The 42,382-nt window shown below is 64.4% G+C and carries 35 protein-coding genes; 17 read left to right on the top strand and 18 right to left on the bottom strand.

The annotated features are described in order from the left end of the window. Positions 1–123 precede the first annotated feature (123 nt). Positions 124–1,344, bottom strand: coding sequence for an MFS transporter (locus JKL46_RS26840; protein WP_201838982.1), 1,221 nt, complete (start codon positions 1,342–1,344; stop codon positions 124–126). Between the two features lie 273 nt (positions 1,345–1,617). Here JKL46_RS26840 and JKL46_RS26835 point away from each other — a divergent pair, with 273 nt between their 5' ends. Then, positions 1,618–2,826, top strand: coding sequence for a CAP domain-containing protein (locus JKL46_RS26835; RefSeq protein ID WP_201838981.1), 1,209 nt, complete (start codon positions 1,618–1,620; stop codon positions 2,824–2,826). A gap of 227 nt (positions 2,827–3,053) precedes the next feature. Here JKL46_RS26835 and JKL46_RS26830 read toward each other — a convergent pair whose 3' ends face one another. Beyond that, the gene (locus JKL46_RS26830; protein WP_210381479.1) at positions 3,054–4,328 is read right to left on the bottom strand and encodes a dicarboxylate/amino acid:cation symporter; all 1,275 of its coding nucleotides are present in this window, start codon (positions 4,326–4,328) and stop codon (positions 3,054–3,056) included. 199 nt (positions 4,329–4,527) lie between these two features. On the opposite strand from JKL46_RS26830, the gene JKL46_RS26825 reads away from it, so the two are divergent. Continuing rightward, the gene (locus JKL46_RS26825) at positions 4,528–5,634 is read left to right on the top strand and encodes a serine hydrolase domain-containing protein (protein ID WP_201838980.1); all 1,107 of its coding nucleotides are present in this window, start codon (positions 4,528–4,530) and stop codon (positions 5,632–5,634) included. A 138-nt stretch (positions 5,635–5,772) separates the two neighbouring features. Here JKL46_RS26825 and JKL46_RS26820 read toward each other — a convergent pair whose 3' ends face one another. From JKL46_RS26820 to JKL46_RS26805, 4 genes are all read right to left on the bottom strand, one after another. Then, positions 5,773–6,237, bottom strand: coding sequence for a DUF1801 domain-containing protein (locus JKL46_RS26820; RefSeq protein ID WP_201838979.1), 465 nt, complete (start codon positions 6,235–6,237; stop codon positions 5,773–5,775). An 8-nt stretch (positions 6,238–6,245) separates the two neighbouring features. Next, positions 6,246–6,728: a DUF1801 domain-containing protein gene (locus tag JKL46_RS26815; protein ID WP_201838978.1), complete on the bottom strand. Its 483-nt coding sequence runs from the start codon at positions 6,726–6,728 to the stop codon at positions 6,246–6,248. A gap of 66 nt (positions 6,729–6,794) precedes the next feature. Continuing rightward, positions 6,795–7,535, bottom strand: coding sequence for an LrgB family protein (locus JKL46_RS26810; RefSeq protein ID WP_201838977.1), 741 nt, complete (start codon positions 7,533–7,535; stop codon positions 6,795–6,797). Further along, positions 7,510–7,905: a CidA/LrgA family protein gene (locus JKL46_RS26805; RefSeq protein WP_201838975.1), complete on the bottom strand. Its 396-nt coding sequence runs from the start codon at positions 7,903–7,905 to the stop codon at positions 7,510–7,512. Before JKL46_RS26805 ends, JKL46_RS26810 begins: the two co-directional genes overlap by 26 nt. 190 nt (positions 7,906–8,095) lie before the next feature. Between JKL46_RS26805 and JKL46_RS35790 the strand changes: the two genes are divergently transcribed. Both JKL46_RS35790 and JKL46_RS35785 read left to right on the top strand, forming a co-directional pair. After that, a complete protein-coding gene (locus JKL46_RS35790; protein WP_246529550.1) occupies positions 8,096–8,683 on the top strand; it encodes an MgtC/SapB family protein in 588 nt (195 codons plus the stop codon). Between the two features lie 5 nt (positions 8,684–8,688). Then, the gene (locus JKL46_RS35785; RefSeq protein WP_246529552.1) at positions 8,689–9,354 is read left to right on the top strand and encodes a DUF4010 domain-containing protein; all 666 of its coding nucleotides are present in this window, start codon (positions 8,689–8,691) and stop codon (positions 9,352–9,354) included. 58 nt (positions 9,355–9,412) lie between these two features. Here the strand turns inward: JKL46_RS35785 and rpoD are convergent, their stop codons facing one another. Then, positions 9,413–11,410, bottom strand: coding sequence for an RNA polymerase sigma factor RpoD (gene rpoD, locus JKL46_RS26795; protein ID WP_201838974.1), 1,998 nt, complete (start codon positions 11,408–11,410; stop codon positions 9,413–9,415). Positions 11,411–11,602: 192 nt separating this feature from the next. Further along, positions 11,603–13,495, bottom strand: coding sequence for a DNA primase (dnaG, locus tag JKL46_RS26790; RefSeq protein WP_201838973.1), 1,893 nt, complete (start codon positions 13,493–13,495; stop codon positions 11,603–11,605). A gap of 211 nt (positions 13,496–13,706) precedes the next feature. Between dnaG and JKL46_RS26785 the strand changes: the two genes are divergently transcribed. Beyond that, positions 13,707–14,048, top strand: coding sequence for a hypothetical protein (locus tag JKL46_RS26785; RefSeq protein WP_201838972.1), 342 nt, complete (start codon positions 13,707–13,709; stop codon positions 14,046–14,048). Between the two features lie 49 nt (positions 14,049–14,097). On the opposite strand, the gene JKL46_RS26780 is transcribed toward JKL46_RS26785, so the two are convergent. The 3 genes from JKL46_RS26780 to JKL46_RS26770 all read right to left on the bottom strand — a co-directional run bounded on the left by JKL46_RS26780 (position 14,098) and on the right by JKL46_RS26770 (position 15,950). Beyond that, a complete protein-coding gene (locus JKL46_RS26780; protein WP_201838971.1) occupies positions 14,098–14,526 on the bottom strand; it encodes a low affinity iron permease family protein in 429 nt (142 codons plus the stop codon). 71 nt (positions 14,527–14,597) lie between these two features. After that, positions 14,598–15,221, bottom strand: a complete 624-nt coding sequence (locus tag JKL46_RS26775) for a LysE family translocator (protein ID WP_201838970.1) — start codon at positions 15,219–15,221, stop codon at positions 14,598–14,600. 270 nt (positions 15,222–15,491) lie between these two features. After that, positions 15,492–15,950, bottom strand: a complete 459-nt coding sequence (locus tag JKL46_RS26770) for a GatB/YqeY domain-containing protein (protein WP_201838969.1) — start codon at positions 15,948–15,950, stop codon at positions 15,492–15,494. A gap of 141 nt (positions 15,951–16,091) precedes the next feature. On the opposite strand from JKL46_RS26770, the gene carA reads away from it, so the two are divergent. From carA to JKL46_RS26750, 4 genes are all read left to right on the top strand, one after another. After that, a complete protein-coding gene (carA, locus tag JKL46_RS26765; protein ID WP_201838968.1) occupies positions 16,092–17,291 on the top strand; it encodes a glutamine-hydrolyzing carbamoyl-phosphate synthase small subunit in 1,200 nt (399 codons plus the stop codon). Between the two features lie 155 nt (positions 17,292–17,446). After that, positions 17,447–17,821 carry a hypothetical protein gene (locus tag JKL46_RS26760; RefSeq protein ID WP_201838963.1) on the top strand — a complete coding sequence of 125 codons (375 nt, stop codon included), beginning with the start codon at positions 17,447–17,449 and terminating at the stop codon, positions 17,819–17,821. 74 nt (positions 17,822–17,895) lie between these two features. Further along, on the top strand, positions 17,896–18,426 hold the full coding sequence (locus tag JKL46_RS26755) for a cupin domain-containing protein (RefSeq protein ID WP_201838962.1): 531 nt from the start codon (positions 17,896–17,898) through the stop codon (positions 18,424–18,426). 259 nt (positions 18,427–18,685) lie between these two features. Beyond that, positions 18,686–19,408 carry a class I SAM-dependent methyltransferase gene (locus tag JKL46_RS26750; protein WP_201838961.1) on the top strand — a complete coding sequence of 241 codons (723 nt, stop codon included), beginning with the start codon at positions 18,686–18,688 and terminating at the stop codon, positions 19,406–19,408. Here JKL46_RS26750 and JKL46_RS26745 read toward each other — a convergent pair. The 3 genes from JKL46_RS26745 to JKL46_RS26735 all read right to left on the bottom strand — a co-directional run bounded on the left by JKL46_RS26745 (position 19,372) and on the right by JKL46_RS26735 (position 21,978). Next, positions 19,372–20,619 carry an MFS transporter gene (locus tag JKL46_RS26745; protein ID WP_201838960.1) on the bottom strand — a complete coding sequence of 416 codons (1,248 nt, stop codon included), beginning with the start codon at positions 20,617–20,619 and terminating at the stop codon, positions 19,372–19,374. The two genes, JKL46_RS26750 and JKL46_RS26745, sit on opposite strands and share 37 nt — an antisense overlap. A 145-nt stretch (positions 20,620–20,764) precedes the next feature. Beyond that, positions 20,765–21,160, bottom strand: a complete 396-nt coding sequence (locus tag JKL46_RS26740; RefSeq protein ID WP_343074127.1) for a GtrA family protein — start codon at positions 21,158–21,160, stop codon at positions 20,765–20,767. Next, complete coding sequence (locus tag JKL46_RS26735) at positions 21,157–21,978, bottom strand: SDR family NAD(P)-dependent oxidoreductase (RefSeq protein WP_246529549.1); 822 nt, start codon at positions 21,976–21,978, stop codon at positions 21,157–21,159. The genes JKL46_RS26740 and JKL46_RS26735 overlap by 4 nt, the downstream gene beginning before the upstream one ends. Before the next feature lie 74 nt (positions 21,979–22,052). Between JKL46_RS26735 and carB the strand changes: the two genes are divergently transcribed. The 4 genes from carB (at position 22,053) to JKL46_RS26715 (ending at position 29,596) form a co-directional block, all read left to right on the top strand. After that, positions 22,053–25,670, top strand: coding sequence for a carbamoyl-phosphate synthase large subunit (carB, locus tag JKL46_RS26730; RefSeq protein ID WP_484502703.1), 3,618 nt, complete (start codon positions 22,053–22,055; stop codon positions 25,668–25,670). A gap of 106 nt (positions 25,671–25,776) precedes the next feature. Then, positions 25,777–26,256 carry a transcription elongation factor GreA gene (gene greA / locus JKL46_RS26725; RefSeq protein WP_201838951.1) on the top strand — a complete coding sequence of 160 codons (480 nt, stop codon included), beginning with the start codon at positions 25,777–25,779 and terminating at the stop codon, positions 26,254–26,256. A gap of 222 nt (positions 26,257–26,478) precedes the next feature. Continuing rightward, positions 26,479–27,021, top strand: coding sequence for a hypothetical protein (locus JKL46_RS26720; RefSeq protein ID WP_201838950.1), 543 nt, complete (start codon positions 26,479–26,481; stop codon positions 27,019–27,021). Positions 27,022–27,100: 79 nt separating this feature from the next. Beyond that, positions 27,101–29,596 (top strand): hypothetical protein, encoded by a 2,496-nt coding sequence (locus JKL46_RS26715; protein ID WP_201838949.1) that lies wholly within the window; start codon positions 27,101–27,103, stop codon positions 29,594–29,596. Positions 29,597–29,618: 22 nt separating this feature from the next. Here the strand turns inward: JKL46_RS26715 and JKL46_RS26710 are convergent, their stop codons facing one another. Then, positions 29,619–30,131 (bottom strand): Lrp/AsnC family transcriptional regulator, encoded by a 513-nt coding sequence (locus JKL46_RS26710; protein ID WP_210381478.1) that lies wholly within the window; start codon positions 30,129–30,131, stop codon positions 29,619–29,621. A gap of 242 nt (positions 30,132–30,373) precedes the next feature. Between JKL46_RS26710 and JKL46_RS26705 the strand changes: the two genes are divergently transcribed. The 3 genes from JKL46_RS26705 to JKL46_RS26695 all read left to right on the top strand — a co-directional run bounded on the left by JKL46_RS26705 (position 30,374) and on the right by JKL46_RS26695 (position 33,355). Beyond that, positions 30,374–31,387: a mitochondrial fission ELM1 family protein gene (locus JKL46_RS26705; protein WP_201838948.1), complete on the top strand. Its 1,014-nt coding sequence runs from the start codon at positions 30,374–30,376 to the stop codon at positions 31,385–31,387. Further along, positions 31,387–32,349 (top strand): thioredoxin-disulfide reductase, encoded by a 963-nt coding sequence (trxB, locus tag JKL46_RS26700; RefSeq protein ID WP_201838947.1) that lies wholly within the window; start codon positions 31,387–31,389, stop codon positions 32,347–32,349. The genes JKL46_RS26705 and trxB overlap by 1 nt, the downstream gene beginning before the upstream one ends. A gap of 115 nt (positions 32,350–32,464) precedes the next feature. Continuing rightward, positions 32,465–33,355 carry a LysR substrate-binding domain-containing protein gene (locus tag JKL46_RS26695; RefSeq protein ID WP_201838946.1) on the top strand — a complete coding sequence of 297 codons (891 nt, stop codon included), beginning with the start codon at positions 32,465–32,467 and terminating at the stop codon, positions 33,353–33,355. A 501-nt stretch (positions 33,356–33,856) separates the two neighbouring features. Here the strand turns inward: JKL46_RS26695 and JKL46_RS26690 are convergent. Together JKL46_RS26690 and JKL46_RS26685 are read right to left on the bottom strand one after the other, a co-directional pair. Further along, positions 33,857–35,587: an AMP-binding protein gene (locus JKL46_RS26690; RefSeq protein ID WP_201838944.1), complete on the bottom strand. Its 1,731-nt coding sequence runs from the start codon at positions 35,585–35,587 to the stop codon at positions 33,857–33,859. Positions 35,588–35,729: 142 nt separating this feature from the next. Further along, a complete protein-coding gene (locus JKL46_RS26685; protein ID WP_201838943.1) occupies positions 35,730–37,769 on the bottom strand; it encodes an elongation factor G in 2,040 nt (679 codons plus the stop codon). Between the two features lie 215 nt (positions 37,770–37,984). Between JKL46_RS26685 and JKL46_RS36405 the strand changes: the two genes are divergently transcribed. Next, entirely contained in the window at positions 37,985–41,590 is a 3,606-nt protein-coding gene (locus JKL46_RS36405) for a hypothetical protein (RefSeq protein WP_281400102.1), read from the top strand. Between the two features lie 95 nt (positions 41,591–41,685). On the opposite strand, the gene JKL46_RS26675 is transcribed toward JKL46_RS36405, so the two are convergent. After that, a complete protein-coding gene (locus JKL46_RS26675; protein WP_201838941.1) occupies positions 41,686–42,159 on the bottom strand; it encodes a DUF992 domain-containing protein in 474 nt (157 codons plus the stop codon). Positions 42,160–42,382 lie beyond the last annotated feature (223 nt).

The following is a 42,382-nucleotide window of genomic DNA, read 5'->3' as shown; positions in this document are numbered from 1 at the left end:
GAGGTAGGCTGCGGCAACCATGGTGCGAAACAGAAAGCACGCGCCTGCACCCCCACCTCCAACTCCTCCCCACAAGGAGGAGGAGGGATAAGAGGCGTTTTGCCTCTTTTGAGATCCGAATTCTCAAAAATGCTTCTGCTCGATCTTGGGCAGGAAATACGCGAGCAGACCGATGGCCGGCAGGAACGAGCAGACCTTGTAGACGGTCGCGATGCTCGTCATGTCGGCCAATTGACCGAGCGCCGCGGCCCCCAAGCCCGCCATGCCGAAGGACAGGCCGAAGAACAGCCCCGCGATCATGCCGACGCGGCCGGGAACGAGTTCCGTCGCATAGACGAGGATGGCCGAGAAAGCGGATGCGATGACGATTCCGACGATCATGCTCAAGGCCACCGTCCAGAACAGGTTTGCGAAGGGCAGCGCGAGCGTGAACGGCAGAACACCGAGGATCGAGATCCAGATCACGTAGCGGCGTCCGATCCTGTCGCCCACAGGCCCGCCGAGAACCGTGCCGACAGCGAGCGCGCCGAGGAAGACGAAGAGATAGATCTGCGCGTCCTGCACGGAGACCTGGAACTTCGAGATCAGGTAGAAGGTGAAATAGTTGGTGAAGCTCGCGACGTAGAAGTCCTTCGAGAAGATCAAGGCCATCAGGATCGCGATCGAGACGACGACGCGCGCCTTTGGAACGGAAGACCCCTTCTCCGCGACGCGCGGCTTCGCGCGCAGGTCGGCGAGCTTCGCCCGATACCAGCGTCCTACGGCGGCGAGGATCACCATCGCAAGCAGGGCAACGACGGAGAACCACGCAATGCTCGGCTGCCCGAACGGGACGACGATGAAGGCCGCGAGCAGCGGTCCGAGCGCGCTGCCCATATTGCCGCCGACCTGGAACACCGATTGCGCGAGCCCCAGGCGTCCGCCGGAGGCGAGACGCGCGACCCGGGAGGATTCCGGGTGGAAGACAGAGGAACCCATGCCGATAAGAGCGGCTGCGAGCAGCAGCATCGGATAGGACGCGGCCTGCGACAGGGTCAGCAGGCCGACGAGGGTGAAGCCCATGCCGGCGACGAGGGAGAACGGCTGCGGCCGGCGGTCGGTGAATGTCCCGACCAGGGGCTGGAGCAACGAGGCGGTGCACTGGAAGGTCAGCGTGAGAAGGCCGATCTGGCCGAAATCCAGATGAAAGCTGCTCTTGAGGATCGGGTAGATCGCCGGCAGCAAGGATTGCATCAGGTCGTTCAGCAGGTGCGAGACGCTGATCGCCGCCAGAATCGGAACGGCGAGGCGCTCTGCCGAAGGGCGAGCCGGTGCAACGGAGATGGCGGAGGATTCGGCGGTCATCGATCGTCTTCTTGGTGCAGCCAAGCTTGCGTGTGAGCCGGGCATGAGGCGTTTCCAGATCTTCCTTTAGACCAGAATGGAGGAGCGATCTCCATCCCATCCTGCAGAGCTGGGTTACGGTGAAGGTAGGGGCAGCGCCGTCTCATGCCCGCCCATCGATGAAACAGAATATCGGGTGAGCCACACCTTTACCCTATTTCGCCTTTAGCTGGCAGGAAGTCTCGCCAATTGGCCCGCGACTGGGCAAAAACCATAAGACCGAGGGGGTATTTCATGTCGCAAGCGACGGCCTACGAGCAGTTCATGCTCGAACTGGTGAACCGCGAACGCGCCAAGACGGGCGCCCAGCCGCTCGTCTTCAACGGCGACCTCAACGATTCCGCGGACGGCCACAGCAGCTGGATGATCGCGACGGATACTTTTGCCCATATCGGTTCGGGCGGCTCGTCTCCCACCGATCGGATGAGGGCTGCCGGGTACGATTTCCTAGGCTCCTGGCTTTCCGCCGAGAACATTGCCTGGGCGAGCACGCGCGCGCCGACGGGCTATCAGGACGAGGTGCAGCTGCTGCACAGGAACCTGATGAACAGCGCCGGCCACAAGGCCAACATCCTCAACAGCGCCTTCCGCGAGATCGGAATCGGCTTCCAGGTCGGCGGCTACCAGAGCTGGGACGGAGCCTTCGTCACCCAGAACTTCGCCCGCTCCGGCACCAAAATCTTCCTCACCGGCGTGACCATGGACGACAGGGACGGCGACAACTTTTACGACGTCGGCGAAGGATTGAGCGGCCTCACCATCACCGCCGTGAGCGCGGCCGGCGCCCGCACCAGCACCAAGTCGCAGAGTGCCGGCGGCTACTCTCTCTCGCTCGATCCCGGCACCTATACGGTCACCTTCTCGGGGGGCGGCTATTCCTCCATGACCAAGTCGGTGACGATCGGCTCCAAGAGCGTGAAGCTCGATCTCATCGACCCCATGCGCGCATCGGTGCCGCCTGCAACGACGATCGACGGCACCGCCGCCGGCGAGACGCTCAACGGCACGAGCGGCGCCAATGTGATCAACGGGTTCGGCGGCAACGACAAGCTCTACGGCAAGGCCGGGAACGACCGCCTCCACGGCGGAGCGGGCAACGACAAGCTCTACGGCGATTCCGGCAATGACCGGCTCTATGGCGACGCCGGCAGGGACACGCTCGTCGGCGGCACCGGCAACGATACCCTCACCGGCGGCACGGGTGCGGACAGGTTCGTCTTCTCCGGCAAGTGGGGCAAGGACAAGATCACCGACTTCCAGAACGGCAGCGACCGCATCGACCTGCGCGGCAACGCCCTGAGCTTCGACAAGCTCGGCATCAGCCAGGTCAACGGCGACAGCGACGGCCGGATCGACGACGTGCTGATCAAGGCGAACGGCCAGTCGATCACGCTGCTCAACGTGAAGCTCGCCCTGATCGGCGCGTCCGACTTCCTATTCTGAACGACTGACTCGTAAATCTCTTCCCTCATCCTGAGGAGCAGCGAAGCTGCGTCTCGAAGGAGCGTCCAGAGAGCACTGGATCCTCCTTCGAGACGGTCACTTCGTGACCTCCTCAGGATGAGGACAGTGGGTACGATATCGTTGTCGAGCCAACATCTGACTGACGTAAATTCAAAAAGAAAGGCGGGCCATCGAGCCCGCCTTTTTGTTTGGCTGCTTGCCGCCAATCACTCGGCAGCGACGAGAACTGTTTCCCCCGCGGGAGTATGCGTTTCGACGGCCCCATCATAGACGGCCTGATCGAGAATCCGCTCCTCCTTCGCCACGATCACCGGCACGAGAATCTGGCCGGTCACGTTGGTCATGGTGCGCATCATGTCGACGACGCGGTCGATGGCGACGATGTAGCCGATGCCCTCGAGCGGCAGGCCCGCGGTGCTCAAGGTGAGCGTCAGCATGACGATGGAGGTACCCGGCACGCCGGCGGTGCCGAGCGAACCCAGAACCGCGGTCAGGCCGATCAGCACGTATTGCGTCAGCGACAGGTCGAGGCCGAAATACTGCGCGATGAAGATCGAGGCGATGGCGGGGTAGATCGCGCCGCAGCCGTCCATCTTCACGTTGGCGCCGAGCGGCACCGCGAAGCTCGCATAGCTCTGCGGCACGCCGAGCTTCTCGACCGCCACGCGCAGGGACATCGGCAGCGTGGCGAGGCTCGACGAGGTGGCGAAGGCCATCTGCATGGCAGGCGCCGCGCCGCGGAAGAAGCGGCCGACCTTCAGGCCGTGCAGCTTGAGCAGACCGCCATAGACCACGACGATGTGGAACAGGCAGGCGAGATACATGGCCGCGATGAACTTGCCGAGCGGCAGCAGCGATGTGAGGCCGTAGCGACCGACCACCCAGGCGATCAGGCCGAAGGTGCCGATCGGCGTGAGCTGCAGCACCCAGCGCGTGATGCGGAAGACAAGCGTCGCGCCCTGATCGACCAAGTTGCGGATACCAGCCGTCTTGTCGCCCAGCGAGACGAGGGCCGCGCCGACGATGCCCGCGAAGAACAGCACCTGCAGCACATTCGTATCGGCCATGGCCTTGATCGGGTTCGTCGGCACGATGCCGATCAGCACCTCGAGCGGGCTCGGGATCGTGCGCGGCTTCACCTCGCCGAGCGGCAGGTTCGACAGGCCGAGGCCGGGATCGATGAGATGACCGAAGGCGATGCCGACGAGCACGGCGATGGCTGAGGTGGCGATGAACCAGAACAGGGTGCGCAGCCCCAAGCTTGCCACGCTGCCGGCTTCCGCCAGCCTGGCCACGCTCGAGGTGATGGTGAAGAACACGAGCGGGATGACGATCATCCGCACGAGGTTCAGATAGATGTCGCCGAGGGGCTTGAACCAGATGGCTGCCTGCTCCCCTGCCAGCACGCCGGCCAGGATGCCGAGGGCAAAGCCCACCGCGACACGCTGCCAGAGCGGCCGCGTAAACCACGATTTCAACATGTTGATTGCCTTATATTCACGAATTTGTTGCGCAAATAACGCTTCCGGCGCGAAAGCTCAATTGCGGTCGGCGCAGGGCAGGGTCTGGAGGCCCGCATGGGTGCAGTCTGCTCACGATGGCGTGTGAGGATGTTGCCCGTCCGGAACGCCCATCCATCTCGGTTCTTGACCGACAGCAACTGGATATCCCAACTCCTCCATGCCTCTCCTCTCAAGCTTCGCACGACCCAAAGCCGGATTGGCGTTCGCCCTGGCGCTGACCTTCGCCGGCATCGCGTCCGCACAGCCTGCCTCCCCTCCTCCTGCGCCCGACAAGGCGCTGATCGAGGAGGTTGTGGAGCGCGCCGCGGCGCTTCCGAATCTCCGCTCGCTCATCGTGTCCCATAACGGCGCGGTGCTGGCGGAACGGGCGCTGCAGGGGGCACGGTTCGACCGGCCGACGAACATCAAGTCGGCATCCAAGACGATCATGTCGGCACTTGTCGGCGTGGCCATCGAGCGCGGCGTGCTGAAGGGCACCGACCAGCCTGTCGCATCGATCCTCGGGCAAAGTATTCCGCCCGATGCCGATGCGCGGATCCGGCAGGTCACGATCGGCCATCTTCTGTCCATGCAGGCGGGGCTGGAACGTACCTCGGGCCGCAATTACGGCGCCTGGATCGGCAGCGGCAACTGGGTGCGTTATGCGCTCTCGCGCCCCTTCGTGGACGAGCCCGGCGGGCGCATGCTCTATTCGACGGGGAGCACGCATCTGCTCTCGGCGGCGCTGACGCGCGCCGCGAAGCGCAGCACCCTGGAACTTGCCCGCGACTGGCTCGGCGAGCCGCTCGATATCACGATAGCGCCGTGGACGCGCGATCCGCAGGGCATCTTTCTCGGCGGCAACGAGATGGCGCTGTCGCCGCGCGCCCTTCATCGCTTCGGCGAGATGTACCGGCTCGGCGGCATCATCCACGGCAAGCGCGTGGTGTCGGAGAACTGGATCCGGGAATCCTGGACGCCGCGCACGTCCTCGCCGTTCACCGGCGACCGTTACGGCTATGGCTGGTTCCTACGCGAGATGCACGGTCACCAGGCTTATTACGCCTGGGGCTTCGGCGGGCAGATGCTCTACGTGATCCCAAGCCTCGGGCTGACGGTGGTCATGACCTCCAACTCAACCGAGCCTTCGCGCGAGGACAACTATGTCGGGCAGCTTCACGCGCTTGTCACGGATGGACTCGTGCCGGCCTTTCTGCCGAAACAGAACGAGACGACCGGCAGTTTGGGAGCGAGCGATCCGAAGCCATCCGAGAGACCGCTTTAGCTGTCTGATCGCTTCTCAACATTAGTAACGCGCCATACCACGTCATCACCGGCCTTGTGCCGGTGATCCCGATTGATTGAGGCCGGCGTTTCACCATATCGGGATGGCCGGGACAAGCCCGGCCATGACGTGAGGGTCTCACCGAGCCGGAGCGCCAGCCTTCCCGCGAACGGAACGAGCCGCGGCCTTCTTCGACGTGTTCAACGCGACCGCCGCGCGGATGAGCGCCATCAGCGCCTCCTCGTCGATCGTCTCGTCTTCACGGATGTCGATGGCACGCCGCGTGTTGCCTTCGAGGCTGGAGTTGAACAGGCGTGCAGGATCCTCCAGCGAGGCGCCCTTGGCGAAGGTCATCTTCACGACGCTCTTATAGGTCTCGCCGGTGCAGATGATCCCACCATGCGACCACACCGGAACGCCGCGCCACTTCACCTCCTCGATCACCTCGGGATCGGCCTGCCTGATGAGAGCGCGAATGCGAGCGAGCGTTTCACCCCGCCAGTTGCCGAGCTCCTTGATCTTCGCATCGATCAGCTGAGACGGCGTGTCTTCTCCACCGGCATCCGTCACGTCGCTTTTCTCCATGGCTGTCGCTTTCTTCATATCGCCACTCACATCCGTTCGCCGGGCAATTGGCTCGCCTGTTTCACCCAGTCAGTGAGCTGAGCGTCGTCGACCCCATCACCTTCGTAGATGTCGAGGTAGCGCACTTCCTTCTGCTTCGACGCGCCGGGAGGCAACGGCTGCAGCGAGGTGCCGCGGAAGAACGCCACCTTGATGTATTTTGCAAAGCAATGAAAGCTGAGGAACCAGCCCTGGCCCTCGACGCCGTAGAACGGCGAGTTCCATTTCACGGCTTTGTTCACCTCGGGAACCACGCGTACGATAAGCGCATCGATGCGGCGCCCGACCTCGCTCTTCCAGCCCGGCATGGCCGCGATATAGGCCTGCACGGGCGCATCGCCGTAACCCTTCGCGATCTGCGGATTGCCGCCGGAGAGCAGCTTCGGCTCCGACGCTTTCGCGATCGATGTCTTCGGCGCAGCCTTCTTTGCGACCTTTGTCGATTTCCTGGAGGACACGGTGTCGGTCATCAATCTCGCTCCGTCGACGCAGCGGCGCGCATCATAGGACTGCGATCCGCAAATGCGCAACTTGGGCTAATCCAGCAACAACTTCAGCACGAGCGGCAGAAGCAGCGCGGTGACGAGAGCGTTGAGGCCCATGGCGATGCCGGCAAAGGTGCCGGCGAGCGAATTGACCTGAAACGCGCGCGCCGTCCCGATGCCGTGCGAGGCGAGCCCCACCGCGAAGCCCCGCGCGCGCCAGTCGTTCATGCGCAAGGCATTCATCAATGGCGTCACCATGATCGATCCTGTGACGCCGGTCAGCATGACGAGAATCGCGGTGAGAGCCGGATCGCCGCCGAGCGCTTCCGTGATGCCCATGCCGACCGGCGCCGTGACGGATTTCGGCGCGAGCGAAATGAGGATGGAATTGGGCATGCCGAAGAGCTGCGCGATGCTCACGGCAGAGACGATGGCCGTGACCGAGCCGACCACGAGCGCCACCATCATCGGCACGATGGAGCGCAGCACGATGTGCCGGTTCTCGTAGAGCGGAATAGCCAGTGCCACGGTCGCGGGGCCGAGCAGGAAGTGCACGAATTTCGCGCCCTCGAAATAGACGGGATAGGATGTGCGCGTCGCCCACAGCACGAGCGCGACGGCAATGACCGACATCAGAACCGGATTGAAGATCGGATGGCGCCTGAAGGCCTGCGAGATGCGGTCCGCAATCACATAGGCCGACAGCGTCACGACGAGCCAGAGCAGCGGCGTCTGCGAGAGATAGACCCAGAGGGAGAAGGCCTGGTCAGTCACGGGTTCCGGCCTCCGCATCCATCGTCGAGCCGCTCAGGCGCGATACCACGACGAAGGTCACCACCGTTACGACCAGCGTCACGAAGGTCGATGCGACGAGCGCGATGGCGAGACCGACGCCGTAATCCGCCAGCACATCGAGGCGCTGAACCACCCCGACGCTCGCCGGGATGAAGAGAAGAGAGAGATGCGCCAGCAACCCCTTGCCCGTCGCGTCGAGAGGCTTGCCGAGTTCGGGCACCTTCTTCGCGACCCTGTCGCGCAGGCCCAAGAAAACGAGAAGAAAAAGCATCCCGAGCACGGGACCGGGCAGCGGCCAGCCGAGCCCGCGGGCGACGACCTCGCCGAGAAGCTGGCAGAGGAGGATGACGGTCAGGCCGATGATCATGGCAATGCCTCTCAATCCGGACGCGCGGCAACCCGGGCACCAAATCCCTGGTATCAAGCCCCTGGTATAATGGCGGCGGGCGGAAGCAAAGCACCCGCCCCAACGGATCGGTCTGGCCTTGCCGTCCCAAGCTTGGCCATAATATGAACCGGGGGAGCACGATCAAAGGGCGTGGAGGGCAAAAAGCCGGATGGACGACACCTCTCTCTTCTTTCGCCTGGCGGTCGCCCTCGCCATCGGCCTGCTGATCGGCCTGGAACGCGGCTGGCAGCACCGGAAGGAGGCGGAGGGGGAGCGTACGGCGGGCCTGCGCACCTACACGCTGGTTGCCCTGCTCGGTGCCCTCTCGGCGGTCCTGACGAACCATACCAGCCCGGTCTTCCTCGCCCTCTCCTTTCTCGGCTTTTCCCTCGCCTTCAGTGCATTTTCCTGGCTCGAGGCGAAGGCCGAGGGCAATTTCAGCGTCACCGGGGTCGTGGCCGGGCTGATCACCTTCGCTCTCGGCGCCTATGCCGTGCTTGGCGAGCTCCAGGTCGCGATTGCGGCAGGCGTCGCCGTCACGCTCATCCTGGCGCTGAAGCGCCCGCTCCATCAATGGCTGCGGCGGCTGACATGGCTCGAGATCCGATCCGCTCTGATCCTGCTCGCGATGACGTTCCTCGCGCTGCCGCTCCTGCCGGACCGGACGGTCGATCCTTGGGATTCGGTCAACCCGGCGGAGATCTGGCTGCTCGCCATCATCATCGCGGCGGTGTCCTTCGCCGATACATCGCCGTGAAGATCATGGGCAGTCAGGCCGGCGTCGCGCTCGCCGCCCTTGCCGGCGGCCTCGCCTCCTCCACCGCAACCACCGTTACCCTCTCCCGCATGGCGCGCGAGCATCCGGAGGCGAGCCCGCTGCTGGCCGGCGGGATCCTGTTGTCGGGCTCAGTGATGGTCGCCCGCGTGCTGGTCATCGCGAGCGCCCTGAACCGCGAACTGCTTCTGCCGCTCGCATGGCCCCTCGGCGCGGCAGGTCTCGTGATGATCGCAACCGCGGGCCTGCTCTTCTTCACCCATGGAAGAGGAAACAGCGAGCATCCGCAGCTGTCCATGAAAAGCCCCTTCGAGCTCGGCACCGCGCTGAAGCTCGCAGGCCTGATCGCCGTGATCAGCCTTCTGGCGAAAGTGATCAGCACCTCCGTGGGCGATGCCGGCATCACCGTTCTGGCGATCCTCTCCGGCATCGCCGACGTGGACGCCATCACGCTTTCGCTCGCCCGTCTGGCGAACAGCGGCATTACGATCGCCACCGCAGCGCTCGGCATCGGCATTGCCGCAGCGGTGAACACCATCGTGAAGGCCGGAATGACGGTGAGCTTAGGGGGAATGAAGGCCGGCTGGATCGTGTCGGCTGCGAGCGCCGCAGCGATCGCGGCGGGCGGTGCGGCCTTCGCCTTCTTCGGCTGACGGGAACGCCCGCCCACATGAAAAAAGGCGGGTCCGAGACCCGCCTTTTGAACTTGCTTCAGTTGTCGAGGAAGCTTCTGAGCTTCCGGCTGCGCGAGGGATGCTTCAGCTTGCGCAGGGCCTTAGCCTCGATCTGACGGATGCGCTCGCGGGTCACCGAGAACTGCTGGCCGACCTCTTCGAGGGTGTGGTCGGTGTTCATGCCGATGCCGAAGCGCATGCGCAGCACGCGCTCCTCGCGCGGCGTGAGCGAGGCGAGGACCCGCGTCGTCGTCTCACGAAGGTTGCTCTGGATCGCCGCATCGATGGGCAGGATCGCGTTCTTGTCCTCGATGAAGTCGCCGAGATGCGAATCCTCCTCATCGCCGATCGGCGTCTCAAGAGAGATCGGCTCCTTGGCGATCTTCAGCACCTTGCGCACCTTCTCCAGCGGCATGGCGAGCTTTTCGGCCAGCTCCTCCGGGGTCGGCTCGCGGCCGATCTCGTGCAGCATCTGGCGCGAGGTGCGGACGATCTTGTTGATCGTCTCGATCATGTGCACCGGAATGCGGATCGTGCGGGCCTGGTCGGCGATCGAGCGGGTGATCGCCTGCCGGATCCACCAGGTGGCGTAGGTCGAGAACTTGTAGCCGCGCCGGTACTCGAACTTGTCGACCGCCTTCATGAGGCCGATGTTGCCCTCCTGGATCAGGTCCAGGAACTGCAGGCCGCGGTTCGTGTACTTCTTGGCGATCGAGATCACGAGACGCAGGTTCGCCTCGATCATTTCCTTCTTTGCCTGACGAGCCTCGCGCTCGCCCTTCTGCACCATCATGACGATGCGGCGGAACTCCTGGATCTCCAGGCCGGTCTCGCTCGCCAGATTGTGGATGTTCTCGCGCAGGTCGTGGATGCCGTCCTTCGCCTTGGCGACGAAGTCCTTCCAGCCCCGGCCGCCGAGCTTGGAGACGCGCAGCACCCATTTGGGATCGAGTTCCCAACCCTGATAATGCTTGAGGAACTCCTCGCGGGCGACGCCGTGGCTCTCGGCCAGGCGCATCAGGCGGCCCTCATGGGAGATGAGGCGCTTGTTGATGTCGTAGAGCTGCTCGACCAGGGCCTCGATGCGGTTGTTGTTCAGCGACAGCGACTTCACGGCCGCGACGATGTCCGCCTTGAGTTCCTTGTACTTGCGCTCCTGGGCCGGGGTCAGCTGCTTGTTCTGCATGCGCTGTTCCACATGCTCGACCTGCAGGCGGCGCAGCTTCTTGTAGTTGTCGGCGATGGAGTCGAAGGTTTCGAGCACGCGCGGCTTCAGCTCGGCCTCCATGGCCGAGAGCGACACGTTGTTCTCCATGTCGTCGTCGTCGAGCTCGCCCTCGGGTGGGGTCATGCCCTCCTCGCCCTCGGTGGCTTCCTCTTCGCTCTCGCCCTCCTCGAGGCCCTCCACCTTCGGAGCGCCCTTGCCGTCGGGGCCCGCATAGGTGGCCTCGAGGTCGATGATGTCGCGCAGGAGCACCCGGCCCTCGACGAGCTCGTCGCGCCAGATGATGATGGCCTGGAAGGTCAGCGGGCTTTCGCAAAGCCCGGCGATCATGGCCTCGCGGCCGGCCTCGATGCGCTTCGCGATGGCGATTTCGCCCTCGCGGGAGAGAAGCTCCACCGAGCCCATCTCGCGCAGATACATGCGCACCGGATCATCGGTGCGGTCGGTCGGTTCCTTGGTCGTGGTCTCGCGGACGACGACGGCGCGGGTCTGCGCGGTCTCGACGAGGTCGCCGCCCTCCGCCTCTTCCTCATCCGCCTCGGCCTGCGCGTTCTCATCCGTTTCCTCGGACTCGACCACGTTGATGCCCATCTCCGAGAGCTGCCCGAGCACGTCCTCGATCTGCTCCGAGGAGAACTCCTCCGGAGGCAGGACTTCGTTCAGCTCATCGTAAGTGACGTACCCGCGCTTCTTCGCGAGCTTGATCATCCGTTTAACGGCGGCATCGCTCAGGTCGAGCAGGGGCCCGTCGCTCTGCTGCTCCGGAGCTGCCGTCTCGCCTTCGTCCCGTTCGGTTGCCTTCGTTGCCATGCTTTGCTCAACTCCAGCGCGCCGCCGATCCGCCCTACAGGACCTGCGATGCGCGAATGGGCGGCAAGCCTGAGGGCTCTGCCACCCGAAATCATCCCAACTATAAACAGCGAGTCGCTTGACTAACCGTTAACCATCCCCTGCTCAGAGGGCGGCAGCCGCCCTGCCTGCCGCACCCTGACGTGTGAGACATCAGTGACCCCCGAGAGTCCCTGCATTGTCCGTATCGGCCTCGGCACCTTCGACGGAGGACAGCTGGTTTTGGACCTCCCGCAGCCAGGCGAGATTGGCCTCATTGTCCTCTTCGGCGAGTGCGCGCTCGGCAGCTCGAAGTTCGCTATGTAACGTGCGTGCGCGGCGATGCAAGGTGATGGCTTGCCTCAATGCGTCCTCAAGCCGCAACGGATCCGCATGCGGATCGAGCATCCACCGGTCCCCGGGACGAACCAGAGCCATCAGCCTGTCGGCTGCCGGCGTCAGACCGGCGCGTTCCAGCCGAGCCTTCATGACCGCCGGATCGGCTGGTTCGCCGCTCGCCGCTCCATCGAGCAGGAGACTGCGCACCATTTGGGTGGACCGACCCTCAAGTTCAAGATCCGCAAGGGTTTCCACGTGATTTTGAACGAGTTCCGGATGAATCAGGAACGTGCCGAGAATCATCCCTTCTCGCGGACTTTCCCCGGTGTTGCCGACAAAGAGCGGGTTGCGGGCGAGCAGCGGCGACACGCTCAGGCGGGCGCTCGGCGTCATCGCCTGGGGGCGCTGGAAGTCGCGCCTTTGGCCCCCACCCTGGCGGTTGAATCGTCCCGCCCGGTTGTCGGGGCTGAGCGCCGAAAGGCGGCTTTCGACCTCCTCCCGGTAGTATCGCTTGAGAGTTTCATCGCGAATCAGTGCAAGTGATTCGCGCAGGCGCCGCTCCAAGGCCGCCCGCCGCTCGGGCGTGTCGAGCGGTCCCGCCTCGAATTCGCGCGCCCAGAGCACGTCGACGAGCGGCCGCGCCGAGGCGAGAACCCGCTCGACCGCGGCGCTGCCGCCGGCGCGGGCAAGGTCGTCGGGATCCTGCCCCTCCGGCAGCATGGCGAAGCGCAGGGATTTGCCGGCCGTCAGGTTCGGCAGGGCCACGTCGAGAGCCCGGTAGGCCGCCCGCTGCCCGGCCTTGTCGCCGTCGAAGCAGAGGATCGGCTCCTCGGCGAGGCGCCAGAGCAGCGTGAGCTGGTCCTCGGTCAGCGCCGTGCCGAGCGGCGCGACCGCATGAGGAAAGCCCGCCACGCTCAAGGAAATCACGTCCACATAGCCCTCGACCGCGATTACCGTGCCCCGGTCATGGGCGGGCTGACGGGCGAAGTGATAATTGTAGAGAAGCCGTCCCTTGTTGAAGAGCGGCGTGTCGGGGGAGTTGAGATACTTCGCCGGCACGTCGGCGCTCATCGCCCGTCCGCCGAAGGCGACGACCCGGCCGCGAAGATCGCAGATCGGGAACATGACCCGGTCGCGGAAGCGGTCGTAGGGAATCTTCACGTCCTGGCCGGTGATCACGAGGCCTGCCTCCTCCATCATCTCGATGGTCACGCCCTTGCCGGCGAGATGGTCGCGCAGGGCAAAGCGCTCGGGCGGCGCATAGCCGATGCGGAAGCGCACCTGCGTGTCGCGGGATAGGGCCCGCCCGGCCAGATAATCCCGCGCCTTGGCGCCGAAGCGGCCCTGGAGGGAGGATTCGAAGAACTCCGCCGCCATCTCCATGACGTCATGGAGGCTCTTGCGCTTGACCTCTTCTTCCCGGTCCTCGCGGGAGAGCTTGGGCAGGGGGACGCCCGCTTCGCCGGCAAGCCGCTCGACGGCCTCGGGAAAGGACAGCCCTTCCGTCTCCATGAGGAAGGTGAAGATGTCGCCGTGCTTGCCGGAAGAGAAGCAATGGTAGAACTGCTTCTGGTCGTTGACGTAGAAACTCGGCGTCTTCTCCGCATTGAACGGAGAGAGCCCCTTCCATTCCCGCCCCGCCTTCTTCAGGCGCACGCGCTTGCCGACGACTGCCGAGGTCGGCAGCCGGGCGCGGATCTCTTCGAGGATCTGGGGCGGGTAGCGCACGAGGCGTTAAATCTCCAAACCTGCTCCTTAAACTAGAGCGGCTGCCGCGAGGTTAAAAACCCAAAGCCACGCTTTTCTGTGCCCGCAATCCACAGGACCGGCCCTGATTTTGTCTTCAAGGCCGAAGCCGATGGAACCGTGAAGCGTAGCCGTCGCTTGAATCGATTAGGAGCCTTTCCCGTGAAAGGAATGTCCAAGCTCAGGGCCATCCATGCCGCACACTCAAAATCCCATCGTCGAATGGCCGGCGGAGTTCCACCATCTTCTGGCGGGCTTCGAAGTGGCGACCGGCGGAGACGGCAAGCGCTTCGGCCGCGTCGATATCGACATCGATCCCGCTACGCTGTGCCTCCTCAACGAATTCGAGGCGCATGTCCGGCATCGCCAGGTCCGGCTCAGGTCTGCAGACGGTAGTGGTTGTCTCGTGGGCGAGATGAATGCCCTGATCGGCCTCGGGGCTGCGGCCGACACGACCCGTCACACCAGCCGGATCCGGATCAGCTTTCACGACCTCCTGGATGACGACTGCGTCGATCGCCACCCCCGTGCGTGAGAGTCCATTGAGAACCCCGACACGGCGGATCCTGTATCGCTCCCGGCGCTCAGGCGCTGTGCCGGTGCGTGCCCGGCTTGGTCGCCCGCTTGGCGCGCTCGGCCTTGGTCTTCTGAAGGACGACGGCGCTGTCCTTGGCCATCTGTTCGCAGCGGTCGTGTAGCGCCTCGAGCTCCTTGTCGGTAAGCTTCTCGATTCCCATGAAGATGTCGTCCGCGCTCGATGAGCGGATGAGCTCGTCGAGCTTGGTCTGCACGGCCGCACCATCGCGGTTCTGCGTGTTCTGGATCAGGAAGACCATGAGGAACGTGATGATGGTCGTGCTGGTGTTGATCACCAGCTGCCAGTTCTCCGAGTAGTCGAAGAAGGGACCCGAGGCCCCCCAGGCCAGGACGAGGACGACGCAGGCCAGAAACACGATCGGAGTTCCCGCCACATGGGCCGCACCATTGGCGAACTTGGCGAAGAACTTGTCCATACGCGACTCCACAACATCTGTGGAATCATAACGGTCGAGCTGGCTTTTCCGTTCAATGCGCCGGGGCGCGCCTAGCGGCTCGCCGTCGTGAGCGCCGCGCCGATGCCGACGAAGGTCGCGCCGGCGGCCCGGTTGAACCAGCGGCCGTGGCGGGTCAGCCAGGGTGCGATGCGCTCGGCCATGACGGCGAGGAGAAGCTCGTAGAGCACCTCCACGACCACGAAGGTGCCGCCGAAGATCGCAAGCTGGACCGTGAAGGAGACGCCCGGCACCATGAATTGCGGCAGGAAAGCCGCGAAGAAGATCAGCGCCTTCGGGTTCGACACGGCGACGAAAAAGCCCTGGTTGAACATCCAGAACGGACGCACCGGACGCGGCCCCTCCTCCCGTTGGGCGACTTCCAGAACCGATGCCGGCGCGCGCCAGATGCGGATGCCGAGATAGACGAGATAGGCTGCGCCGATCCACTTGGCGATCGTGAAGGCCTGCTCGGACGCGGCGAGGAGCGCCCCCATGCCGGCGAGCGAGGCCGCGATGAGGATGAAGAACCCGAGCGCCCCGCCGAGCACCGTATAGATCGTCGGCCGGAAGCCGTAGCAGACCCCATGGGTCAGGGAGAGGAGTCCATTGGGTCCGGGCGTCAGGGAGAGGCCGATGGCCGCCACCAGATAGATCAGCCAGAGTTCAAGGCTCATGTGTCACCGCAGATTCGATAGGCGCATTGCCGGAAAGTAAGCCGTTCGCTTCTCTTAACACGATGCGCGCCGATGTCCCGAGCGGGAAATGGCCCTGCCCGCGTCCTTATCGTCGGTGAGAGTAAGGGTGCAGGCGTCATCTACCCTCCACGTCATCCCCGGGCTTGTCCCGGGGACCCACGTCTTTGCAACGCCGTGGTTCCGAAAACGTGGGTGGCTGCAACAAGTGCGGCCATGACGGCGGAGGGGATCAATGCGCTGATGTCGGCTTCACCCCTTCGGCAGCATCTCCTTCACTAGGCCGCTCGCCTTGGCGAAGTCCATGCGGCCGGCATATTTTGCCCGCAGGGCACCCACGACCTTGCCCATGTCCTTCATCGAGGCGGCGCCGGTCTCGGCGATGGCGGCCTGGATGGCGGCCTTGGTCTCGGCCTCGTCCATCTGCTGCGGCAGATAGGAGGTGATCACCGCGACCTCGTTCTTTTCCTGATCGGCGAGTTCGGTGCGGCCGCCCTGCTCGTACATGGTGATCGATTCCTGGCGCTGCTTCACCATTTTCTGGAGCAGAGCGAGGATCTCCTCGTCCGAAAGGGGCTCCTTGCCGTTGCCGCGGGCTTCGATGTCCTTGTCCTTGAGAGCGGCCTGGATCAGGCGGATGGCGCCGAGGCGGCCCTTGTCGCCGGCCTTCATGGCCTCCTTCATTTCGGCGGTGAAACGGTCGCGCAGCATGGAGTTCTCCTTGGTTTTAAGTCGCTTGAACGTTGACGGGACGCGCCGGGCCCCTTAAGTCACGGGGATAGTTCACGGGCGGCCCATTCATGGCCTGCTCAAGCACGGCCTCTTGGCCCCGGACTTAAAGAGATCATGACGATGCTGCAAGACAAAGACACGGCGGGTGGCTGGGCAGAGCCGCGCGCGACGGCCGTTCTCGTGCTCCAGGACGGCACGGTCCTCGAAGGCTTCGGCATCGGCGCCGTCGGCGAGGCGACCGGCGAGGTCTGCTTCAACACCGCGATGACGGGCTATCAGGAGATCCTGACCGACCCGTCCTATGCCGGCCAGATCATCACCTTCACCTTCCCGCATATCGGCAATGTGGGCACCAACGAGGAAGACATCGAGAGCGTCAACGCCGCCTCCTCCTCGGGGGTGCGCGGCGCCGTTCTGGCGGCCTCGATCACCGAGCCGTCCAACTGGCGCGCCTCCCGCGATCTCGATGCCTGGCTGAAAGCCCGCAGCATCGTCGGCCTCACCGGCATCGACACGCGGGCCCTGACGGCACTCATCCGCGACAAGGGCATGCCGAATGCGGTCATCGCCCATAGCCCCGAGGGCAATTTCGACCTCGAAGCCCTGAAGGCCAAGGCCGCCGCCCTCCCCTCCATGGACGGCCAGGATCTCGTGCCTCTCGTCACCAGCGCCCAGCGCTACGGCTGGGAGGAGACCACCTGGACACGGGGCGAGGGCTACGGCCACCAGGACGGCGCTCTCAAGCATCACGTGGTCGCCATCGATTACGGCGTGAAGCGCAACATCCTGCGGCTTCTCGCCCGGGCCGGCTGCAAGGTCACGGTGGTGCCCGCCACCGCCTCGGCGGACGATGTGCTGGCGCTCAAGCCGGATGGCGTGTTTCTCTCCAACGGCCCCGGCGACCCTGCCGCGACCGGCGAATACGCGGTGCCGGTGATCCGCAAGGTGCTCGACGAGAAGATCCCGACCTTCGGCATCTGCCTCGGCCACCAGATGCTGAGCCTCGCCGTCGGCGCGAAGACCAAGAAGATGCACCAGGGCCATCATGGCGCGAACCATCCGGTGAAGGACAAGACCACCGGCAAGGTCGAGATCACCTCCATGAACCACGGCTTCGCGGTGGATCCGCAGACCCTGCCGACGAATGCGGTCGAGACCCATGTCTCGCTCTTCGACGGCTCGAACTGCGGCATCTCGCTCACCGACCGTCCCGCCTTCTCGGTGCAGTATCACCCGGAAGCCTCGCCCGGCCCGCAGGACAGCCATTACCTGTTCGACCGCTTCGTGCAGCTGATGGACGACAAAAAGGCCAAAGTCTGAAAGAAACGGGCCCGACAGACCTAAGCCTGACGAAAATGTGTTGGGAGAGCCGGCGCCGCGACAAACCGGTCGATTGCGCCGGCCGCCCAAATCACGGTACCGATGATCAATTATAAAAATAATTGATTCCGATCCTTGGTTTGGGGGTTCTTCCAATGGATTTCGATGACGATTCCGGCGAATTCAGCCGCCTGCACAACCTGTTCACGTTCCATCTCGGCATCGCGGTCACGCTCTCCTGGCTGACCTCGCTCTATGCCGCGCTTTACGCTCCCTGGGTGCGCAACATCCGCCCCCTGATCGACCCCACCAATGTGGGCACGGTCGAGAGCACCTGGTCCTATCTTTTCATCTTCCCGGTGGTGCTCACGGCGGCCTGGCTGATCTCGGTCTTCGGGCAGAACCTGTTCGCCCGGTTCCGCATCATGAGGAGCCAGGCGGCGGAGTTCGCCATCGCAGCCCTCGTAGCGTTTGCGATGTTCTACCTGTCGATCGACCGCGCGGTCGCGGCGATGCTCATCGGCATGTAAGCGACCCTGCAACGGTCCCGCTCGATCTTTCGCCCGCACCATGCGTTCTCTCCGCGATCTGAAGGGAGAGGCACATGGCTCAGGCGAAAGGCTACAACGCCCCGCTCGGCACGGAGACTTACGTCTTCCGCAGCAGCGGCATCGTTCCGAATTCGTCCCTGCCGCTGATCGTGCGCCGCGGGGCGGTCTCGCCCTCCGAGCATGACGCCGTCAGGACCTTCAAGGCGACCTTCGCCAAGAACGGCTGGACGAATGCCTGGATCAACGGCATCCACGACTTCCATCACTACCATTCCAACACCCATGAGGTGCTCGGCATCGTCTCCGGCTCGGCCCGGGTCCGGTTCGGCGGCGAGGACGGCGATCTGGTGGGCGTGAGTGCCGGCGACGTTGTAATCATCCCGGCCGGCGTCGCCCATGCCTGCATCGAATCGAGTGACGACTTCGCCGTGGTCGGCGCCTATCCGGGTGGTGCCGATTACGACACGATCCGCGACGATCCCGGGGCGCTCGCAGCCTCGCAGCAGCGCATCGCCCAGCTGCCCCTGCCCGATGCCGACCCGGTTGACGGCGCCGACGGACCGCTCGTCAAGCTGTGGACCTGAGAGGCAGGCTCATAAATGTCGCATCTCATCCTGAGGAGCCGCGGAGCGGCGTCTCGAAGGATCGTCCAGTGGTCTCTGGAGACGCCCTCGTCCTTCGAGACGCGAGCAATGCTTGCTCCTCAGGATGAGGGCTATGGAGCAGAAGCCCTTTTCGAACCAGCCTCTGAGGGTGATGCCCCTGCCCCTCGAAAGCCGGAGTTGCGAAACGAGGCCTAACCCGCCATGACTCGTGGCCAGGGACTGGAGCGGGGCACTTTCGATGAACTGGCGCGATTACTGGAACCAGGACACGCCGATCTATACGAGTGAGCGGCACAAGCTGCTGCACTACCGGCTGATCGCCAACGACATCATCGGCCTCATCCCCTCGCCCGAGGCCATCGTGCTCGACTATGGCTGCGGCGAGGCGCTGTTCGCGGACACGATTGCCGCCAAATGCGCGTGTCTTTATCTGAGCGATGCCGCGCCGCTGGTGCGCGAGCGTCTGAACGTAAAATTTAGGGGCAACGGACGAATCGCCGTTGTCTCGACCGACGACGTGCCTCACCTGCCCGAGGAATCTCTCGACCTCATCGTCGTGAACTCACTCGTCCAGTATCTCTCCCTCGACGAGTTCCGAGCCCTGCTCTCGCTCGCGCGGAACAAGCTGAAGTGCGATGGCCGGCTGGTGCTCGGCGACATCATCCCGCCGGACATCAGCCCCGTCACCGATGCGAAAGCGCTGCTCTCCTTCGCCTGGCAGGGGGGATTCCTGCGGTCGGCCGTCACCGGCCTCGCCCGCACCGCCTTCTCGGAATACCGCAAGATCCGCGAAGAGATCGGCCTTGCCCAGTACAGCGAGGAGGAGATCGTCGACCTGCTCAGGGATGCCGGCTTCGTGCCCGAGCGCGCCGCGCGCAATCTCGGGCACAATCAGGCGCGCATGACCTTTGTGGGGCGTCCCGTTCAGGCCCGCGACAGCGAGGATTTCGCCGAACGCTGATCGCTCAGGAGCGAGAGCCCGAACACGCAAAGACCTGCAACCGCCAGAGCCGCGCCGACCCATCCGGTCGCGGCAAAGCCATAGCCCGCCGCGATCGCCAGGCCGCCGAGCCAGGCGCCGAGGGCGTTGGCGATGTTGAAGGCGGAGTGATTGAGCGCCGCTGCCAGGGTCTGCGCGTCGGCCGCCACATCCATGAGCCGGGTCTGGAGCGCCGGCCCGATGGCGACGCTGCAGCCGACGAGGAAGACGCAGAGCGCGAGCATGAACGGGTTTTCCGCGGTGAGCCACAGCACCGTCATCACCACGACGCTGCAGGCCAGCACCCCACCGATGGTCGCCATCAGGTTCCGGTCGGCAAACCAGGCGCCGACGAGGTTGCCGACGATCATGCCGGAGCCGAAGAGCGCCATCATCATCGGAACGGCGCTGTCGGGCATCCCGGCGACTTCGGTCGCGGTCGAGGCGATGTAGGAGAAGACGGAGAACAGGCCGCCGAAGCCCACCGCACCGATGCCGAGCGTGAACCAGACCTGCTTGCGCCTGAAGGCCCCGAGCTCGCGCATAGGGCTTGCCCCCTCGTGGACCTCGTCTTTCGGCAGGAACAACCAGATGAGCACCACCGTGAGCGCGGCCATGAAGCCGACGGCGCCGAAGGCGATGCGCCAGCTCAGGGCCTGCCCGAACCAGGTGGCAACGGGCGTGCCGATGAGGGTCGCGACGGTCAGGCCCATCATCACCCGGGCCACGGCCTGGGTGCGCTTGTTGGGCGGAACCAGCGAGGCCGCGACCAGGACGGCCACGCCGAAATAGGCCCCGTGCGGCAGGCCGGTGAGGAAGCGCAGGAGCACGAAGGATTCGAAGCTCGGCGCCACGGCACTGACCACGTTGCCGATTGCGAACACCGCCATCAGCAGGAGAAGCAGCGTCTGGCGCGCGAGCTTGGCTGCCAGCACCGCAATGATCGGCGCGCCGACCACGACGCCGAGCGCATAGGCGCTGATGGCATGTCCGGCCTGGGGCGTCGTGACGTTGAATTCCTGCGCCACGTTCGGCAGCAGACCCATGATCGCGAACTCGCCCGTGCCGATGCCGAAGCTGCCGACGGCGAGCGCGAGCTCGATCAGGGCAACGGCCAGTCGCGATTGCGGAACGGCGGGAGCCCTGTCCTTGACCGCAAGACAGGCTTCCTCGGCAATGGCCATGTCGGACATGGGGCCTCTACGCTTCTCAGTGAAATATGGGAAAGACGAAGCCCAATATTGCACTGCAAAAAGATTCGGAGGACCCGCCCGAACGCAGCCCTGACCTGCATGGAAGGCTTGGACCGAGGCCGATTCTCAGCCGTCGGCCGCCGGCTTAGGCAAATGTCCAAATCTTGTGCGCGATAAAGCTCCACAGCATGACGACGCCCGTGGTGACGATCTGGGCGGGCAGATAGGGCGCGCTGAGCCAGACAGTGAACGCATGCATGAGGAACCAGGTCACCAGGAAACCGACGAAGGCGACGGCGGCGAAGCGCCAGGTCGCCTCCCGGTGCGGCCGGTTGCTGGCATAGGTGTGCCTGCGGTTGAGCACATAGGAAACCGCGCCCCCCGCCACGTAGCCGGCAAGCGTCGCCGGAACCGGATGGAGCGCCCCGCCCTCCACGAGGCCGATCAGAAGCCCGTAATGAACGACGGCCGCAACCATGCCCACCCCGAAGAAGGCGGTGAACTGGCGGCTCAGGCGATGGAGAGGAGAAAGCGCGGTCACGCCTTCTCGTTAGCCTGTTCCGCGTGGCCAGTCACCTCGCCCCGCTGAAGGCGCCCGGCGATCCTGCGGGCGATTCTGCGCGGGAGGAACTTGGCCCCCAGGGTGCCGAGCCAGTTGGTGCGACCCGTGACCACGATGGCCTGGCCCGCCTCGTAGCCCTCGATGCCGAGCCGCGCCACCTCCGCAGCCGTCATGATCGTGGGCCTGAGAGTCCTGGAATATTCCACATCCGCATTTGCGGAGAACTCGCTCTCGGTCGATCCCGGGCAAAGGGCCGTCACCGTCACGCCCCGAGGCTTGGCCTCTTCATGGAGCCCCTCGGACAGGGAGAGCACGAAGGCCTTGGTGGCATAATAGACGGCCATGTGGGGACCGGCCTGGAAGGCCGCCGTGGAGGACACGTTCAGGATGCCGCCGGATCCCCGCTCCATCATGCCCGGCAGCAGCAGGCGGGACAAAGCCGTGAGCGCTCTCACATTCAAGTCGATCATCGCGAGCTGCCGCTCGAAAGCCAGGGTTGCGAAATTGCCCCTCAACCCGAATCCGGCATTGTTCACGAGGGTATGGACCTGGATGCCCCTGTCGCGAAGCATTTCGACGAGATCCTGGGGCGACTCCCTATCCTCCAGGTCGAGGGCCATGGTCTCGGCTCGGACCCCGTGCTTTCCCTGAATTTCCTGGGCCAGCGCCTCCAGCCGCTCATGCCGCCGTGCCACCAGGATCAGGTCATAGCCCCGGGCGGCGAAGGCGCGGGCCAGCTCCGCGCCGATCCCGCTCGAGGCTCCCGTGATCAACGCCCAGCGCGGTTCTTCCGTCATGGCCATGTTTTCCCAGCTCCGTTCCTGCCTTATCCCGCGCGGATCTCACCGCATGGGCATTGCCTGTCTAAATCATGGCTCAGGCCTTTGAATTTGCTCAAGGTCCGTGTAAGAGCCTCTCTCAACCTACAATCCGATCACATCCCGGCTGCGCTCGAAGCGCCGTAGCTTTACGGCCGCGCGGCTGGACACGCCTGGGTGGCCCAATGCCAAAGCGGACTGACATCTCCTCCATTCTCATCGTCGGCGCAGGGCCGATCATCATCGGCCAGGCCTGCGAGTTCGACTACTCGGGCACGCAGGCCGTAAAGGCCCTGAAGGAGGAAGGCTACCGCATCGTCCTGGTCAATTCGAACCCCGCGACGATCATGACCGATCCCGATCTCGCGGATGCAACCTACGTGGAGCCGATCACCCCCGAGATCGTCGCCAAGATCATCGAGAAGGAGCGCCAAGTTCTCCCAGGAGGATTCGCGATCCTGCCGACCATGGGCGGCCAGACGGCGCTGAACTGCGCCCTGTCACTCAAGAAGATGGGCGTGCTCGAGAAGTTCAACGTCGAGATGATCGGCGCGACCGCGGAGGCCATCGACAAGGCCGAGGACCGGCAGCTCTTCCGCGAGGCCATGACCAAGATCGGCCTCGACACGCCGAAATCCCGCCTCGCCAACGCCTCGGCCCTCAAGAAGGCCGACCGCGATGCCTATCTGGCCGAGCTGGCGCGCATGGAAGCCATGGACATGCATCCGGGCGACAAGAAGCGTCACATCGCGGCCTACAAGCTGAAATGGGATGCTGGCGAGAACGACCGCCGCAAGCGCTACCAGGAGCACGCCATGGGCGAGGCCCTCATTGCGCTCTCCGAGGTGGGCCTGCCCGCCATCATCCGCCCCTCCTTCACCATGGGCGGCACCGGCGGCGGCATCGCCTATAACCGCGAGGAGTTCCTCGACATCGTCGAGCGCGGCCTCGACGCCTCCCCCACCAACGAGGTGCTGATCGAGGAGAGCGTGCTCGGCTGGAAGGAGTACGAGATGGAGGTCGTCCGCGACAAGGCGGACAACTGCATCATCGTCTGCTCCATCGAGAACTTCGACCCGATGGGCGTGCACACGGGCGATTCCATCACCGTGGCGCCGGCCCTGACGCTCACCGACAAGGAATACCAGATCATGCGCGACGCCTCGCTGGCGGTGCTGCGCGAGATCGGCGTCGAGACCGGCGGCTCGAACGTGCAGTTCGCGATCGACCCAGCGAGCGGGCGCATGATCGTGATCGAGATGAACCCGCGCGTCTCGCGCTCGTCCGCACTGGCGTCGAAGGCCACCGGCTTCCCGATCGCCAAGGTCGCGGCCAAGCTCGCCGTCGGCTATACCCTCGACGAGATCGCCAACGACATCACCGGCGGCGCGACGCCTGCCTCCTTCGAGCCGACCATCGACTACGTGGTCACCAAGATCCCGCGCTTCGCCTTCGAGAAATTCCCCGGCGCCGAGCCGACGCTGACCACGGCCATGAAATCCGTGGGCGAGGCCATGGCCATCGGCCGCTCCTTCCCGGAATCGCTGCAGAAGGCCCTGCGCTCGCTGGAAACCGGCCTCACCGGCCTCGACGAGATCGAGATCGAGGGCCTGGGCAAGGGCGACGACCGCAACGCCATCAAGGCGGCCATCGGCACGCCCACCCCGGACCGGATCCTGAAAGTGGCCCAGGCGCTTCGCCTCGGCATAAGCCACGACGAGGTCCATGCCTCCTGCAAGATCGACCCCTGGTTCCTGGAGCAGCTCCAGGACATCGTCGACATGGAAGCCAGGGTGAAGGCCCACGGCCTGCCGCAGACGCCCGGCGCCTTCCGCCAGATCAAGGCGCTCGGCTTCTCCGATGCCCGCCTCGCCGTGCTCACGCACAAGACCGAGGCCGAGGTGCGCGAGGCGCGCCGCGCGCTGTCCGTGCGCCCGGTCTTCAAGCGCATCGATACCTGCGCGGCCGAGTTCGCCTCGCCGACCGCCTACATGTACTCGACCTATACGGCCCCCTTCGCCGGCAAGCCCGCCGACGAGGCCAATCCGTCCGACGCCAGGAAGGTGATCATCCTCGGCGGCGGCCCGAACCGGATCGGCCAGGGCATCGAGTTCGATTATTGCTGCTGTCATGCCTGCTTCGCGCTCAAGGACGCGGGCTATGAGACCATCATGATCAACTGCAACCCCGAGACGGTCTCGACCGACTACGACACCTCCGACCGGCTCTATTTCGAGCCGCTGACGCAGGAGGACGTGCTGGAGATCATCGAGACCGAGCGTTCCAAGGGCACGCTCCACGGCGTCATCGTGCAGTTCGGCGGCCAGACCCCGCTCAAGCTCGCCCGCGCCCTCGAAGAGGCGGACGTGCCGATCCTCGGCACCTCGCCGGACGCCATCGACCTCGCCGAGGACCGCGACCGGTTCAAGCGCCTTCTCGACAAGCTGCACCTGAAGCAGCCCAAGAACGGCATTGCCTATTCGGTGGAGCAGGCCCGCCTGATCGCCGCCGATCTCGGCCTGCCCTTCGTGGTGCGCCCGTCCTACGTGCTCGGCGGCCGGGCCATGGCGATCATCCGCGACGAGGCCCAGTTCGAGGATTACCTGCTAGGCACCCTGCCGAGCCTGATCCCCTCGGACGTCAAGGCCCGCTACCCCAACGACAAGACCGGCCAGATCAACACGGTTCTGGGCAAGAACCCCCTGCTCTTCGACCGCTACCTCTCGGACGCGATCGAGGTCGACGTGGACTGCCTCGCCGACGGCAAGGACACCTTCATCGCCGGCATCATGGAGCATATCGAGGAGGCTGGCATCCATTCGGGCGATTCCGCCTGCTCGCTGCCGCCGCGCTCCCTGTCGTCGGAGATCATCGCCGAGCTGGAGCGCCAGACGAAGGCCCTGGCGCTGGCCCTCGACGTGGGCGGCCTGATGAACGTGCAATACGCCATCAAGGACGGAACGATCTACGTGCTCGAGGTCAACCCGCGCGCCTCGCGCACGGTGCCCTTCGTGGCCAAGGTGATCGGCGAGCCCATCGCCAAGATCGCGGCCCGGGTCATGGCCGGCGAGCCTCTCGCCAAGTTCGGCCTGACGCCGAAGGAACTGCCGCATATCGGCGTGAAGGAGGCCGTGTTCCCGTTCAACCGCTTCCCGGGCGTCGACGTGCTGCTCGGGCCGGAAATGCGCTCGACGGGCGAGGTCATCGGCCTCGACCGCGGCTTCGGGGTCGCCTTCGCCAAGAGCCAGCTCGGTGCCGGCAGCCAGGTGCCGAAGACCGGGACGCTCTTCGTCTCCGTGCGCGATTCGGACAAGTCCCGCATCCTGCCGGCGGTGAAGCTGCTGGAGGAGATCGGGTTCCAGATCCTGGCGACCGCCGGCACCCAGAAATATCTCGAGGCCGAGGGCGTCAAAGCCAAGCGGATCAACAAGGTGCTGGAGGGCCGGCCGCACGTGGTCGACGCCATGAAGAACGGTGATATCCAGCTCGTCTTCAATACCACCGAAGGGGCTGGCGCCCTGTCCGATTCCCGATCGTTAAGACAGGCTGCCCTCTTGCATAAGATACCTTACTACACCACTCTTGCAGGAGCGGTCGCCGCAGCTGAGGGCATCAAAGCATACCTCAGCGGGGATCTCGAAGTCCGGGCGCTTCAGGAATATTTTGCCTGAGGCATCCGGCCTCACATTGGAACTGCGAAGCTTCTGGTAAGTTTTCGTTGACATGCGAGGGCGCTGGAAACAGCGGCCTCGTACCTCTTTTTGGACGAGACAAACGATGGACAAGGTCCCTCTGACGATCAAGGGTTTTGCGGCGCTCGAGGAGGAGCTCAAGCACCGGCAGCAGGTTGAACGCCCCCGGATCATCCAGGCGATCGCGGAAGCCCGCGCGCTTGGCGACCTGTCGGAAAACGCCGAATACCATGCCGCCAAGGAAGCCCAATCCCTCAACGAAGGCCGGGTTCTGGAGCTTGAGAGCCTGATTTCCCGCGCCGAAGTGATCGATATCGCGAAGCTTTCCGGCGACCGGATCAAATTCGGCGCCACGGTGAAGCTCGTCGACGAGGACACCGAGGAAGAGAAGACCTACCAGATCGTGGGCGAGCCCGAGGCCGATGTACGCTCGGGCCGGGTCTCGGTCGCCTCCCCCATCGCCCGCGCCCTCATGGGCAAGACCATCGGCGACACGGTCGAGGTGTCGACCCCGGGCGGCGGCAAGTCCTACGAGGTCGTCGGCGTCCGGTTCGGCGCCGTCTGATCCGCGACGGGGGAGCGGGCTTGGTTTCAAGCCCGCTCCCCCGCAATGCCGACGGCTCCGGGGCGATGAACGCGAAGCGGCCGAGTCCCCTTTTCCGCACGATGCGCTAGAACAATCTTGGCGGAGCGGTGTCGTTTCGCCGTTGAGAGCCTGCAGCACATCGAGAGAGGATCGGTTTTGCGTGAGCGGGATCCTTTCCTGACAAGGGTGAGGACCGTCCCGATGCAAGACAAGCCTGTGACCCTCTTTTCCCGCCGTTCGGTTCTGGCGGCTCTATCAATCGGCATTGCTTTGACAGGGGCGGGCTGCGTCCCGGCGGGTCTTTCCTCCGATGGCTCGCCCTTCCCGCAGGCATTCTCCGGGTTCGCGGTCGATGTCAGCGTCTTGAAGGCCAAGGGTCTCGGCCCGTTCGCCGATCTCGTCGGCGCTGCCGCCCTCGATGCATTGCGGCGCTCCTTCGCCGACCGGGTCGACCCGCGTGGTCCGCGCCTCGTCCTGCGTATCACGAGCGTGTTTTTCACCCCGTTTCCCGACAGCAGCACCGGCCGCCTGGGCCGCGGAGGCGGAGACCGCGGGGGTGGCGGCAGCGGGCACGATGCGATGGAAGGCGAGGCCCTCGCCATCGGCCGCCGGGGCGAGGTTCTGGCCAGCCACCCGATGCTCGCCGTCCGCGACGTGAACACCAGCATCCTGACCCCGGACGAGCAGGGCCGCGCCGTGGTCCTGGCCCAGCATTATGTGAGCTGGCTGCGGCGGCAGATCTGAGGCCGTTCGAACCAAGGCCATTGCAAATATATAACCTTACCTTAAGCTACGTCGCATCGCGTTCTTGAGGTTTTCTGCCATGCCCTACAATGTCGTCCGTCTCGGAGGCGAAACCCGCGCCAGCACTTCGACCGGTGGTGCACAGGCCGCATCGCAATTCATCAGGCTGCCGGACGGGCGGTTCATCCTGCAATGGGTCGGCAACGGCACCGTCCCCGGCCATGAGGATACAAACGGCTATTTTCAGCAGCTCTTCGACGCGAACGGGGTGAAGATAGGCGGCGAGATTCGCGTCAACGCCAGGACGGACGGCGAGGTCGGGGCAGATTTCTTTTCAGTCGCCCTGCCCGGAATCGGGTGGGGCTCCATCTGGGAATCGAGATCCGACGACGCCGCTCAGGGCAACAATCTCTATTTCCGTACTTTCAACAGCGACGGCACTCCACGTCAGGAAGTCAGCATCAACGAGACGGAAAACGGCATCATCAAAAGCCCTAACCAGCCGTCAGGGACTTGGCGCAACGTTTTTCTGCGCAACGACATCTCGGTCGTCATCTGGAACGGCCGCGGCGATCAGGACGATAAGGGTATCTATTTCCGCCTCATGGACGAGGACGGCGATTTCATCGGCGGAGAGAGGCTCGTGAATGTCGCCGTGGCGGGACGTGAAGAAATGCTAATTGGCGCCACCGCTCTCTCGAACGGCGGATTTGTCGTCACCTATCGTGCAGGATCCCAAGCGTTTCAGCAGGCCTTTGACCGCAACGGTGAGAAGGTCGGAGGAGAACTCACCCTTAACTCCAACGCGAGTATCACCCCATCTGCCCGCAGCTTGGCGGACGGCAAATGGGCGACCTTCTGGAATCTTCCCGTCAGCGCCCAAGTCAGGGACATCTACTATCAGGTCTTCAACGCCGACGGCACAGCCGCAGGCGAGGCAAAAACCGTCACTACAACCGTCGACGGAGACCAGATCAGAGCGTACACCCTGACGATGGACAATGGCGCCCCGCTGATATTCTGGCAGGGGAATGGCACGCAGGAGGGCCAGGCGGACGATCATGGGCTCTTCTACCAGCGCTTCGACGCCCATGGGAACAAGATCGGCTCCGAAACGCGTCTGAACACGACCGTCGAAGGTACACAATCCAATCTCCGGGTCTTCACCAGCTATCAGTTCAACGCGAGCGCTGACCGATATGCGGTTAAGCACTACGTCACAGCCTGGACAACCGGCGATCCCGAACAGCAGGATCCTGATGACCTATCCGTCCAGGTGCTCGATCCGTCCGGCGGCAAGATCGGCCCTGAAATCCGCTTCCAGTCAGTCGGCAACTTTCCCGACACGAACTTTGCGTATCTTCCCAGCACGGGGCGTTCCATTCTCACGTGGTCGGGCACGAGCACGCGGCCCGGGCATGAGGACGATTCCGGTATCTACATGCAGGTCTTCGACGCCAGCGGCACGAGAATCGGCTCCGAGGTGCGCGTCAACAGCACCACGGATGGGGTCCAAAATGGCCCGATGATCCGCGCCCTGCCGAACGGCAGCTTCGTTGTGGCCTGGAGCGGATCCGACGGCAGCGAGACCGGCTTCTTCATGCAGACCTTCGATGCCAATGGCCAACGCGTCGGCGGCGAGATCCTGGTCAACACGTCGACGACCGGCGCGCAGATGGGCACATTCCTTGAGGTGACTGCCGATGGCACGCTCGTGGTCGGCTGGGAGGGTGTTGGCGATCAGCCGGGACAACAGGACGGGGATCTCGGGCTTTTCTTCCAGCGCTTCAAGATCAATGCCGCGCCGGAGAGCATTGCCGTCAGCGGGTCGATCCAGGAATCGGCTGCGGCCGGCGCGACGGCGGGCACGCTCTCGGCTGTCGATCTCGACCTTTCCGACAGACATACCTTCGCCCTGGTCGACGCAGGCAGCGCCGCAACGACGAATCCGCTCTTCGAAATCTCCGACAACGCGATCAAACTCAAATCCGGTGCCAAGCTCGATTACGAGAAGGCGACATCGCACAGCCTGCGCGTCAAGGTGACGGACGCCTTCGGCGGCTCTTACGTCCAGGATGTGGCGGTGAGCGTCACCAACGTTCGCGAAAAAACGCCGCTGCGGAAGAACGGGACCTCGGGCAACGACATCCTGTTCGGCGAGCTCGGCAACGATACGCTGTCCGGCGGCGCCGGAAACGACCGCCTGCACGGCGATCTCGGACGCGACCGGATCTCGACCGGCAGCGGCAAGGACGTGGTCGTCTTCGACCAGAAGCCGTCGAGCAGCAACCGCGACACGATCACCGATTTCGATCCGAAGAAGGACTCGCTATATCTCGACAATGCCTTCTTCAAGAAGCTCGGAAAGAAGGGCTCGCTCGAGAAGCCGGCGAAGCTGTCAAAGACCTATCTCGAGTTCGACACCGCGGACGACGCCAACGATTATCTGATCTACAACCGGAAGACGGGCGTGCTGTCCTACGATGCCGACGGCAACAAGGCGGGAAAGGCCGTCGAGATCGCGGTCTTCACCAACAAGCCGAAGCTCACCTACGCCGATTTCTTCGTGATCTGAAGCCGCGGCGGAGCCGGGAGGGTCACGCCTTCTCCGGCTCGACCTCCTCGATCGGCACCAGGGGCTCGTCCTTGATCAGGTCGAGGGTCAGCGCCGTGCGGACATTGCGCACATTCGGCAGGGAGGTCAGCTCGGAGACGAGGCCCTGGAAGGAGGCGAGGTTCGGCGCGACGCATTTGAGGATGAAGTCGATGTCGCCTGACAGGGTCCAGCACTCGCGGACCATGGACCAGTCCTTCACCTTCTGCTCGAACTCCTTGAGCTCCTTCTTGCCCTGCACGTCGAGCTGCACCATGGCGAAGCAGACGATCTCGAAGCCGAGATTCTTCGGGTCGAGGATCGCACGATAGGCCTTGATGATGCCGGCGCTCTCGAGCGCCCGCACCCGCCGCAGGCAGGGAGGGGCCGACAGTCCGACGCGACGCGCCAGCTCCACGTTCGTGATGCTGCCGTCGGCCTGCAGTTCTTTCAGGATGGCCCAGTCGATGGAATCGAGGCGTCCGCGCACGGTAACTCCGCTAGAGGCTGGCTGCATTCGCATGCAACCAGCGCTTCATCTTGTTTTGCCGCGCTTTTTGACGGCGAACCGGATCCACTTCGCCGAAAAGCGCTTTAGCGCACGCTCGGGAAGGCAGGAACCGGCCGGCGGCCCGGATCGTGCGGCATCAGGTCAAAAAATCTCGTCTTGGCTGAGTAGACCGTGTAGAGGGTCTGCACAAGAAGAAGAGGCGATTAAGTCGCAACGAACTTCATGAACTCCACAGGCTCGTTGATCGAATGTTGCGCAATGATACCGGCCTTATCACCTGGGTTCTGACCGATGGCAAGGCCGGAGACGAGCTGCAGGCGCTGAGCGTGACCGAGGCCCTCGGCCTCGATCCCGAGATCCGCCGGGTCGATCCCAAGCCTCCCTTCAGCTGGTTCATGCCCTGGGGGCCGATCGATCCGCGCGAGCGCCCCGGCGCCCCGAACAGCCCTATCGCCCCGCCCTTCCCTGATCTCCTCATCGCCTCGGGCCGCCGCGCCGTGGCCTATCTGCGCGCCGTCAAGAAGGCCACCGGCGGGCGCACCTACACCGTCTTCCTCAAGGATCCCCGCACCGGCCCGAGGGCAGCCGATTTCATCTGGTCGCCGGAATACGACCGCCTGCGGGGCCCGAACGTGCTCAACACCCTCACACCTCCGCACCGGGTCTCGGAGAGGCGGATCGCAGCCGCCCGCAGCCGGCCCGATACCCGCCTTGCCCATCTCCCTCATCCCCGCGTCGCGGTGCTGGCGGGCGGCGACAGCCGCCATCACCGGTTCACGCCAGCCGACGTCGCCCGCTTCGTCGAGCACCTGAAGACCATTGCCGAGGCCGGAGCAGGCTTGATGGTGACCGCCTCGCGCCGCACGCCACCGGCCCTGCGGGAGGCCCTGATCGCACTGATCGTGCGGCATGGCGGCTTTTTCTGGGACGGCACAGGGGAGAACCCTTACGTCGATCTCCTAGCGCTCGCCGATTTCGTGGTGGCGACGGGCGATTCCTTCAACATGATCGGGGAGGCCGCCGTGACGGGACGGCCGATCCTGGTGTTCGAACCATCCGGCGGGCACCCGAAACTGGATGTTTACATGACGGCTCTGAAGGCCCATGGAATTGTGCATCCGTTTACGGGGCGTCTTGAAGGACAGCCCTATGAACCCCTAAATTCAACCCCCAAGGTCGCGGAGGCCATTGCTCAAGGATTGAGCCGCCACCGCCGCGCTCTCGGCTTGCCGGACCTCGCCTTTTCACTGGAGACCCCCTGATGGCCCATTCTCACGCCAAGCTCATCATCATCGGCTCGGGGCCGGCGGGCTATACGGCGGCGATCTATGCGGCGCGCGCCCTGCTTGAGCCTGTGATGATTTCCGGCTTCCAGCCAGGCGGCCAGCTGATGATCACCACGGATGTCGAAAACTATCCGGGCTTCGCCGACGTGATCCAGGGTCCCTGGCTCATGGAGCAGATGCGCATGCAGGCCGAGCATGTAGGCACCCACATGATCTCCGACCATATCGTGAAGGTCGACCTTAAGCAGCGTCCCTTCCGCCTGGAGGGCGATTCCGGCGCCACCTATACCTGTGACGCGCTCATCGTCGCGACGGGCGCCCAGGCCAAGTGGCTGGGCCTGCCCTCCGAGGGCCAGTTCCAGGGCTTCGGCGTCTCGGCCTGCGCCACCTGCGACGGCTTCTTCTACCGCGGCAAGGAGGTCGTGGTGGTCGGCGGCGGCAACACCGCGGTCGAGGAGGCGCTCTACCTCGCCAATCTCGCCTCGAAGGTGACCCTGGTCCACCGCCGGGATTCGCTGCGGGCCGAGCGCATCCTGCAGGACCGCCTGTTCAAGCATCCGAAGATCGAGGTGATCTGGAACACCGCCGTGGAGGAGATCTGCGGCAGCGAGAACCCCTCCTCCGTCACCCATCTGCGGCTCAAGAACCTCGTCTCCGGCCAGACCTCCGACTTCAAGACCGACGGCGTCTTCATCGCCATCGGCCACAAGCCGGCAACCGAGCTTTTCACCGGCCAGCTCGACATGAAGGCGGGCGGCTATCTGCTGACCAAGCCGGGCTCGACCGACACGAACATTCCCGGCGTCTTCGCCGCGGGCGACGTCACCGACGACATCTATCGTCAGGCGGTCACATCGGCAGGCATGGGCTGCATGGCCGCTCTCGACGCCGAGCGCTACCTCGCCGCCCTGGAGGCCACGCAGGAAGCCGCTGAATAGAATTTATTAACAACTGGTTAGCTCTCAGGCCGATTTCCTGTTGCGTCGAACCCTCGGCTCATAAGAGATAAAAGAAGCCTTGCGTGAGAAGCATGCGAGGCATGAGGGATGCGCCGTGGACTGGGACAAGATCCGGATTTTCTACACCGTCGCAGAAGCGGGAAGCTTCACGCGGGCGGGTGACGATCTGGGTCTGAGCCAATCGGCCGTGAGCCGCCAGATCAGTGCGCTTGAGCGCGAGCTGAAGGCCCCCCTCTTCCACCGCCATGCCCGCGGGCTGATCCTGACCGAACAGGGCGACCTGCTGTTCCGGGCCGCCCGCGACATGCGGATGCGGCTGGAAACGACCAAGGCGCGCCTCGTCGAGACGAGCGAGCGTCCTTCGGGCGAATTGAAGGTGACGACGACGGTCGGCCTCGGCTCCATCTGGCTTGCCCAGCGCATCGCCGAATTCCTTGACCTTTACCCCGATGTGCGCGTCGAGCTGATCCTCTCCAACGAGGAGCTGGACCTCGCCATGCGCGAGGCCGACGTGGCGATCCGCCTGCGTCGCCCGGCCCAGCCGGACCTCATCCAGCGCCGGCTCTTCACGGTGCATTTCCACGTCTATGCGTCGGCCGACTACCTGAAACGGTTCGGCGAGCCGAAGACGCTGGAGGATCTCGACGAGCACCGCATCGTCTCCTTCGGCGGCGACCAGCCCTCCTATCTCATGGCGGTGCACTGGCTCTCGACGGCGGGGCGCGACGGGCGCGAGCCGCGCCAGTATCACTACGTGGTCAACAACATCACGGCCCTGAAGCTCGCCGTCGAGACCGGAGCCGGCATTGCCGTGCTGCCGGACTATGCCGTCGTCGGCAATCCCGACCTCGTCCAGATCCTGCGCGATGTGGAAATGCCGTCCCTCGACAGCTATCTCGTCTATGCGGAAGAGATGCGCTCGGTCGCCCGCGTCCAGGCTTTCCGCGACTTCCTGATCTCAAAGGCCCAGCGCTGGACCTTCTGAGAGGCGGGTTGTCACCCTCTCGACTCATCCTGAGTGTCCGGCTCATCGAGGATCTCCGCCCCTGAGCCCTCATCCTGAGGGCCGCCGCAGGCGGCGTCTCGAAGGACGAGGGCGCTTCCAGTGCTCGCTGGAACCTCCTTCGAGACGATCGCTTCTCGATCTCCTCAGGATGAGGTCAGAGATTGACAAGCCAGACGATCGAGAGGCCGGCCCCAAATGTGCGGGCCGGCGCCCGGGCGAAGCTCGGCTATAGTCCAAATTTGTCACCGCCATGACAGAGCCATGCACCCGGCGCAGCCCTTTTATGAGGCATGCTGCATTGCAAATAAGCGCAATGCGGCCGATATCACCCTTGGCTGATTTCAACGCGGCACCGCTTTCTTCCTCCCGGCGATGCCGTGTCGGCCGTTCCCTCTGGAAGGTTTTGACTTTTGTCGGACCTCTACTTTAGCCGGGCTTCGAGCCCGGCTTTTTTTTGCTCTCAGACCATCGCGATGCCGATCATCGGCCGGCGGACTGCTCCACCTCTTCCTTCAGCGCACGGCGCAGCACCTTGCCGACATTGGTCTTGGGGAGCGTCTCGCGGAACTCGATCCGGCGCGGCACCTTGTAGCCGGTCATGTTCTCGCGGCAGAACGCGCGCAGATCTTCCACCGTGAGAGCGGGATCCCGGCGCACCACATAGGCTGCAACCGCCTCGCCGGAATGCGCATCGGGCAGACCGATGACCGCAGCCTCCGCGACGCCGGGATGCTTGACGAGCACCTCTTCCACTTCGTTCGGATAGACGTTGAAGCCGGAGACGAGGACCATGTCCTTCATCCGGTCGACGATCTTCACCTGGCCGTCGGGCAGGACCACCGCCACGTCACCCGTGCGGAAATAGCCGTCGGCGGTCATCACCTTCGCGGTCTCGTCCGGCCGCTGCCAGTAGCCTGCCATGACCTGCGGCCCCTTCACGCACAGTTCCCCGCGCTCGCCGGGAGGCAGCACCGCACCCTCGGCGGAACGCACGGAGATGTCCGTCGATGGCAGAGGGTAACCGATGGTGCCGGTGAACTCCTCGATGTCGAGGCGGTTGGCGCAGACCACGGGCGAAGTCTCCGACAGGCCGTAGCCCTCGACGATCGGCTGTCCCGTCACCTGCTTCCATTTCCTGGCCACGACCTCCTGGGTCGCCATGCCGCCGGACACGGCGAAGACCATCTGCGAGAAATCAACCTTGTCGATGCCGGGCGCATTGGCCAGTGCGTTGTAGAGCGTGTTGAGGCCGGACATGAGCGTGATGCGGCTTTTCTGCAGCGTCTTGACGAAGCCCGGTATGTCGCGCGGATTGGCGATCAGCAACTGGCATCCGCCGATGCGCGTCATCAGCAGGGCGCAGACCGTGAGCGCGAAGATGTGATAGAGCGGCAGCGCCGTCACCATCACATGATCCTCGCGGTCGCCGAAGAACGGACGCATCCAGGCTTCGCACTGAATCACGTTGGCGGCCACGTTGCGGTGGAGCAGCGTGGCACCCTTGGCGACGCCGGTCGTGCCGCCCGTATATTGCAGGAACGCGATGTCGTCGGGCGAAACCGGTACGGCCTGCGCCTTGCGAGCGGCGCCCCCGGCGATGACGGTCTTGAACGCGATCGCCTGCGGCAGCTGGAACGGCTTCACCGCTTTCTTCACGCGCCGCGAAACGAGATTGACGATGGCCCCCTTGAGGCCGAGCAGATCGCCCGGCGTCACCAGCACCACCCGATCGAGCTTGATCTCGGGCAGCGATTCCTGAACCGTCGCCCCAAAATTCTCCAGCACGAACAGGAAGCGCGCACCGGAATCCTTGATCTGATAGGTCAGCTCGCGCGGCGTGTAGAGCGGATTGACGTTGACGACGGTGCCGCCCGCAAGAAGGATTCCGAACAGGATCGGCGGGAACGCCATCACGTTCGGCAGCATGATCGCCACCCGGTCGCCCTTCTTCAGCCCCTGCCCCTGCAGCCATGAAGCCACCGCATCGGCCTCCCGCCCCAAAGCGGCATAGGTCATGCGCTTGCCGAAGCTCTCGACGGCGGCCCGGTTTGGATAATCCGCGACGGCCTTGCGGAAGATGTCGTTGAGGGTGCCGATCCTGGCCTCATCGATCGTCTGCGGGACCTGGTTGGGATAGGAGCTCAGCCACGGCCGGGCTGCATAGGGGTCCGGAGCGCCTGCATTGGCAGGCGCCTGGGTGGGGGAACTCATCATTGTCCTCCGCTTCGCGGCGAGGTTTGCTTCATGGGAGATGGCGTCTCCATAAAGCACAACTTGGCGCGGAAGACCGCGTTTGTCGATGGAAATAGTTTAGACCTGAACGATCCGCAGGGATCGTTCAGGTCCAAGTTTCTCAATGGGCCTTCTGCAGAACCATCTCGGCCGGGCGGCCGCTGAGTTCCGCCATATGGTCGAAGCGGGTCGAGAAGGTTCCGACGCCGGCCGTGGCCGAGCGCAGCTCGACGATGAGATCGCCGATCTCCGATTCCGGAATGGTGGCGCTTAGCACCTGCCATCCGTTCCATCCCGGCCGCTCGTCATAGCCGAGGATCTGCCCGCGCCGACCGGTCACGAGGGCGGTGGCCTTGGCCAGCGCCTCGGACGGGATCGTGATCTCGACCGAGAGCACGGGCTCCAGCAGGACCGGCTTCGCCTTCGGCAGGGCATCCGCCAGGGCAAGCCTCGCCGCCGCCTGGAAGGCTGCATCCGAGGAATCGACCGTGTGGTAGGAGCCGTCCGTCAGCGTCACCGCCAGATCGACCACGGGGAAGCCGAGGGGCCCGGATTTGAGCGCATCCCTCACCCCGGTCTCGACAGAGGGGATGTACTGGCGCGGCACCACGCCGCCGGTGATCTTGTCCAGGAAGGCGAAGCCCTCGCCACGCGGCAACGGCTTGATCTCGATCATCACGTCGCCGAACTGGCCATGGCCGCCGGTCTGCTTGCGGTGCCTTCCCCGAGCCGAGGCCGGCGACTTGATCGTCTCGCAATAGGCTACCTTCGGCTTTGCGGTATCGACGCCGACCTGGAAACGGGAGGCGAGCTTTTCCACCGCCACGCGCAGGTGCATCTCGCCCTGCCCATGGAGCCTGATCTCTCCCATCTCCGGCCGGGTTTCCACCACGAGGGAGGGATCCTCCTCGGTGATCTTGGCGAGCGCGCTCGAGAGGCGCACGTCGTCCTTGCGGTCCCTGACCTTGAGCGCCAGCAGATAGACGGGCTCCGGCGGCGCCGGCGACACGACAGCCTCGGGCCGCACCTTGCCGGCGGCAAAACTGTCGCCCGTGGCGATGCCCTCCAACCGGCCGAAGCCGACCGTGTCGCCGGGCCCGGCCTCGGTCTTGCGGTTCGTCGTGCTGCCCATGAGGGTCAGGATGCTGCCGATGCGCGCCTCGGCGCCGCGCGAGCCGACCACCGTGTCGCCCTCGTGGAACGTGCCGCGCATGACGCGGCCGACGGAAAGCTTGCCGCCCTGGCCCATATGCAGGGTCTTCATGCTTTGCGCGAGCGGCGCTCCCTCCTCCGGAATGCCGAGCCGCGCCCGAGTCTCGGCGAGCGACGGCGCCTCATGGCGCAAAGCCTTGAGAAGCCGCGTCACTCCGTTGCCGCGCTCGGCCGAACCGATGAGGGCCGGCACCACATGCCGCTCCTTCAATTCCTTCGACAGATCATCGAAGATCTGGTCGCGCGGCGGCTCGATCTCGGAGATCAGCTCCTCCATCAGCGCATCGTCATGATCGGCCAGACGCTCGAGCATGGCGAAACGCGCTTCCTTCTCGCGCGGCAGCTCGCCCTCGGGCAGATCGACGATCTCGCTCGGCGCATGCTCGCGATAGACGAAGGCGCGCTCGAGGGCGAGATCGATGAAGCCCACCGCAATGCCGTCCTTCCAGAGCGGGATCTGGCGCAACAGAAGCGGCGTGCGCGACGCCTGCTGCAAGAGGCTGAGCGTTTCACGGATGCGCTGGTTGGCCGTGTCGATCTTGTTGATGAACAGGAAGCGCGGGATATCGGCCTCTTCCAATTCGCGCAGGATGATCTCGAGCGCGGGAATCTTGCGCTCGTCCGCTTCGCACACGACGACTGCGGCGTCGCAGACCGGCGTGACGTTGCGCATTTCGTGCAGGAACTCGGTCGAGCCGGGGCAATCCACGAAGGTCATGCTCTCGCCGAGGAAATCGATCGTCGCCACATTGGGCTCGATGCTCATGGCATGGGCGCGGGCCTCCGCGCTCGCATCGCCCACGCTGTCCCCGTTCGCCACGCGGCCGGCCCGGGAGACGGCTCCCGTGCGCTCCAGGATCGCCTCGAGCAGGGTGGTCTTGCCGCTCTGGAACGGGCCGACGATCGCGATGCATCGCGGGCCCGCAGCTAGTCTGCCGTTGGGTGCCATAGGACGTCATCCTTCCCTGCCCCCACTTTATGACGCGTTCTTGTCGGGACGCGTTGGGTCGATGCTCTGCCTGTGACGGCGCGTTGGCAAGAGGGTTTGTCGGGCGGCCTCAGTGGAAAGGGCAAGGTGCGCCGGCGCACGTCTTCCGCGAGGGGATAGTTGCCCTATCGTTATGATACGATGTAATATTCGTAAAATCTGCGAGAACCATGCCCATGCCCCTGTCGCTCCACGGAAGCCAGATCCAGATCCAGCCATCCGGCACCCAGTCCGGCCTCAAGATCACGGCACTCAAGAACGGCTCGCTCATCGCCGTCTGGACCCAGAACGACGGCACCGACTCGGATATTTATGCCCAGATCCTCCATGCCGATGGGTCCGCCAAATCCGGCCCGTTCCAAGTCAACTCTTCCGACGCAGGCGCGCAGGGCACCCCTTCAGTCGCAATTCTCAGCAACGGCGGGTTCGCGGTCGCCTGGTCGGACGGTGGCACGACCGGGCCGATCAGGGCTCGCCTCTATGGCGCGGACGGCAATGCTCTCAACCCCGATTTCGCTGTCTCACAGGGTTTTTCCAGTGCCTGGGCGAACCCCAAGATCGTCGCTCACGGAAGCGGGTTCGCCGTTTCGTCCTCCAGCAGCGGCGGGGTCTCAACAGCATTCTACGACCAATTCGGCACCAGCGCTTCCAGCCATCAAACCCCTGAGTCGGGGAACAGCGTGAACTCGACATCGGTCACAGCTGTTCTTGACGGCCCCGAGGATGGTCGCTTCGCCAACAAGATCGTCACCGCGCAACTGGAACATGGCACACGATCCGTCGTCATCTTCAATTCTTACAGTGTCGCTGGAGTCCCTCAGGAAAAGTGGGAGTTTGTAGTCGGTGGCAACACAAAAGATGTGGCTGTGACAGCCCTGGCAAATGGGCGCCTTCTGCTCACCTACGCGATTTTTAACAACACGTTGCAAGTGCACCAAATATCGGGGTGGCTCTATGAACCAAGCGGCGGCGAGCCGACATATCGCTTCCTAGCATCTTCCGCGACGGCCATTGCAACACCCGTCGTCGCCGCCCTTCCGGACGGTGGCTTCACTCTGGCCTACAAAGTCGGCAACAGCATCGCAGCGAGTTCTTACGATAGCACTGGCCGCTTGAGCAGCGATGCTCCGAGCCTCTCCACAGGGAATACCCAGGAAAAGCCGACGATCACCGTGATGCCGGACGGACGTGTCCTCGTCGGCTGGGAGAATATCGGCGACGGGGCAGCTCGAACGCTTCGCGCCCAGTTCCTGGATGCTCGGACCCTGGCCAATTGGACCGGCACGGCAGCCGACGAAGAATATGCCGGCACCGACGTTGCAACCGTCAATGACAGCCTGAACGGCGGGGGCGGCAACGACGGCCTCTACGGCATGGCCGGCAACGACAGCCTCACCGGCGGCGACGGCAACGACACCCTCGATGGCGGTGCCGGCAACGATGTGTTCATGGCCCACGAAACGCCTGATGCCGGCGGCAATTATCTCGGCGCCGACAGCTTCATGGGCGGCGCGGGCAATGAGGACAAGCTCGCCTATTGGGAGGTGCGCAATGCCAATCAGACAGGCGTGGGCATCTACTTGCACGCGCAGAACCTGAATTCCGGCGCGGCGGCGAGCGACCGCATCAGCAGCATCGAGATCATCGACGGCACGATCTACAACGACACGATCGAGGGTAACGGCGACGACAACGCCTTCTGGGGCGCCGATGGTAACGACACGCTCAAGGGACACGGCGGCAACGACACGCTCACCGGCGGCCTTGGCAACGACCTGCTCGAGGGCGGGGCCGACAACGACAGCCTGAAGGGCAGCGAGGGCGACGACAATCTCGACGGCGGCGCCGGCGACGACACCATCGAGGGCGGCGACGGCAACGACTATATGTCCGGCGCTTCGGGCGGGAAGGACAGCTTCAGCGGCGGCGAGGGAATTCGCGACACGGTGAGCTACCTCGGCGCGACTGCGGTTACCGTCGACCTGGACAAAGACACGGGATCGGGTGCAGCCGCGGACGACACCTATGACGGCATCGAGGTGATCAACGGCACGGTGCATGCCGACACGCTGATCGGCGACGACACGGGCAACATCTTCTGGGGTGATGACGGCAACGATACGCTCAAAGGCGGCGCGGGCGACGATTCCCTCAACGGCGGTGGAGGCATCGACAGCCTTGAGGGCGGCGCCAACAACGATAGTCTGATCGGCGGTGAAGGAAACGACAGACTGTATGGCGACGCGGGCCGCGATACCCTCGACGGCGGCGCAGACGGCGACTATCTCGATGGCGGCCTGGAGAACGACAGCCTCATCGGCGGTGCCGGCTACGACAGCCTAGTCGGCGGCGCTGGCAACGACGCGTTGGATGGCAGCGCCGACAACGACATTCTTTACGGCAACGAAGGCAATGACACCCTTGACGGCGGCACGGGGAACGACCGGCTCTCTGGCGACGAGGGCAACGACTTCCTCAGCGGCGGCACAGGCAATGACAACCTCAACGGCGCCGAAGACAACGACACGCTCTCTGGCGGTGATGGCAACGACCTCCTCAGCGGCGACAACGGCAATGACAGCCTCATCGGTGGCGCAGGCGACGATTCCTACTTGGTCGAAGTCGCTACAGATGCCGTCATCGAAACTGCCGGCGAAGGCACCGACACGCTCTATGCCATAGCTTCCTACACCCTCGCAGCGGGCGCGCATGTCGAGATCCTGCGAGCCGATGGAAGCGCTGCCGTTGCACTGACCGGCAACGAGATCGGCAACGTGTTCCATGGCAATCGTGGCGCCAACCGTATCGATGGCGGCGGTGGCAGCGATACGCTGGTGCTCACCGGCACACGCGCCGACTATGACGTCACCCTCAATCAGGACGGCTCCGTCACCCTGATCGATAAGCGTCAGGACCGCGACGGCACCGATACGATTTCCAACATCGAGATCTTCGAGTTCAGCGACAGCAAGCTCAGTCTGCTCGGCCTGGTCGGCGACGTCGGGAAAATCCTCACCGGCGACGTGATCGCCGAGAACAGCAGCGCCGGAGTCAGCATCGGTTCGTTTCTCGGATCCGCGAAAGCTGGTGGCCCGTTGCGCTATGACCTCGTCGCTGATGCGGAAGGCCGCTTCACCCTCGATGCCGCGACCGGCGTGCTGAAGGTGGCCGATGGCGTCAGGCTCGATTTCGAGCAGGCGACCTCGCACAATATCACCGTGCGCATGACCGATGCCGGCGGCGCCAGCACGACCAAGACCCTGACCATCCTGGTGCAGGACGTGCTCGACGAGCGCGCCTTCGGCAGCGCCGGTGCCGACGGCATGCGCGGCGGCGCCGGCCAGGATTACTTCTCGAGCCTTGCCGGCAACGACTGGATCGAGGCCGGACTCGGCAACGACACGCTCATTGGAGGTCTCGGCAAGGACGTGCTCACCGGTGGTTTGGGCAAGGACATCTTCGTGTTCGACACCAAGGCCAACAAGGCGACGAACCTCGACCAGATCGCCGATTTCGAGGTCAAGGACGACACGATCTGGCTCGACAATGCGGTGTTCAGGAAACTCGGCAAGAAGGGCTCGGAGGCCAAGCCCGCGAAGCTGAACAAGGAATTCCTGGCCGTCGGGGACAAGGCCAAGGAGAAGGACGACTACCTGATCTACAACAAGAAGAAGGGCGTGCTGTATTACGACGCCGACGGCTCGGGTCGGGGCAAGGCGGTCGAGATCGCAACGCTGAAGAAGAACCTCAAGCTGACCGCCGCAGACTTCTTCGTGATCTGAAACGTCAAGGGCATGTCAGCAGACGTGAGAAGGGGCCGCGAACACGGCCCCTTCTCGTACGCGCGGCGGGATACGCGGCAGCGTGTTTACGCAGTTTACCGTGCGGCGCGCAGTTCGAGGTCGCCGACGCCGAGGGCGAAGTTGAGGCCGGTCTGGCCGCTGACGGAGACGGGCTGGAGGGCGATGGAGCGGTTGGAGCCGCCGACGAGGACATTGGCGCCGAGCCCCGCGCCGACCGTCGCCTCGGCAGCACCGCCCACATAGCTGCCGGCGAGAGCGCCCGGCGCGACGCTTCCGCCGGAGAAGACCGCCCAGGCGAGTATGCCGCGGCGGGTCACGCCGATATCGAGGCCGAAGCGGCGGATCACGCCGACATAGCGCTCGTTGCGTCCGCGCCGCGGGTTGAAGGTGCAGACGGTGCTCTTCTGCGATCCGACGATGAGGCCGATGCCGCCGGACACGCTGCAAGTCAGGACGCCCGCGCGGGTGCGGTTCTGAGCCTGAGCCTCGGTCACCCCGAGGGATGCCAGGAACGCGAGAGCGGCAAGAGGAAGAGCGGCACGGACCATGGGTGAACTCCTAAGCTCGGCTGAAGCTTAGCGGTCAACGGCGCAGAAGCGGCGCCGTTCCATGCGGCGGATGTCAACCTTAACGTCTGGCTCATAAAAAGCTTTCCGCCCCCCAAGCCCTCATCCTGAGGGCCGCCACAGGCGGTGTCTCGAAGGACGAGGGCGTCTCCAGTGCTCTCTGGATCCTCCTTCGAGACGGTCGCTGCGCGACCTCCTCAGGATG

The sequence above is a fragment of the Microvirga zambiensis WSM3693 genome (assembly GCF_016735695.1).
Classification (GTDB): domain Bacteria; phylum Pseudomonadota; class Alphaproteobacteria; order Rhizobiales; family Beijerinckiaceae; genus Microvirga; species Microvirga zambiensis.
This window is presented reverse-complemented; position numbering and strand designations above follow the sequence as displayed.

Coding starts and splice junctions, on each gene's coding strand:
- JKL46_RS26835 (WP_201838981.1), top strand. CDS start 1,618: ATGTCGCAAGCGACGGCCTACGAGCAGTTCATGCTCGAACTGGTGAAC.
- JKL46_RS26715 (WP_201838949.1), top strand. CDS start 27,101: ATGCCCTACAATGTCGTCCGTCTCGGAGGCGAAACCCGCGCCAGCACT.
- JKL46_RS26745 (WP_201838960.1), bottom strand. CDS start 20,619: ATGTCCGACATGGCCATTGCCGAGGAAGCCTGTCTTGCGGTCAAGGAC.
- JKL46_RS26820 (WP_201838979.1), bottom strand. CDS start 6,237: ATGAAGAAAGCGACAGCCATGGAGAAAAGCGACGTGACGGATGCCGGT.
- JKL46_RS26705 (WP_201838948.1), top strand. CDS start 30,374: ATGTTGCGCAATGATACCGGCCTTATCACCTGGGTTCTGACCGATGGC.
- JKL46_RS26830 (WP_210381479.1), bottom strand. CDS start 4,328: ATGTTGAAATCGTGGTTTACGCGGCCGCTCTGGCAGCGTGTCGCGGTG.
- carB (WP_484502703.1), top strand. CDS start 22,053: ATGGCTCAGGCCTTTGAATTTGCTCAAGGTCCGTGTAAGAGCCTCTCT.
- JKL46_RS26710 (WP_210381478.1), bottom strand. CDS start 30,131: ATGCAGCCAGCCTCTAGCGGAGTTACCGTGCGCGGACGCCTCGATTCC.
- JKL46_RS36405 (WP_281400102.1), top strand. CDS start 37,985: ATGCCCCTGTCGCTCCACGGAAGCCAGATCCAGATCCAGCCATCCGGC.
- JKL46_RS26805 (WP_201838975.1), bottom strand. CDS start 7,905: ATGATCATCGGCCTGACCGTCATCCTCCTCTGCCAGCTTCTCGGCGAG.
- JKL46_RS26735 (WP_246529549.1), bottom strand. CDS start 21,978: ATGACGGAAGAACCGCGCTGGGCGTTGATCACGGGAGCCTCGAGCGGG.
- JKL46_RS26755 (WP_201838962.1), top strand. CDS start 17,896: ATGGCTCAGGCGAAAGGCTACAACGCCCCGCTCGGCACGGAGACTTAC.
- carA (WP_201838968.1), top strand. CDS start 16,092: ATGCTGCAAGACAAAGACACGGCGGGTGGCTGGGCAGAGCCGCGCGCG.
- JKL46_RS26750 (WP_201838961.1), top strand. CDS start 18,686: ATGAACTGGCGCGATTACTGGAACCAGGACACGCCGATCTATACGAGT.
- JKL46_RS35785 (WP_246529552.1), top strand. CDS start 8,689: ATGGGCAGTCAGGCCGGCGTCGCGCTCGCCGCCCTTGCCGGCGGCCTC.
- JKL46_RS26675 (WP_201838941.1), bottom strand. CDS start 42,159: ATGGTCCGTGCCGCTCTTCCTCTTGCCGCTCTCGCGTTCCTGGCATCC.
- JKL46_RS26785 (WP_201838972.1), top strand. CDS start 13,707: ATGCCGCACACTCAAAATCCCATCGTCGAATGGCCGGCGGAGTTCCAC.
- JKL46_RS26825 (WP_201838980.1), top strand. CDS start 4,528: ATGCCTCTCCTCTCAAGCTTCGCACGACCCAAAGCCGGATTGGCGTTC.
- JKL46_RS26780 (WP_201838971.1), bottom strand. CDS start 14,526: ATGGACAAGTTCTTCGCCAAGTTCGCCAATGGTGCGGCCCATGTGGCG.
- trxB (WP_201838947.1), top strand. CDS start 31,387: ATGGCCCATTCTCACGCCAAGCTCATCATCATCGGCTCGGGGCCGGCG.
- JKL46_RS26840 (WP_201838982.1), bottom strand. CDS start 1,344: ATGACCGCCGAATCCTCCGCCATCTCCGTTGCACCGGCTCGCCCTTCG.
- JKL46_RS26685 (WP_201838943.1), bottom strand. CDS start 37,769: ATGGCACCCAACGGCAGACTAGCTGCGGGCCCGCGATGCATCGCGATC.
- JKL46_RS35790 (WP_246529550.1), top strand. CDS start 8,096: ATGGACGACACCTCTCTCTTCTTTCGCCTGGCGGTCGCCCTCGCCATC.
- greA (WP_201838951.1), top strand. CDS start 25,777: ATGGACAAGGTCCCTCTGACGATCAAGGGTTTTGCGGCGCTCGAGGAG.
- JKL46_RS26770 (WP_201838969.1), bottom strand. CDS start 15,950: ATGCTGCGCGACCGTTTCACCGCCGAAATGAAGGAGGCCATGAAGGCC.
- JKL46_RS26775 (WP_201838970.1), bottom strand. CDS start 15,221: ATGAGCCTTGAACTCTGGCTGATCTATCTGGTGGCGGCCATCGGCCTC.
- JKL46_RS26810 (WP_201838977.1), bottom strand. CDS start 7,535: ATGCGGAGGCCGGAACCCGTGACTGACCAGGCCTTCTCCCTCTGGGTC.
- JKL46_RS26690 (WP_201838944.1), bottom strand. CDS start 35,587: ATGAGTTCCCCCACCCAGGCGCCTGCCAATGCAGGCGCTCCGGACCCC.
- JKL46_RS26815 (WP_201838978.1), bottom strand. CDS start 6,728: ATGACCGACACCGTGTCCTCCAGGAAATCGACAAAGGTCGCAAAGAAG.
- rpoD (WP_201838974.1), bottom strand. CDS start 11,410: ATGGCAACGAAGGCAACCGAACGGGACGAAGGCGAGACGGCAGCTCCG.
- JKL46_RS26760 (WP_201838963.1), top strand. CDS start 17,447: ATGGATTTCGATGACGATTCCGGCGAATTCAGCCGCCTGCACAACCTG.
- JKL46_RS26720 (WP_201838950.1), top strand. CDS start 26,479: ATGCAAGACAAGCCTGTGACCCTCTTTTCCCGCCGTTCGGTTCTGGCG.